General features: G+C 59.8%; 38 protein-coding genes, 2 tRNA genes and 2 rRNA genes (2 of these 42 cut by a window edge). 29 read left to right on the top strand and 13 right to left on the bottom strand.

The window, feature by feature from the left end; genetic code table 11:
* Window positions 1-646, top strand: partial view of an acetyl-CoA carboxylase carboxyltransferase subunit alpha gene (locus ACR3EL_RS14725; RefSeq protein WP_170342789.1) — the 3' portion only. The gene continues 317 nt to the left of window position 1, outside the view; the window shows 646 of its 963 coding nt (coding positions 318-963); the start codon falls outside the window, past its left edge; it ends in the stop codon at window positions 644-646.
* Window positions 647-650: 4 nt separating this feature from the next.
* Here ACR3EL_RS14725 and ACR3EL_RS14730 read toward each other — a convergent pair whose 3' ends face one another.
* The 3 genes from ACR3EL_RS14730 to ACR3EL_RS14740 all read right to left on the bottom strand — a co-directional run bounded on the left by ACR3EL_RS14730 (window position 651) and on the right by ACR3EL_RS14740 (window position 3,276).
* Window positions 651-1,790 carry a lytic murein transglycosylase gene (locus tag ACR3EL_RS14730; protein WP_222458538.1) on the bottom strand — a complete coding sequence of 380 codons (1,140 nt, stop codon included), beginning with the start codon at window positions 1,788-1,790 and terminating at the stop codon, window positions 651-653.
* A 112-nt stretch (window positions 1,791-1,902) separates the two neighbouring features.
* Window positions 1,903-2,550 (bottom strand): GntR family transcriptional regulator, encoded by a 648-nt coding sequence (locus tag ACR3EL_RS14735; protein ID WP_093965127.1) that lies wholly within the window; start codon window positions 2,548-2,550, stop codon window positions 1,903-1,905.
* Between the two features lie 30 nt (window positions 2,551-2,580).
* The gene (locus tag ACR3EL_RS14740) at window positions 2,581-3,276 is read right to left on the bottom strand and encodes a M48 family metallopeptidase (RefSeq protein WP_254432995.1); all 696 of its coding nucleotides are present in this window, start codon (window positions 3,274-3,276) and stop codon (window positions 2,581-2,583) included.
* A gap of 100 nt (window positions 3,277-3,376) precedes the next feature.
* Here ACR3EL_RS14740 and ACR3EL_RS14745 point away from each other — a divergent pair, with 100 nt between their 5' ends.
* Together ACR3EL_RS14745 and ACR3EL_RS14750 are read left to right on the top strand one after the other, a co-directional pair.
* Entirely contained in the window at window positions 3,377-3,697 is a 321-nt protein-coding gene (locus ACR3EL_RS14745) for a TIGR02300 family protein (RefSeq protein ID WP_093965124.1), read from the top strand.
* Between the two features lie 144 nt (window positions 3,698-3,841).
* A tRNA-Ala gene (locus tag ACR3EL_RS14750) sits at window positions 3,842-3,917 on the top strand.
* A gap of 36 nt (window positions 3,918-3,953) precedes the next feature.
* Here ACR3EL_RS14750 and ACR3EL_RS14755 read toward each other — a convergent pair.
* Window positions 3,954-4,961: a nuclear transport factor 2 family protein gene (locus ACR3EL_RS14755; protein ID WP_170370116.1), complete on the bottom strand. Its 1,008-nt coding sequence runs from the start codon at window positions 4,959-4,961 to the stop codon at window positions 3,954-3,956.
* 165 nt (window positions 4,962-5,126) lie between these two features.
* On the opposite strand from ACR3EL_RS14755, the gene ACR3EL_RS14760 reads away from it, so the two are divergent.
* The 14 genes from ACR3EL_RS14760 (at window position 5,127) to ACR3EL_RS14825 (ending at window position 19,229) form a co-directional block, all read left to right on the top strand.
* Window positions 5,127-6,176, top strand: coding sequence for an ABC transporter ATP-binding protein (locus tag ACR3EL_RS14760; protein WP_093965320.1), 1,050 nt, complete (start codon window positions 5,127-5,129; stop codon window positions 6,174-6,176).
* Window positions 6,177-6,251: 75 nt separating this feature from the next.
* Window positions 6,252-7,463, top strand: a complete 1,212-nt coding sequence (locus ACR3EL_RS14765) for an ABC transporter substrate-binding protein (protein WP_170342797.1) — start codon at window positions 6,252-6,254, stop codon at window positions 7,461-7,463.
* Between the two features lie 67 nt (window positions 7,464-7,530).
* The gene (locus tag ACR3EL_RS14770) at window positions 7,531-8,553 is read left to right on the top strand and encodes a carbohydrate ABC transporter permease (RefSeq protein WP_170342799.1); all 1,023 of its coding nucleotides are present in this window, start codon (window positions 7,531-7,533) and stop codon (window positions 8,551-8,553) included.
* A gap of 1 nt (window position 8,554) precedes the next feature.
* Window positions 8,555-9,709 carry a carbohydrate ABC transporter permease gene (locus ACR3EL_RS14775; RefSeq protein WP_093965119.1) on the top strand — a complete coding sequence of 385 codons (1,155 nt, stop codon included), beginning with the start codon at window positions 8,555-8,557 and terminating at the stop codon, window positions 9,707-9,709.
* Window positions 9,710-9,839: 130 nt separating this feature from the next.
* Window positions 9,840-10,370 (top strand): ester cyclase, encoded by a 531-nt coding sequence (locus tag ACR3EL_RS14780; protein ID WP_170342801.1) that lies wholly within the window; start codon window positions 9,840-9,842, stop codon window positions 10,368-10,370.
* 11 nt (window positions 10,371-10,381) lie between these two features.
* Window positions 10,382-11,710, top strand: coding sequence for a histidinol dehydrogenase (hisD, locus tag ACR3EL_RS14785; RefSeq protein ID WP_170342803.1), 1,329 nt, complete (start codon window positions 10,382-10,384; stop codon window positions 11,708-11,710).
* The gene (locus ACR3EL_RS14790) at window positions 11,707-12,759 is read left to right on the top strand and encodes an ester cyclase (RefSeq protein WP_170342805.1); all 1,053 of its coding nucleotides are present in this window, start codon (window positions 11,707-11,709) and stop codon (window positions 12,757-12,759) included. Before hisD ends, ACR3EL_RS14790 begins: the two co-directional genes overlap by 4 nt.
* A complete protein-coding gene (locus ACR3EL_RS14795) occupies window positions 12,759-13,523 on the top strand; it encodes an SDR family NAD(P)-dependent oxidoreductase (protein WP_170342807.1) in 765 nt (254 codons plus the stop codon). Before ACR3EL_RS14790 ends, ACR3EL_RS14795 begins: the two co-directional genes overlap by 1 nt.
* Window positions 13,523-14,566 (top strand): LacI family DNA-binding transcriptional regulator, encoded by a 1,044-nt coding sequence (locus ACR3EL_RS14800; RefSeq protein ID WP_217355743.1) that lies wholly within the window; start codon window positions 13,523-13,525, stop codon window positions 14,564-14,566. Before ACR3EL_RS14795 ends, ACR3EL_RS14800 begins: the two co-directional genes overlap by 1 nt.
* Window positions 14,563-15,552, top strand: a complete 990-nt coding sequence (locus ACR3EL_RS14805) for a nuclear transport factor 2 family protein (protein ID WP_480722121.1) — start codon at window positions 14,563-14,565, stop codon at window positions 15,550-15,552. The genes ACR3EL_RS14800 and ACR3EL_RS14805 overlap by 4 nt, the downstream gene beginning before the upstream one ends.
* A gap of 179 nt (window positions 15,553-15,731) precedes the next feature.
* Window positions 15,732-16,700: a cupin domain-containing protein gene (locus ACR3EL_RS14810; protein ID WP_480722123.1), complete on the top strand. Its 969-nt coding sequence runs from the start codon at window positions 15,732-15,734 to the stop codon at window positions 16,698-16,700.
* Window positions 16,701-16,717: 17 nt separating this feature from the next.
* Complete coding sequence (locus tag ACR3EL_RS14815) at window positions 16,718-17,845, top strand: cobalamin-independent methionine synthase II family protein (RefSeq protein ID WP_480722125.1); 1,128 nt, start codon at window positions 16,718-16,720, stop codon at window positions 17,843-17,845.
* Window positions 17,842-18,537 (top strand): alpha/beta fold hydrolase, encoded by a 696-nt coding sequence (locus tag ACR3EL_RS14820; RefSeq protein WP_170526328.1) that lies wholly within the window; start codon window positions 17,842-17,844, stop codon window positions 18,535-18,537. Before ACR3EL_RS14815 ends, ACR3EL_RS14820 begins: the two co-directional genes overlap by 4 nt.
* Window positions 18,534-19,229 carry an RraA family protein gene (locus ACR3EL_RS14825; RefSeq protein ID WP_480722128.1) on the top strand — a complete coding sequence of 232 codons (696 nt, stop codon included), beginning with the start codon at window positions 18,534-18,536 and terminating at the stop codon, window positions 19,227-19,229. Before ACR3EL_RS14820 ends, ACR3EL_RS14825 begins: the two co-directional genes overlap by 4 nt.
* 799 nt (window positions 19,230-20,028) lie before the next feature.
* Here ACR3EL_RS14825 and ACR3EL_RS14830 read toward each other — a convergent pair.
* On the bottom strand, window positions 20,029-21,072 hold the full coding sequence (locus ACR3EL_RS14830; RefSeq protein ID WP_170342817.1) for an AraC family transcriptional regulator: 1,044 nt from the start codon (window positions 21,070-21,072) through the stop codon (window positions 20,029-20,031).
* 191 nt (window positions 21,073-21,263) lie between these two features.
* Here ACR3EL_RS14830 and ACR3EL_RS14835 point away from each other — a divergent pair, with 191 nt between their 5' ends.
* The 7 genes from ACR3EL_RS14835 to ACR3EL_RS14865 all read left to right on the top strand — a co-directional run bounded on the left by ACR3EL_RS14835 (window position 21,264) and on the right by ACR3EL_RS14865 (window position 28,742).
* A complete protein-coding gene (locus ACR3EL_RS14835) occupies window positions 21,264-22,781 on the top strand; it encodes a metal-dependent hydrolase family protein (RefSeq protein WP_170342819.1) in 1,518 nt (505 codons plus the stop codon).
* A gap of 51 nt (window positions 22,782-22,832) precedes the next feature.
* Window positions 22,833-24,218 (top strand): metal-dependent hydrolase family protein, encoded by a 1,386-nt coding sequence (locus ACR3EL_RS14840; RefSeq protein ID WP_170342821.1) that lies wholly within the window; start codon window positions 22,833-22,835, stop codon window positions 24,216-24,218.
* A gap of 74 nt (window positions 24,219-24,292) precedes the next feature.
* The gene (locus tag ACR3EL_RS14845) at window positions 24,293-25,972 is read left to right on the top strand and encodes an amidohydrolase family protein (RefSeq protein ID WP_170392031.1); all 1,680 of its coding nucleotides are present in this window, start codon (window positions 24,293-24,295) and stop codon (window positions 25,970-25,972) included.
* A gap of 68 nt (window positions 25,973-26,040) precedes the next feature.
* Window positions 26,041-26,442 (top strand): hypothetical protein, encoded by a 402-nt coding sequence (locus tag ACR3EL_RS14850; RefSeq protein ID WP_170364433.1) that lies wholly within the window; start codon window positions 26,041-26,043, stop codon window positions 26,440-26,442.
* Window positions 26,443-26,520: 78 nt separating this feature from the next.
* On the top strand, window positions 26,521-26,886 hold the full coding sequence (locus ACR3EL_RS14855) for a DoxX family protein (protein ID WP_170342826.1): 366 nt from the start codon (window positions 26,521-26,523) through the stop codon (window positions 26,884-26,886).
* Window positions 26,887-26,927: 41 nt separating this feature from the next.
* Window positions 26,928-28,181 (top strand): carbohydrate porin, encoded by a 1,254-nt coding sequence (locus ACR3EL_RS14860; RefSeq protein WP_170365936.1) that lies wholly within the window; start codon window positions 26,928-26,930, stop codon window positions 28,179-28,181.
* Between the two features lie 285 nt (window positions 28,182-28,466).
* A complete protein-coding gene (locus tag ACR3EL_RS14865) occupies window positions 28,467-28,742 on the top strand; it encodes a glycine zipper domain-containing protein (RefSeq protein ID WP_170343544.1) in 276 nt (91 codons plus the stop codon).
* Between the two features lie 189 nt (window positions 28,743-28,931).
* On the opposite strand, the gene ACR3EL_RS14870 is transcribed toward ACR3EL_RS14865, so the two are convergent.
* The 5 genes from ACR3EL_RS14870 to ACR3EL_RS14890 all read right to left on the bottom strand — a co-directional run bounded on the left by ACR3EL_RS14870 (window position 28,932) and on the right by ACR3EL_RS14890 (window position 34,821).
* Complete coding sequence (locus ACR3EL_RS14870; RefSeq protein ID WP_170342831.1) at window positions 28,932-29,969, bottom strand: AraC family transcriptional regulator; 1,038 nt, start codon at window positions 29,967-29,969, stop codon at window positions 28,932-28,934.
* A 712-nt stretch (window positions 29,970-30,681) separates the two neighbouring features.
* Complete coding sequence (locus tag ACR3EL_RS14875) at window positions 30,682-31,710, bottom strand: hypothetical protein (RefSeq protein ID WP_170342832.1); 1,029 nt, start codon at window positions 31,708-31,710, stop codon at window positions 30,682-30,684.
* Window positions 31,711-31,794: 84 nt separating this feature from the next.
* The gene (locus tag ACR3EL_RS14880; protein WP_170342834.1) at window positions 31,795-32,028 is read right to left on the bottom strand and encodes a hypothetical protein; all 234 of its coding nucleotides are present in this window, start codon (window positions 32,026-32,028) and stop codon (window positions 31,795-31,797) included.
* Window positions 32,025-32,315, bottom strand: coding sequence for a hypothetical protein (locus tag ACR3EL_RS14885; protein WP_170342835.1), 291 nt, complete (start codon window positions 32,313-32,315; stop codon window positions 32,025-32,027). Before ACR3EL_RS14885 ends, ACR3EL_RS14880 begins: the two co-directional genes overlap by 4 nt.
* Window positions 32,316-32,433: 118 nt before the next feature.
* The gene (locus ACR3EL_RS14890; RefSeq protein WP_170342837.1) at window positions 32,434-34,821 is read right to left on the bottom strand and encodes a zinc-dependent metalloprotease; all 2,388 of its coding nucleotides are present in this window, start codon (window positions 34,819-34,821) and stop codon (window positions 32,434-32,436) included.
* Window positions 34,822-35,968: 1,147 nt separating this feature from the next.
* Here ACR3EL_RS14890 and ACR3EL_RS14895 point away from each other — a divergent pair.
* The 5 genes from ACR3EL_RS14895 (at window position 35,969) to ACR3EL_RS14915 (ending at window position 41,733) form a co-directional block, all read left to right on the top strand.
* Window positions 35,969-36,802, top strand: a complete 834-nt coding sequence (locus ACR3EL_RS14895; RefSeq protein WP_170342838.1) for a sensor histidine kinase — start codon at window positions 35,969-35,971, stop codon at window positions 36,800-36,802.
* Window positions 36,803-37,000: 198 nt separating this feature from the next.
* Window positions 37,001-37,189 (top strand): helix-turn-helix domain-containing protein, encoded by a 189-nt coding sequence (locus tag ACR3EL_RS14900; protein WP_254437851.1) that lies wholly within the window; start codon window positions 37,001-37,003, stop codon window positions 37,187-37,189.
* A gap of 190 nt (window positions 37,190-37,379) precedes the next feature.
* Window positions 37,380-39,053, top strand: coding sequence for a hypothetical protein (locus ACR3EL_RS14905; protein WP_480722140.1), 1,674 nt, complete (start codon window positions 37,380-37,382; stop codon window positions 39,051-39,053).
* A complete protein-coding gene (locus ACR3EL_RS14910) occupies window positions 39,053-40,096 on the top strand; it encodes a tyrosine-type recombinase/integrase (protein WP_480722142.1) in 1,044 nt (347 codons plus the stop codon). Before ACR3EL_RS14905 ends, ACR3EL_RS14910 begins: the two co-directional genes overlap by 1 nt.
* Window positions 40,097-40,131: 35 nt before the next feature.
* Window positions 40,132-41,733: a recombinase family protein gene (locus ACR3EL_RS14915; RefSeq protein ID WP_480722463.1), complete on the top strand. Its 1,602-nt coding sequence runs from the start codon at window positions 40,132-40,134 to the stop codon at window positions 41,731-41,733.
* On the opposite strand, the gene ACR3EL_RS14920 is transcribed toward ACR3EL_RS14915, so the two are convergent.
* The 3 genes from ACR3EL_RS14920 to ACR3EL_RS14930 form a co-directional block, all read right to left on the bottom strand.
* Window positions 41,690-41,766 (bottom strand) — tRNA-Met (locus tag ACR3EL_RS14920). The genes ACR3EL_RS14915 and ACR3EL_RS14920 overlap by 44 nt on opposite strands.
* An 86-nt stretch (window positions 41,767-41,852) precedes the next feature.
* A 5S ribosomal RNA gene (gene rrf, locus ACR3EL_RS14925) occupies window positions 41,853-41,967 on the bottom strand.
* 220 nt (window positions 41,968-42,187) lie between these two features.
* Window positions 42,188-44,762: ribosomal RNA gene (locus ACR3EL_RS14930) — 23S ribosomal RNA — on the bottom strand; it runs 253 nt beyond the window's last position.

Genomic DNA, 44,762 nt, shown 5'->3' on the forward strand with positions numbered 1-44,762 from the left:
CGATCAGCCGGTGATGGTGATCGGGCATGAAAAAGGCTCGGACACCAAATCTCGGATCGAGCGCAACTTCGGCATGGCCCGCCCCGAAGGCTATCGCAAAGCCGTGCGCCTTATGGAAATGGCTGGTCGGTTTGGTCTGCCGGTGATCACCTTGGTGGATACCGCCGGCGCGTATCCGGGCAAGGGCGCGGAAGAACGCGGGCAATCCGAAGCGATCGCCCGTTCAACCGAGATGTGTCTGAAAATCGGTGTTCCGCTGGTGTCTGTCATCATCGGCGAAGGCGGCTCGGGCGGCGCGGTGGCATTTGCCACGGCCAACCGGGTGGCGATGCTGGAGCACTCGATCTATTCGGTGATTTCGCCCGAGGGTTGCGCGTCGATCCTTTGGAAAGATGCAGAAAAAATGCGCGAGGCCGCCGAGGCGCTGCGCCTGACCGCGCAGGACCTTCAAAAGTTGGGCGTCTGCGACCTGATCATCTCCGAACCCAAAGGTGGCGCGCATCGCGACCGCCCGGCTACGATCGAATCCGTGGGCAAGGCGATCGCCAAGATGCTGAAGGATCTGAACGGCAAGGATGCCGCCGCGCTGATCAAGGACCGGCGTCAGAAATTCCTGGACCTGGGGTCCAAGGGACTGGCGGCCTGATCCGTCAACCACCCAAAGAGCGCAACAAGCTGACCGAGGGCACGCCCGTTACGGGCAGGCCCTTGGCTTGCTGATAAGCGGTTATGGCCGCGGTGGTATTCTTGCCAATCACCCCATCAGCGCCTTGCGTGTCATACCCGGCAGCAGTCAGACGCCGCTGCAACTCTTTGCGATCTTCCAGCGTCAGGCCGGTTTCGTCGGGCCCGAAAGACGCCTGAAAAGGTGCGCCACCGGCGATCCGATCCGACAGGTGCCCGACCCCGATCGCGTAGCTGTCCGAGTTGTTGTAGCGTTTGATCACCTGGAAATTGCGGAACACCGCTATGCGCGGCCCGGGTTTCTGCGGCTGCAGAATTGCAACCGGTGTGCCCGAGTTTGCCGCCGCAGATCCGACCTCACCCCCCCAAGGCTGGCCCCGCACCCAACCCGCCCGCGACAGGTAGGCAGCCGTCGAAGCCAGCGAGTCCGTCGGATCGTCGGACCAGATGTCGCGTCGGCCGTCTCCGGTGAAATCCACGGCGTAGGCCAGATACGAGGTCGGGATGAATTGCGTATGCCCCATGGCACCGGCCCAGCTGCCGGTCATGTTGGCCGGCGACGTGTCACCGTTTTGAAGGATCTTCAACGCCGCAATCAGCTGGCTTTCGAAGAACACCCCGCGACGCCCGTCATAGGCCAGCGTGGAAAGGGCCGAAATAACGGGCACATCGCCCCGCCGCTGCCCATAGCGGCTTTCCAGCCCCCAGACCGCCACCACGACCTCTTTGTCGACGCCATAGCGCGACTCGATCTGCGTGAGGGTGGCGTTGTGGCGTTGCAGCATCTGCTTGCCGGTACTGATCCGCTCGTCTGACGCGGCGATGGCCAGATAGTCTTCGAGCGAGCGCTTGAACTCGACCTGGTTGCGGTCGCGTTCGATCACATCTGGTAGGTAACCGGCACCCTGAAACGCCCGGTCGATCGTCGCTTGCGAAATACCCTGCCCGGCCGCGCGCGCCTTGAAACTTGCAACCCAGGAATCCCAGCCGGCATCGGGCACTGCCCGCATTCGCGACGCGGTTGTTCCGGTTGGCGCGGACCCGCCCGCGCAGGCGCTCAGGAAACCTGCACCGAGACCCAGTGAGAATGTCCGTCGATTGATCATGGCTGAAATCTGCTCTTGTTTGTTGTTGGCAGCAGCGTAGCGCAGCAAATGCTTTGAGGCCAGCTTCGCAACCGCCGTCCGTTTGGATTTTTCACTTTGGGCAAAGGCCCGCTCAACTGACCAGCAGGCGCAGACCCTGGGTCACATCCGATCGCACCGCCAACCGCAAACCCGGCTCGTCCCCCGCCTTCAGAGCGGCGATGATCAGCTTGTGATAATGCGGCGGTTCGGTCCGTCGCAGGCGGCCATAAAGAGCGCGCATGGTCGGACCAAGCTGTAGCCAGACGGTTTCGGCCATCGCAAGCATGGCCGGAGCCTGCGCCCGCAGATAAAGCGTGCGGTGAAACTCGAGGTTCGTTCGGATGTAGCCGACCGCATCACGCTTGGTCACCATTTCGGCCACGGTCATGTTGATGCTCTGCAATCGGTCGATCAGAGCCATATGCGCCCGAGGCAGCGCACGGCTGGCCAGCTCGACCTCCAGCAAGGCCCGCAGCGCGGCCAATTCTTCGATCCGGTCGTTGCTGAGTTCGGGCGTGGAGACCCGCCCCGAGTTGGACAGAAAGAGCGCCCCTTCGGCGGCCAGACGGCGCACGGCTTCGCGCGCCGGCGTCATGGACACACCGAACTCCTTGCCGATGCCGCGCAGCGTCAGCGCCTGACCGGGTGGAATTTCTCCATGCATGATTCGAGACCGCAGGGCGCGGTATACCTGATCATGGGTCGCGATCTGAGAGTCGGAGCTACGGGTGGTCAACATGCCCTCATGTGATCACAAATCCCCGTGAGGTCAACCGGCGGGCGCATCGAACCTGTAACGGTGCAGTTCGGCCCCATTGTCGCGCAGCCAGTGCCGGGCCGCTTTGTGCGGGCCGAACAGGCGCTCGACCTGCGCCCAGAACGCCGCCGAATGGTTCATCTCGGCCAGATGCGCGACCTCATGAGCGGCGACATAGTGCAGGATTTCGGGGGGCGCCAGGATCAGCCGCCACGAAAACATCAACCCTCCCGCTGCACTGCACGACCCCCACCGCGACCGTGTATCGCGCAACGTCAGGCTGGAGTACTCCCGCCCCAGCATGGCTGCATAGTCGTCGCAGGCTTCGATCAAGCGATCACGCGCCAGCTCTTTCAAAAAGCGCGCGAGGCGCCGCGCCTCGGCCCCTTCGGGCACCGCAACCTGATCGGCGTGTAAACTGACCCGGCGCCCCTCCGCCGGTACGATTCGCCTTGGCACACCTTCGACCGGCAGGGTTTCCCCGAAGCCGACTGACGCCGGAACGGGCCGCGCGCCCAGATGCTGGCGGATCCAGTCCTCCTTTGACTGCGCAAAGCCGATCGCCTCGGATTCGGACACACCCTTCGGATAAGTCAACGTAACCCGGCCATCCAACTGGGAAATACGCAAGCTTATGCGGCGTGCCCGCGCCGATTTGCGCAAGGTCAGCGCAACGGGAGGCTGTCCGGGCAATGAATGTCGCCCCATGGTGCGATCTCCTTGGCGCAAAGGCTTTGACAGTACCCGCCGCATGTGGCAGGTGACCTGAATCGTTGATACGACTCACCTGATATCAAGGGGAATTGACATGCCCAAGGAAGAATGGGGCGTAAAGCGCGTTTGCCCGACCACTGGCAAGCGGTTTTATGACCTGAACAAGGACCCGATCATCAGCCCCTATACCGGCGAGATCGTGGAATTGGAAACCGGCAAAAGCCGGATGATCGCAGCCGACGCCGAAGATGCAGCGTCGGTCAAGGCGCGCGAAGCCACGTCCAATGACGAACTGCTGGACGATGATGACGCGGTCGACGTCGATCTGGACGACGATCTGCTTGAGGACGACGACGAGGACAACGTCTCGTTGGACGACATCACCGACGTCGCGTCTGAAGACGAAGACTCGTGATCCGGCCGGGGCGGCGCAGGCTGCCCCGCGCCCCGATGCACCCCGTGCGCCGCGCATCTTTTTTCACCGAATCCGATTTTTTGGTCTTGCACTCGCGCACGTCGTTTCATAAACGTCCGTCCACCGCACAGGCGGTACCGGAAAGGGGCCTTAGCTCAGTTGGGAGAGCGCTTGCATGGCATGCAAGAGGTCAGGGGTTCGACTCCCCTAGGCTCCACCAAATCCCCTCCCATTGCATCCAGTCCGCCCCCCCGGTCTACACCTGCGCCGATCCGATGCCCGTGGTTCTTTCCAGTATGTCCACGCCCTGCTGTTTCCAGAAATGCAGAAGGTCGATGAAGATCCAGTTCTCGGCCAGCTTGCCGCCCGCGCGGCGATAGATGTCGATCACTCGAAACTCACCGGGCGTTTGGGTCGCCGGCATGCCCATGAACCCTCCGGTAGGAACAGCCGTGAAGTTCGGCCAGCCAAAAAACCCGCCGTAGTGACCTTCGGCCAGCCGGCAGACATGTTTGGTCTTTGACCGCTCGGCGAATGCCGCGCGGAAGGGACCGGCATGTTGCTTGCCGTACCGATCAATCGTGTAGGTGGCGCCAATTCCCTCGGGCCCCCACCAGATCATGTCGTCATGCCAGGTGCGGCTCAGCTCTTCGCTCAGGGTCAGGCCACTTTTCCACTGGCCCAGATCGGAAATCATGGCGTTGATCAGCGCCAGAGTCTGCTCCCCTTCTTCGACCGGTTGATCCGCGCCAAGGATACCGTCGTGAGTCAGGGGCCCGGGCTGTACAAGATGGGCTGCGGTTTGGGGCGGAAACGGGTTCTGACCGGCCTGCACCATCAGATGCGGGATATCGAAATACATCGCGGTCTCGACGATCTTGCCGTCTTGCACCTTGTTGAACTCGCAATAGCGCAGGAATGCCATTTTGCCTGTCGGTCGAATGCCCAACCAGGAGTGGTCGAAAAGACCCATCAGATGGCCCATGGAAACCACCCAGACCTCGCGCTCGTCGGTCAGCGAGTTGCAACCCGCAAAGAAAATATCCTGACGCCGCTGCATGCGTTTGAGGCTGTTTCGCAGCGGGCCCCAGAAGTTTTCTGCTACGTCGTGGACCCCCGAAATCTGACCGAACGGGTGAAAGCCGCGCCACAGCAGATTCGGCGCACAGAATCGCCCTATGACGTCTGCCAGCTTGTCGTTGGAGGCCAACTGCAGGTCCTCATAGAACGCCTTCACCAGATCTTTCTCTTTTTGAAAGCTCATCTGTTTTTCATTGTTTTGCAGCATATTGCGCCTGTTTCTGCCCGGGGGTGAATCACTGATTTCCCGCATATTTGCATACGTATGCAAAAATGTCTTGCCAGAATTGGTAAACCAAGAATACCCTTTTGCAAACGTATGCAAAACGATTCCTTCCCGGGGGGCTTCATGGCGGAAATTCAACTGCGCAATGTCGGCAAGCGATGGGGATCGTTTGTTGGGGTTCACAACTTCGATCTGACGATTGCCGATCGCGAGTTTCTGGTTCTGCTTGGCCCGTCCGGCTGCGGCAAGACCACGACAATGCGCATGATCGCGGGGCTTGAGGACGTGACCGAGGGCGACATCCTGATTGACGGCAAGGTGGTCAACGATCTCGAGCCAAAGGACCGCGACGTGGCGATGGTGTTCCAGAGCTATGCCCTCTACCCCAACATGAACGTCTATGAAAACATCCGCTTCCCGCTGAAGGTCCGCGGGATCGACCCTGCGACCCATGACGAGAAAGTGCGCCGCGCCAGCGCCATGGTCGAGCTGGACGATTTTCTCCATCGCAAGCCGGCTGAACTGTCGGGCGGTCAGCGCCAGCGGGTCGCCCTGGCCCGCGCGATCGTGCGCGAACCGAACGTGTTCCTGATGGATGAGCCTCTGTCCAACCTGGACGCCAAGCTGCGTGTATCCACCCGCGCGCAGATCAAGAATCTCAGCCACGAACTGGCCGTCACCACGATCTATGTCACCCACGACCAGATCGAGGCCATGACGCTGGCCGACCGCGTGGTGGTAATGAAAAAGGGCATCGTGCAACAGGTCGGTAGCCCGACCGAGATTTACGACCGCCCGGCCAACACTTTCGTCGCGAGTTTCATCGGCTCGCCCGCCATGAACCTGATGGATGGTCAGGTCGAGGGCGGCGTGTTCCGGGCCAAGGGTGTCGAAATCCCGGGGCTGGACATTGCTGACGGCCCGCTGACCTTGGGGTTCCGCGCCGAGGATGCGACACTGGCCGAAGGTCAGGGCCAGATCACGGCACCGATCTACACGCTCGAGCTGCTGGGTGACGCCACCATGATTTCGGTCCGGGTCGGCGGCGCATTGGTCTCGGTCAAAGCCGACAAAGCATTCCGTGCCGAAATAGGCGAGATGGTCTCGTTCTCGGTACCGAAAGAAATCTGTCACCTGTTCGAAGCAGAGAGCGGTGCGCGGATCGGGGGCTGACCCCAACCTAAGCCCGAAAGGGCCAACCAACGGTCCGGACGTCGACGACGGACCGATCCTGACAGGGAGAAACGCATGAAACTCAAGACAATTCTGATGGCAGGCGCCATGACCATGGTGACCAGCACTGCATGGGCGGCGTGTTCGTTCGAGAACACCGTTCCGCTCAAATCACTGTCCGCCGGGTTCGAAGCCTGGAAGGCCGTCACCGACGCGATGGCCGAGTGCGGCAATTTCGGCGCATCGCTGGACCAGGAGTTCCGCGAGAAGCAGCCGGAAGCCTTCGCGGCGGATCCGGCTCTGTACCAGATCGGCGGCGTGTCGAACGCGACGCTGGTGCCGTTGCTGAACGCGGGCACCATTCGTCCGCTGGACGATCTGGTCGCGAAATATGGCCAAGACCTGCTGCCGAACCAGCTGATCAAGGTGGACGGCCAAACCATGGCGATCGCCATGATGGTGAACGCCCAGCACCTGATGTACCGCAGCGACGTTCTGGCCGATCTGGGGATCGAAGAGCCCAAGACCTATGACGATGTTCTGGCCGCTGCAGCCAAGATCAAAGAGGCCGGCGTCATGGATTACCCCATCGGCGGCACCTTCAAGACCGGCTGGAACCTGGGTCAGGAATTCGTGAACATGTACCTGGGCGAAGGCGGTGAGTTCTTTGCTGACGGCAACATGCCTGCAATCAACAACGATCAGGGCGTGAAGGCTCTGGAGACGCTCAAGGCCATGACCGAATACATGGACCCCGAGTATCTGGTGTCGGATTCGACATACGTTCAGCAGCAGTTCCAACAGGGCAAAATCGCCATGGCCAACCTGTGGGCCAGCCGCGCTGCCGCAATGAACGATGAGGCCGAAAGCCAGGTCGTCGGCAAGGTCGTCATGGCCGCCGCTCCGATGGGCTCGGCCGCTCCGGCAACCACGATCTGGTGGGACGGCATCGTTCTTGCCTCGAACATGAGTGACGAAGAGGCCGATGCCGCGTTCCGCGTGGCGCTGGAAGGCATGGATGCAGAAATGGTCGAGGCCAACAACAACGCCGCTGTCTGGCTGAACCCGGCCTACAAGCCCGGTGATCTGGCCGCAGGTGCAGCCGCTTCGGCAGAAGCCGGCGCCAAAGCCTATCCCGCATCTGGCCCGATGGGGATCATGCACACTGCGCTTGGCAATGGCCTGGCCGATTATCTGACTGGCGCCAAAGACGCACAGACCACGCTGGCAGACATCGAGGCGGACTATCTGACCGCCGCGAAAGAGGCCGGACTGGTCAACAACTGATCCTGCCGCGGGAGGGCCTCGACCCTCCCGCACCCAATCCAACGAGAACCATGAGAAAGGCAGAGCCATGAATTTCCGGACATTTGCCGCCTTTGTCGGCCCCTCTGTCTTTATGATGCTTCTCTTTATCGCTTTCCCGCTGGTCAGCGTGTTCAAGCAGAGTTTCTACGTCACCCAGCCCATCTATGAGACGGTCGAGGTCGAGACCTGCACGCCGGGCTTCCTGACCCAGACCTGCGTGACCGAGGAAAAGTCCATTCCGAGGCTGGACGAAGAGGGCGAGATCATCACGCAGACCCAGTTTGTCGGGCTGGAAAGCTATCGCAACGTGCTGGAGCCTGAACGCGCCTGGCGCGCGATCAGCGAAGGCAGCTGGAGCGTGCTGTCCACGATCAATTTCTGGAAGGCGCTGCGCTTTACGTTGACCTTTACCTTGATCACTCTGCCCTTGGTGATCGGTACCGGGCTGCTGATCGCCATCGTGATCAACAATGCGGCGTCGGTCATACGTGGTCCGGTGATCTTTGTGTCGCTCCTGCCCTTCATCATCACTCCGGTCATCGGCGCCCTGTCGATCAACTGGCTGTTTCGCGGCGACGGCATCCTGACGGCCATGCTGGAATGGTGGCTGAACCGCGACATCGCGCTGTTCGCGCAGGCCTGGACAATCGAGTTGCTGATGATGCTATACCGCGTCTGGCACGTCGCACCCTTTGCCGCGATCGTGTTCTACGCCGGTCTTCAGACCGTAAACCAGGACAGCCTTGAAAGCGCAGTGATCGACGGCGCAAGCCGCTGGCAGCGCCTGAAATACATCGTCATCCCGCACCTGATGCCGCTGATCATCTTCGTGTCGATGATCCATCTGATGGACTCCTACCGGGTGTTCGAAGAAATCGTCGGCTTCTCGAGCCAGGGCTACGTGATCTCGCTGCAATGGCTGACCTATGACTTCCTTGTACCGGATCAGGCGGGCAACCGTTCGATCAGCCGGGCCTCGGCCAGCGCCATGCTGACCATGGTCGGAATCGTCATCCTTCTCATCGCACCGCTGCGCCGGACATGGCGCGACCACAAAGGAGGTCACTGATATGTCCTCGCGCGCCCTTCGCCAACCGCTCGGCCTGCGCCTGTCGTCGAACCTGTTTCTTGCGTTCTGGTGCCTTGTGGCGGCCTTCCCGATCTTCTGGATCGCGGTGATGAGCTTCAAATCACCCGTGGACGCATTCGACAGCAACGCGCTGAACGTGATCTTCGGTCCAGCGACTCTTGCGACCGGAGAAGGCCTTTCCATCCTCGACATCATCCTCGGCATTGTCACCATTTGGGTCGCGGTGATTGCGACGACCAAAACACTGCCCTCGATGGTAAGAACCTACACCAAGCCGGGTCAGGCCTGGTTTGGTTGGATCATCGGCGGATTGGCCTTGGTGCTGGGTTTTCTGTTGGTGTTTTTCGTGATCCTGCCGGCCGTTCTGAACGTGCTGAACCCACTTTTCGGCCCGCTGGGGCGGGACGTGGTTGGTCTGACGACCGAGCACTACAAGACCGTCTGGATCGACCGCGGCTTTTCCAACAACTTCAAGAACTCGCTGATCGTTACCGCGGGCGTCGTGACCGTGTCGCTGACCGTAGGCACGCTGGCGGGCTATGGGCTGGCGCGGTCGGGCTCGACGCTGGCGTTCTGGATCCTGATCGTCGCGTTGGTGTTCCGCGCGCTGCCGCACTCGGTTCTGGTTGCGGGCTATCTGCCGGTCTTCATCAACTCGGCCGAATGGCTGCGCCCGATCCTGGGGGAAAACGCGCCCACGCTGTACGGCAAGCCCTTTGCCGTGATCGCGGTTCTGGTAGCGATCAATCAGCCCTTTACCATCTGGATGCTGCGGTCGTTCTTTCAGAACATCCCCGCCGAGCTGGATGAAGCCGCGCGCGTGGATGGCTGCAACCATTTCCAGGCCTTCCGTCGGGTGATTATGCCCGTGATGTGGCCGGGCGTCATCACCACCGGGCTGTTCAGCTTCCTGCTGGCCTACAACGACTTTCTGGTGACCTCGCTGCTGCTGGACGCGCAGAATCAGACCATGGTTCCCGCCATCGCCGGCATGTTCAACCGCGAAACCACCACCACCGACCAGGTCGTCGCCGTGGCCGCCGCCGTGTCGATCACCGCGCCGCTTTTCTTCCTGGTCATGATCTTCCAGCGCCAGATCGTCAGCGGCCTGACCGCCGGCGCGGTCAAAGGCTGATGAGCCGCCGGTTCCGCCATAACGCCCTGACGCGCCATCCGGCGCTGAACAGGTTGCCCAGGGATTTTCCCGGATTTGGGGGCATGTCCCCCCGATCCCCAATCCCTGACAATCTGACAAGGACAAGACGATGAAAGGTTCCCGACCTGAACAAGCGGTTCTGACCCGCGACACCGACCTGAACAAAACCGAAGACACGCGCCGCGTGATCGAAACCATGGTCGACGGCCTGAATGACCACCGCATCAACGACATTGGCGAGTTCTTCACGGAAGGGTTCCGCTGGATGGGCAATCAGGGCTGCGGCACGAAGAACGGCCTGAAGGAGTTTCAGGACAACTGGCAGCGCCCCTTCCAGGCTGCGTTTTCCGACAAGGTCTGCATCGACGAGGCGCGGCTTTACATGGGCGAATGGGCCGCGGCCTTTGGCCGGCAGGAGGCGACCCATTCGGGCGAATTCCTGGGCATCCCGCCCACCGGCAAGCGGGTCGAGATCCGCTACATGGATTTCTGGAAAGTGGTCGACGGCAAGATCGTCGACAACTGGGTGAATGTCGATTTCGCCCATGTCGCCGCGCAACTGGGCGTCGACCTGTTCCAGGGCCACGGCTGGGAAGCATATGACCGGGGCGAGAAAACTCCGCCCCGCCCCGACAACTGAGGATCAAGACAATGGCAATCGAGTATCTCAAACGCGGCAAGTCCGACGCAGACCGGGCCGAGGATGACGCCAAGACCCGCGCCGTGGTCGAGGCGACGCTGAAGGACATCGAAACCCGTGGCGACGCCGCGGTGCGCGAGCTGAGCGAGAAGTTCGACAACTATTCGCCCGCCTCGTTCCGCCTGTCGCAGGACGAGATCGACGACCTGATCGCTCAGCTGTCAGACCGCGAACTGGCCGACATCAAGTTCGCGCAGGAGCAGGTGATGAACTTCGCCCGCGCGCAACGCGCCTCGATGACCGATATCGAGGTCGAAACCCTGCCGGGCGTGATCTTGGGCCACAAGAACATCCCCGTGCAGTCGGTCGGGTGCTATGTGCCTGGCGGCAAGTTCCCGATGGTGGCCTCGGCCCATATGTCCGTGGCCACGGCCAGCGTTGCGGGCGTGCCGCGCATCATCGCCTGCACCCCGCCGTTCCAGGGCAAGCCGAACCCGGCGGTGATCGCCGCCATGCATCTGGGTGGCGCGCACGAGATCTATGTCATGGGCGGCATCCAGGCCATCGGCGCGATGGCGCTGGGTACCGAAACGATTGACCCGGTGCACATGCTGGTTGGCCCCGGCAACGCCTTTGTGGCCGAGGCCAAGCGCCAGCTGTTCGGCCGCGTCGGCATCGACCTGTTCGCCGGCCCGACCGAAACCATGGTGATCGCCGACGAAACCGTCGATGCCGAGATCTGCGCCACTGACCTGCTGGGGCAGGCCGAACACGGCTACAACTCGCCCGCGGTTCTGGTCACCAATTCGCGCAAGCTGGCCGAGGAGACCCTGTCCGAGATTGATCGCCTGCTGGGCATCCTGCCGACGGCCGACACCGCGCGGGTCAGCTGGCAGGATTATGGCGAGGTGATCCTGTGCGACAGCTATGACGAGATGCTGCAGGTCGCCGACGAGATCGCCTCGGAGCATGTTCAGGTCATGACCGACCGCGATGATTGGTTCCTGGACAACATGACCTGCTATGGCGCGCTGTTCCTGGGGCCGCGCACCAACGTATCGAACGGTGACAAGGTGATCGGCACCAACCACACGCTGCCCACCAAGAAGGCCGGGCGTTATACCGGCGGTTTGTGGGTGGGCAAATTCCTGAAGACCCACAGCTATCAGAAGATCCTGACCGACGAGGCGGCAACCCTGATCGGCGAGTACGGCTCGCGCCTGTGTCTGCTGGAAGGGTTCGTGGGCCATGCCGAACAATGCAACGTGCGGGTGCGCCGCTACGGCGGCATCAACGTGCCCTATGGCGCACCGGCCCCATACCGGGATGCCGCCGAATGAGTGACAGGCATACGCAGCACAAGGCGCTGATCGCGACGCTTCGGGCGGCGATGTATGATTTCGACGAACCCGGCGTGCGGGCCGCGCTGGCGCAGGTGACCGCGCCCGACGCCCTGTTCCGCCTGTGCCACCCCTTCGGTGACAGCACCGGCAGCGAGGCGTTCTACGATCTGGCCTACAAGGGCCTGCTGGATGCCTGGCCGGACCTCGAGCGGCGCGACTATATCGTAATGGCCGGACCGGACGAGTTCGGCGCCGACTGGGTCGGCTGCGGTGGCTACTACACCGGCACTTTCACCGGTCCGTGGCTGGACATCCCGCCCACCGGCCATCAGGTCACCATGCGGTTTCACGAGTTCTACCGGTTCGAAAACGGCCGGATCGTCGAGATGCAGGCCCTGTGGGACATCCCCGAAGTGATGATGCAGGCCCGTGCCTGGCCGATGGCGCCCAGCCTGGGCCGCGAATGGCATGTGCCGGGCCCGGCCACGCAGGACGGTCTGGTGCCGGGGCCCTACGACGCCGACAAGGGCCGCGCGACCTGTCAACACATCGTCGACATGCTGGAACATCTGAAAAAGCACCCTTCGCAGGGCGGGCCCGAGGTGATGGAGATGGAACGGTTCTGGCATCCGCGCATGAACTGGTACGGGCCTTCGGGCATCGGCACCGGGCGCGGCTATGCCGGGTTCCGCAACTGGCACCAGATCCCGTTCCTGAACGGGATGCCGGATCGCGGGCAATATGTCGACGACATCACCTATCATTTCTTCGGCGATGGCGACTATGCGGCAGTGACCGGCTGGCCCAACATGATCCAGACCGTCACCCATGACGGGTGGATGGGCATCGCGCCTTCGGGCAAGCGGATCACCATGCGCAGCCTCGATTTCTGGCGGCTGGAGAACGGGCGGATCCGCGAAAACTGGGTTCTGGTCGATCTTCTGGACGCCTATGCGCAGCTTGGCGTTGACGTCTTTGCCCGCCTGCGGGAATTCAACAAGGCCCGTAACCTGGGCCGCATTGAAACCCCGGATGGAATGAGCTGATGACCCAACTGCCCCGCACCCCTTCGTTCTCGCTGAGCGGCAAGACCGCATTGGTCACCGGCGCGTCTTCGGGCATCGGATTGGGATGCGCTGTTGCCTTGGCCGAGGCCGGGGCGCATGTGGTCTGCGCCGCGCGCGGGGCCGAGCGGCTGAACGAAGCGGTTTCCGCCCTGCAAGCGCAGGGTTGGTCGGCCGAGGGGCGGGTGCTGGATCAGGGCGACCTGACCGCGTTGCAGGCGCTGTTCGACGGGCGGGCCTTTGACGTGGTGGTGAACTCGGCCGGGACCGCGCGGCACGGGCCGGCGGTCGAAACCACGCCCGAGGATTTCAACGCTGTCATGAACGTCAACCTGCGCTCGGCCTATTTCCTGTCGGCCTATGCGGCCAAGGCGCTGATGGCAACCGGGCGGCCCGGTTCGATCATCCACATTTCCAGCCAGATGGGCCATGTCGGCGGCATCGACCGGGCGCTGTACTGTGCGACCAAGCACGGGCTGGAAGGCATGGTCAAGGCGATGGCGATCGAATGGGGCAAGCAGGGCGTGCGCATCAACACGGTCTGCCCGACCTTCATCCGAACCCCGCTGACGCAATCGACCTTCGACAACCCCGAACGTGCGGCCTGGATCATGGACAAAATCAAGCTGAACCGCGTGGGCGAGGTCGAGGATATCATGGGCGCGGTTCTCTATTTTGCCTCCGACGCCTCGGGTCTGGTCACAGGCACGTCGATGCTGATCGACGGCGGATGGACGGCGGACTGATGGCGGACAAGGTCACATCGCTTCAGGTTGCGCAACTGGCCGGCGTCAGCCAGTCGGCGGTCAGCCGGGTGTTCACGCCCGGCGCTTCGGTCAGCAAGAAGACCGAGGAAAAGGTGCGCAAGGCGGCGGCCGAACTGGGCTATCGTCCCAACGTGCTGGCGCGGGCGATGGTGTCGGGCAAAAGCCGGATCATCGGCCTGGTTGTCGGCTACCTGGACAACTACTTCTATCCCGAGGCGTTGGAGAAACTGTCCAACCGCCTGCAGGAGCATGGCTATCACGTGCTGATCTTCATGGCCTCGCGCTCGGCCGGAAATATCGACGACGTGATGGAGGAAATCCTCGACTATCAAGTGGACGGGGTCATTCTGGCCTCGGTGCCGATGTCGTCGGACATCGCCACCCGCTGCCAGCAGGCCGGCGTTCCGGTGGTGCTGTTCAACCGTAGCCAGGATCTTGAGGGCATCACCACCGTGACCTCGGACAACTATGCCGGCGGCCGCAAGGTGGCCGAGTTCCTGCTGGCGGGCGGGCACCAACGCATCGCCTACATCGCGGGCTGGCAGGGTGCCTCGACCCAGCGCGACCGCGAGGCTGGTTTCCTTGCCGCACTGCGCGACGCCGGCAGCGATCTGTTTGCACATGGGATCGGCGAGTTTCACACCGAAAATGCCCGTGCGGCGGCCCGAACCATGTTCGACGTGGCACCGGAGCGCCGACCTGACGCGGTTTTCGTCGCCAACGATCACATGGCTTTGGCGGTCATGGATGTTCTACGCTTTGAGCTGGGCCTGCGCATCCCCGAAGACGTCTCGGTCGTGGGGTATGACGATGTGCCCCCCGCCGGATGGCCCGCATACAATCTGACGACGATCCGGCAGCGGGCGAACCTGATGGTCGCGGAAACGGTTGCCGCGCTGCTGGATCACATCGAAGAGCCCAAGACTTCTGAACCCCGCAAGGTGGCAATTGACGGACCGCTGATCGTACGAACCTCGGCCCGGTTGCCCAAGGGATGGAACCCGAAAAGGACGAACACATGAAGGGATTTGACCCCAAATTCCGGGATTTTCCCGACTATATCATCGGCATCACCAAGGAAATCTGGGAAGATCGCGGGATCGCCACGCTGCATGAATATTACAGCGATGACATCGTTGTCCGTTCACCGGGTTCGGTCGTGCTGGGCAATCAAAACGTCATCGGCGCGACGATGGCGACCCTGGCCGAGTTTCCCGACCGGCAGCTTCTGGGCGAAGACGTGATCTGGTCGGGCACGCCCGAAGAGGGGATGCTGAGTTCCCACCGCATCATCTCGACCGCCACGCACCTTGCCGAAGGTGTCTATGGCAAACCAACCGGAACCAAGCTGCGGTACCGGATTCTGGCCGATTGCCATGCGATCGACAATCAGATCAACGATGAATGGCTGATCCGCGATCAGGGAGCCATCGTGCGCCAGATGGGCTGGGACCCCAAGGAATACGCGGCCGACCTGATCGCTCGCGAGGGCGGGCCGGAAAACTGCGTGAAACCTCTGACGCCCGAGATCGACCAGCCCGGCCCTTACAAGGGTCGAGGCAACAACAATGAATGGGGCCAGCGCTATGCCGATATTCTGACCCGGATCATGAACGCCGACATGGGCGCGATCGGGGCTGAATACGACCGGGCGGTGCAGTCGGAATATGTGGGCGGGGTCACCGGACACGGTTGGGACCCGGTCGACCGGTTCTGGATGGGATTGCGAGCCAGCTTCCCCAATGCCGAGTTCCGCATCGAGCACCAGATCGGCCGCGACGATCCCAACATGCCACCCCGTGCCGCACTACGCTGGAGCCTGTGGGGCAAGCATGACGGCTGGGGGGTGTTCGGCGCCCCCACCGGGGCGCAGGTCTATGTTCTGGGCATCAGCCATGCCGAATTCGGCGAACTGATCAGCGGCCAGCCCAAGCTGCGCCGCGAATACACCCTGTTTGATGAAACCTCGGTCTGGAAGCAGATCCTTCTGCAAGGCGCAGAGGTCTGAATGCACGCTCCGGTCAAATATCGTGTTCTGGCATGCGGCCTGCGCGAGACCGGTGCAAGCCGGCGCTTTCACCTATTCCGGCAAAGCCTTCGAGCGCGCCGCCTGAATTTGCGGCCTCCGGGAACGTGATCGAGCATCTGCCGACCATTCCCTCAAACGCATAATCCGGAACCAGAACCATGACACAATCAACCATCGCATCACGCATCGTCCGTTATGGCGAGCTCAAGCCGTGCAAGACGGCCTTCATTGATGCCCACACGCCGGGCAGCGATCAAAAAGAGAACTTTACCATAATCGGCGGCGGAGTTTCGGAGTCTCCGGATCAGCATGTGCACATAACCGACAAGATCGGCTTCAATATCGGGGCCGCCGGCCAGCCGCCCAAATGCCGCAACTCGCTGCACAGCCATACGACGGCCGAGGTCTTTTTTGTCGCCAAGGGCCGCTGGCGGTTTTTCTGGGGTCGCTATGGCACGGCGGGCGAGTTCATTGCCGAGGAAGGAGACATCTTCAACATTCCCACCGGCATCTTCCGCGGCTTCGAGAACGTGGGCGACGACTACGGGATGATCATGTCCATTCTGGGTGGTGACGATGCCGGCGGCGGTGTCACCTGGGCACCTCAGGTCATTGAGGACGCACGGGCGCACGGGTTGATGCTGGGTGACAACGGCGTGCTCTACGACAGCAAGAAGGGCCAGGACCTCCCGCATAACGTCCGGCCTATGCCCGTGCTGACCGAAGAGCAGCTGAAATCCTATCCCGAAGTGCCGGTCGAAGCCGTGATCGGCAAATACGTGGCCCGTTACTGGGACCTGATGGCGCTGGCGGCCGACAAACCCGCCAAGGTGATCGGTGAAAACGGTCTGATCAAGGACAAGCCCGGCTTTGAGGTCGACTTCCTTACCCGCGGCTCTGGTATTCAAGACCCTACCAAATCGGCCAAGCCCGTCGTGCTGATGCCGGCAAGCGGCCATTGGCGGGTCACTGTCGAGGATGTCGAAACCACAATTTCGGGCGGGGATACGGTGCTGGTGCTGCCCGGCGAAGCCTATACCATCACTCCATCCATGACCGGTACGGCCGGGTTGTACCGTATCACCGCGACCGACGATCCTGCTGGCGCAACCTGGACCGGCTACTGATCAAGAAAGGACCCCGCATGACAAAGATACTTACCACCCATGTGGGGTCTCTGCCCCGATCCCAGGAAGTTGTCGACTTCATCTTTGCGCGCGAGCGGCACGAGCCCTATGACGCCGATGCGTTCGACAGTTGCATGACCAAGGCCGTGTCTGAAACGGTTCGGCGTCAGGTCGAGGCCGGTGTCGACATTGTCAGTGACGGAGAGACCTCAAAAATCTCGTACGCGACATACGTAAAGGACCGCTACACAGGCTTCTCAGGGGACAGTCCACGGAATGCCCCCGCGGACCTGAAGATGTTTCCCAGCTTTTTGCAACGTCTTGCCAACGAAGGGGGCACACCCCAATACGCCCGGCCGCAATGCACGGGCGACGTTCGCTCGAAAGGCCAGGACGAACTGAACAAGGATATCCGCAACCTCAAGCAGGCAATGGCTGAGCACGGGGTCGAACGTGGGTTCATGAACGCCGCCTCGCCTGGGGTGATTTCTCTGTTTCTGCAGAACGCCCACTACCGCAGCCGCGAGGCCTATCTGGCCGCACTCGCCGATGCGATGAAGCAGGAGTATGAAACGATCGTCGCAGCGGGACTGGATCTTCAGTTGGACTGCCCCGATCTGGCCCTTTCCCGGCACATGCTGTTCGCTGATCTTTCCGATGCCGAATTCATCGCGATCGCCGAGATGCATGTTGAAGCCCTGAACCACGCTCTGCAGAATGTTCCGCAAGATCGGGTCCGAGTGCATATCTGCTGGGGCAACTACGAAGGCCCGCATTGCTGCGACATTGCGATGGATCAGGTGTTCACGACCCTGATGGCGACCAAATCCCGCTATGTTCTGTTCGAAACGTCGAACCCGCGCCACGCCCATGAGTGGACCGTCTTCCGGGATCGCAAGAGCGAAATTCCGGACGACAAGATCCTTGTGCCCGGCGTCGTAGACACGACAACGAATTTCATCGAACACCCCGAGCTGGTGCGGCAACGCATCGAGCGGTTCATCAACATCGTCGGGCCGGGTCGGGTCATCGCCGGGAGTGACTGCGGGTTTGGTACATTTGCCGGCTTCGGTGCGGTCGACCCGGACATCGCCTATGCCAAGCTGGCCTCCCTGGCCGAAGGTGCCAGATTGGCATCGGCATGACGCCCCTGGTTCTTCTTCCCGGAATGATGTGCGATGCCCGACTGTTCGGGCCGCAAATCGAAGCCCTGTCCGGACGGGTACCGTTGATGACCCATCCGCTGAGCGTCGAAGACAGCGTCGAGGCAATGGCTGCCGATGTACTGAGCCACGCGCCGCCGATGTTTGCCCTTGCGGGACTTTCCATGGGCGGGATCGTTGCCATGGAGGTCCTGCGCCAAGCGCCAGAACGTGTTGAACGGCTGGCACTCCTGGACACGAACCCGCTGGCCGAAGCAGACGAGGTCAAAACCCGACGCGGTCCGCAAATGGAGGCCGTGCGCCAAGGTGGACTGCGGCAGGTCATGCGTGACGAGTTGAAGCCGAACTATCTGGCCGATGGCCCTCGGCAGGGCGCAATTTTGGACCTGTGTATGGCCATGGCAACCGATCTGGGCCCCGAGGTTTTTCTTCGCCAGTCCATCGCACTCATGGGCCGCCCGGATCAAACGGACACCTTGTCCGCTTATCAAGGTCCAAGCCTCGTTCTATGCGGCGAGGATGACAGATTATGTCCGTTGGAGCGGCACGAACTGATGCACAAGCTTCTCGGAAACAGCACGCTGGAGGTCGTAATCGGTGCGGGGCACCTACCCACCCTCGAGCGACCCCAGGAAACCACAGCGGCGTTGCGCCGTTGGTTGGAGGTTCCATGACACCGTCCCTACTTGCCTTGCTACGCAAGGTCGACACACCCACAGTCTGCAACGCCATCGAGATGGCACAAGGCCAGCGCGGGTTTGACCAATTCACGCGTGGTACGATGTTCTGCTCGGCCCCGTCCGAGGGCGCAATCGTCGGATTTGCCCGTACCGCCAAGATCGCTGCGGTGCAGCCGCCCTCCGAAGCGCCGGAAGTCATCAGGCAGCGGCGAATGGACTATTACAGATACATGGCCGAGGCCCCGACTCCCTCTGTTGCAGTGGTTGAGGATGTCGATTTCCCCTCTTGCATCGGCGCCTATTGGGGCGAAATCAATACGTCTGTGCACAAGGGGTTCGGAATGGCCGGCGCACTCACCAACGGGGTCATGCGAGACCTTGGTGACATGCCGCAAGGGTTCCCGGTCATCGCCGGATCTATCGGGCCCAGCCATGGTTTCGTTCACGTCCGAGAAATCGACACGCCTGTTTCGATCTTCGGCCTGACGGTCAATCCGTCGGATCTCATCCATGCGGACCGGCATGGTGCTGTTGTTGTCCCTGCCGATCTGATTGATCAGCTCGAACACGCCATTCTGAAATTATTTGAAACCGAACGAATAATTCTGAATGCGGCTTCTGAACCCGGCTTCAACTTCGGGAAATTTGAAGTAGCTTGGGCCGCATTTGAAAAAGCGCGCGTGTAAGAGTGTACTTGGTCTGACCGATCACTGACGTGGCTCGGCAGTCCGTTGGTCTGTCGTAGACTGCGTCTCGGGAGATTCGATCGCGCATTTTGCGCGTGTCTTTCCTTTTGTTTGTCGGCGATGGTTGGGTTGGTGCAAAACGAGCGGTGGAAAACGAGCAAAGCCGCCCTTGGGCGGCTCGTTCGGTGTTTTGTTCGACTGTGTTGGTTGCGGGAGCAGGATTTGGCCTTTGCCGAACTATCGTTGTTTTGCGAAAACTCAAAAAATGCCAAGTGTGTGTCAAAGCTCGATCTTAGAAAAACTGGAGGAAAACATCCTAAAGCCACCTTTCGACAGAGCGGTTATGAGGTCATTGAGCTAGATGAAGCCAGGGCGGCTGTGTCCCGCATGGCGTATATTCTCCAGCGACTTGGCTTTCTAACTGCGGAGACAAGGGAATGGGGGCAAAGGTAGCTCTGAGCCCGAAGCTATACTTGTTCCCACTTCTGCCTTTCGCCGATGCCGTAGACCGCAAGCGGCACATTCCGGACGTTCAGGACCAGGCGGCAAATGGGAGGTGAGCGGGACAAATCCGCCGCTCCCATTGCCGAGAACGATGGAGGCAATCAGCCCAAAGCGGTCATGCTTGATCAGCACGTTGGGCGGCAAGCGGGAGTTCGCTGCGGATAGCATGGAGGTCTCCTTTCCCATCGATTGCTCCCCGCGAAGGGCTCGCCGGTTCATGCATCTCTTCGGCATTACCATTGGCGACCGAGGTTCCAAGAGATTGCGGTAGTCGAGAAGTCGCAGCGGGGTCAGGCTAATCTGCAGGCGCTCCGGCAATTTGGGCCTCTTGTGCCTCCTTATTGCGCCAATCTTTCGGGGATATGCCGAAGTTCCGCGTGAAGGCTCGGGTGAGTGCCGATGTTTCGGACAAGCCGACCAATTGGGCGATCTCCTTGATCGAATGATCAGATGTGGTGAGCAGTTCGGAGGCCTTTTCCATCCGCAGCCGGTTGATCACCTTGGACGCCGTTGTTCCGTAGGAGGACAAGCGCTTGTTCAGCACCTTGGTGGTGATGCTGCACATCCGGGCGGCCTCGCTCACCGTCAGCGCCGGATCGGACAGCCTTGATCGCACGAGAATTTCGAAGCCTTCGAGGTAGTCCAGGGGCACATCGACCTGAACCGGTTCTTCGATATCATTGTCGTGGTTCACGAGGAGTTCGGGGTTGATTGGAAGCGACAGCCAGGCCGCCGGAAAGCGGATGGAGAATCCCCTGTTGTTGCACTTGATGCCCCGCACGCCATGAAACTGCTCCGGCAGCAGGGTCGGATCGCAGAGGCGCAGAACAACCTGGGTTGGATCCCATCGGAAATCGAGAACACGGTGCAGCAGGGAGATCCAGATCCCGACGAGAAAGGCGTCCGAATGGCCCGGCGACACCTCGGGTTCGAAATTGCGACTGGTGGTGAAGTAGGCGTGTTCCTCCTCGATCAGGAGCCGGAAGGACACCGCGTTGCTTTCCTTCGAGACGATCTGGGTGAACCGGGTGAAGAAATCGCCAAGGGTCACCGACTGGCCGAGGAGCGCCCCACGCGGCAGGAACTTCAACAGGTCTGTCTGTTGTCCCGCCAAGGCGCAGATATCCGGCCGGGTGATGTCGGCGATGGAGGCCAGCGCCGCATAGACCGTGTCATGCGGGATGAACTCGGCCGGGTTCAGGACCTGTTCCTCGCTCAATCCATGCAGCCCGAGCGCAAAGGCCGGATCCGCATCGAGCCGCCGCATCATCGCTACGACGGGGCCGAGGACCGTAGCACGTACGAGGTACAAACCGTCCTTTTGTTCTCCTTGCGGCATCCACATCACCCTTTCGCTCTCCGACACGCTACGGGCGCGGGCGCCTGACGGCCAAGCAGAAATTGGCTGAAATTGACCGGATCGGGTCAGAAAAATGCACCACGGGATCAGCGGGTCAAAAGAATCTCGGGGCACATGTGCATAGTGGGAGGATCGGTCCGCAGGAAGACCGACCCCTGGGAGGACACCGAATGACAACACTCAACCTGAAGGCGTTGCTGCCGGCCATGTCAATGGCAATTGCGCTCACGACGCCTGCCATTGCGCAGGATATCCCCAACATTCCCTCGGAGGTCACGCTGTTCAAGAACGTGATGGTCTTCGACGGGGTGAATGACGGCTTGAAAGATGTCGACGTGCTCGTCGTCAAGAACAAGATTCACAAGATTGCAGAGGACATTCCCGAATTCGGCACGTGGGAAGTCGAAGTTCGAACGGGCGGAAGCAAGCGCCTGCCCGATCCTGTTGGCGGTATCGACGGCTATTCTTTCACCATCCAGACCGAACGCGGTATCGAGACCAAAGAGGTCGAGGTCAATGTGATCGACGGCGGCGGACGCACCTTGATGCCGGGACTGATCGACAGCCATGTGCATGTGAATATGTACAAGGATGGCACGATCCCGGGCCTTCAGGACACGACATGGGAGGAGATCGGCGCACGTTCTGCGGCCTTTGCGCAGGAAATGCTGGCGATGGGCTTCACAACCGTGCGCGACATGTGCGGTGCACATGGTGGACTTCGTGCGGTAATCGACGAGGGTTCGCTTCCGGGCCCGCGGATATACTCGTCCGGCGCCTGCCTCAGCCAGACCGGTGGTCATGGCGACTGGGGGATCGCCGGGCAACGCAAGAACGAAAGCAATCTTGAACGGCTGGAGATCACGCGGCTTGTCGACGGCCCTGCCGAGGTGCTCCACGGCGCGCGGCGGAACTTTGCGCTTGGGGCCAACTACCTCAAGATCATGGTCAGTGGTGGTGTGACCTCCATCAAGGACCCGATCTACCAGTCCGCCTTTACAGACGAAGAAATCGCCGCTGCCGTCGAGGTGGCCGGGGACATGGATTCCTATGTCGCCATGCATGTCTTCATGGATAGCGACCTGTCGCGCGCGCTCGATCTCGGGGTCAAAGTGGTGGATCACGGCCTGACCATAACGGAACCGACGATGCAGAAGCTGGTAGAGAAGGAAGCGTTCTTCTCGCCCAACCTGACCGCGTTGGCGCCCGAGGCGCTTGAGCATCCGATGCACCAGGACCCGACCTTCCCGCCGACGGCGAAGTTCCTCTGGTTGCGGAAAAACAGCGAGCAGTTGTTTGATCTGGTGCGGAAGTACAAGCCGAAGATGGTGTTCGATTCCGACTACGTGCTGCTGACCGGTGTGCCGTACCGGCAGTCGATGGACTTCACCAAGGCTTTCATGGCGCGTGAGTTCGGCAACCTCTGGGCCTTGCAGATGATGACCTCGAATGGCGGCGAACTGGCCGCACTGACGGGACGCGGAAACCCCTATCCCGAAGGCAAGCTCGGCGTGATCGAGGAAGGTGCCTATGCCGATATCCTCATCGTTGACGGAAACCCGCTCGAAGACATCACTGCCATCGGCGCTGTCGATACATGGTTCGATGCCGAGCCACGCGGGCAGGACGTGCCGAGCATTCGCGTCATCATGAAGGACGGCAAGTTCTACAAGAACACGTTGAACTGAACTTTCGGCGGGGCGCTGGCCCCGCCGTCAACATTGCGGAAGGGCAAACTTATGAAGCATCTTTTCAAGTCCACATTACTGGCGGGCGTGGTGTCGCTCGCTGCCGGCATGTCCTCTGCGCAGGACGAAGCGCTGCCGCAGACCCTGTTCACCAATGTCCATGTTTTTGACGGCGTGAACGAGGCGCGGATCGAAAACGCCAGCGTTCTGGTCGAAGGCAACCTGATCAAGGAAATTTCGACGGACGGGATCGAAGCGCCCAACGCAACCATGATTGACGGCGGCGGGCGCACGCTCATGCCGGGGATGCATGACCAGCACGTGCATTTGCTGGTGTTCAACCCGCTCAGTGACGGGTTGCGCCAGAACATCACGCCCTTCCATCTTGGTGGCGTTGCAACGATCCGGTCCGAGCGCATCCTGATGAACGGGTTCACGACGGTTCGTGACCTCGGCGGACCGGCAAAGTCCATCGCGCGGATCATCGATACCGGTATGTTCCCCGGCCCGAGGATCTATTCCTCGGAGGCCTTCATCACGCAGACATCGGGCCATGCCGATTTCCGCAAGCTGAACGACCGGCATCCAACCCTGTCGGGGCAAGGCCCATCGCATTGGGTCGACACGGACATGAGCTTCATCGCGGATGGCCCGGAGCAGATCCGCATGGCGGTGCGCGAGAACCTGCGGCGCGGGGCAACCCAGATCAAGGTCATGGTCAGCGGTGGGGTCACGTCCGAGTTCGACCCGCTGCATTCGCTTCAGTACCAGGCGGACGAGATCCAGATGGCGGTCAAGACCGCCGAGCAATGGGGCACCTACGTCACCTGCCACGTGTTCACCGAGCAGGCGATCCGCAACTGTATCGACAACGGTGCAAAGACCGTTGAGCACATCCCGTTCCTGACCAAGGAGGCCGCCGAGATCATGGTCGAAAAGCAGATCATGTTCGCGACGGCGGTAGCCCCGGTCTACTCGGTGACGACCGAACAGGCGGAAGCCTTCTACACGCCAGCCTCGTTCGCCAAATGGAAGAGTGTCCGTGACGCCGCCGCCAACATGATCGAGGTGATCCAGACGACACCGGGCATGATCGACCTCTACACTCTGGGCACCGATCTCATCAACAACTGGGACCAGACGCTTGAGCAGGACAAGAAGATGAACGACGAGTTCAAATACCTGCACGAGGCCAAGTTCAAACCCTTCGACATTCTGCGCATGGCCACATCGAACGGCGCCCGCATGAACCGGCTTACGGGCTTGAACAATCCGTATCAAGACGGCCCGCTCGGCGTGGTCGAGGAAGGCGCTTACGCGGATCTCCTGCTGGTCGATGGCAACCCGCTCGAAGACATCCTTCTTCTGGCCGATCCTGATCCCAACCTGAAGGTCATCATGAAGGACGGCGTGATCTACAAGAACACGCTGGACTGAGGAGAGCGCGGGGCGGTCTCCCTCGTCCGCCCCGCGTTTTTTTGCCCGACGCAATCATCCCGGAAGGACTGACCGTGAAACACCTCACTCTTGCCACTCTCATGGCCCTCTGCAGTTCGATGGCGGTTGCTCAGGAGTGCGACGTCGCGCTTCTCAACGGCCGCGTCATGGACCCGGAAACCAATCTTGATGCCGTGCGCAATGTCTGCGTGACCGGCGACAGGATCACCGCGATCACCGAAGATGCCTTGACGGGCAAGCGCGAGATCGACGTTTCCGGGCATGTAGTCGCGCCGGGATTCATCAACACCCATTCGCATTCCTTTGGCGGCTTCGATCAGAAGATGATGGCCCATGATGGCACGACGACGATCCTCGATACCGAGAGCGGCGTGGCGGATGCCGACCTGTTCTACGACAAGTACGAGGGCAATTCCTTTCTCAACTTCGGTTCCGGGATGGGGCACGAGGAGATCCGGCGTGTCGTGATGGATGGGGTTTCAGTCGAGCTGGCATCCGATCCGACCTACATCCTCAAGTCACGCGGTGCAGCCGAGGAAGAAGACGGACATGCCAGCTGGGCGCTGGATATTCCGACTGCGGATCAGCTCGTCGAAGTCATGACCATGTATGAAAAGGGTCTTCGCGCCGGGGCGATCACCGTCAACACGACGGTGGGATACATGGGATACAACACCTATCCGAAGGAGATTTTCGCGCTTCAGAAAATGGCGAAGAAGTATGACCGCTTCTTTGGCGCCCATACCCGTTTCGGTCCGACCGAGAGCCTGCCGCTCTACTATTCCCTGGGCGCAAACGAGGTGATCGCAAACGCCGTTGCGCTCGACGGGGCCCTGATCCTTTCCCACATCCAGAACCAGGGGTGGGAAGAAATCTACGAGCTTGCGCGCCGCCTGCAAATGCGCGGAATGACCATCTTCGCGGAATACTACCCGGCCATCACCGGCAATCCGAACATCGCGACACCGCAACTGCTGCCGGACAAGATCGAGGCGAACAATATCGTTCCGACCCGCGATATCTTCGATACCAGCACCGGCGAACTCTACGAGTCCGACGAGGAGTTCTTCCGGCAGCAGAAGGAGGATCCGAGCAAGCCGATTTTCATCACAGTCCGCCCCGAAGCAGACCTGGAGCGCTGGATCCACATGAAGGATATTGCGATCGCCAACGACATCGTCGGCTTCACCGTCGATGGCGAACCGCTGCCGATCGAGGCCGATTTCACGGAGTACGGGGGGCACCCGCGCAATGCCGGCACCTATGGCATCGTGTTCCGCGAGGCCCGTGAACAGGGCATCGCGCTGATGGAGATGGTGAACAACGCCTCCTACATTCCCGCGAAGTACTTTTCCAAGGTGGGCCTGAAGGCGATGCAGGAACGCGGCCGGATGCAGGAAGGCATGATCGCGGATATCACGATCTTCGACCCCGACACGATCACTGAAACATCATCGATGAAGAAGGGCATGAACGGCTCCTTCACCAAGGGAATCCCCTACGTTCTGGTGAGCGGGCAGGTCATTATCGACGACGGTGTCGCTAATATCGACCTGCGGCCCGGGCAGCCGATCCGTTACCCGGTCATCGAAGGGGGCGAGATCGATCTGGACCTCGGGGACAAGGAATTCACCTGGCACGCCGACATCGAAACGCCAGAGGATGAGCATTCCGAGTTCCCGCTCCGCCCTGCCGAGCTGGAACACTCCATTCCCGGAGCTCCGGGGCATTGAACCCACAAGAACGGTCAGGGCAGCCATGCTGTACTGACCACAACATCGAAGCAATTCCGGGTGGCAAGATGAACAGGATCCTTCTTTCGACAGCCCTTTGCGTCTCTGCGACAGTTGCAGCGGCGCAGGACACAAAAGACATGCGCACCTTCCTGTTTATCGGCGCATCCAACAGCGCCGCCTGGGAGATGCAGATCGCCAATCCCGGGGACCGCGCGGCCTCGGTGAAGGGTGGGATCGAGGCGCTCGGCGGCGAGCTTTTGAGCTACTATTGGGGGCTTGGGAACGGGAAGAACTACATCACCGTCGCCCTACCGGACGACCCCACCTTCATCCAGGCCTTCTATGTCAGCCGTCTCGGTGACGGGTTGCTGGAGGATTACCAGATGATCGAGTTGATGAGCAGCGCCGACATGGCCGAAGCCCTCGCCCGTGTGCCGGAGATCAAGGCGCAGGACGATCTCAAGTAACCGGACTGCACACTCGGGACGATCCAGAAGGGAACATCAAATGAACTTCAGCCCTGTGTGTGTCGGCGGAGTCGTATTATGCAAATAGTTGCCATTGGCCTGCTGTCCGCCTTCTTTCTCTTCGCCAGTTCGATCAAGATCCTTGGCTGGCAGAAGCTCATCTTCGAAACGCAACTGGCGATGTTCGTCAAATACGGGCTGAACCGTCAGATCATGGCGCTTGTCGGTGGTGTCGAGCTTTTCGGGGCGGTGGCGATCTGGTTTCAAGGCAGCTTGCTCGGGCCGCTCGGGGCCGCTGCCCTTCTGGGCACGTCGCTTGGCGCAATCGGTTGTCATCTGATCTGGGACACTTGGAAAGACGGTGTGCCTGCCATGATCACGGCTACGCTTTCGGCCTTCGTCCTCTGGACGGGCCGGGATGTCGTACTGGCGATACTTGCATGAGCGGGCCGAAGAAGAATCAAGAGCAACAAGAGAGACCTCATATGGGACAGGCAAGGCTTCTCGGTACGGTCATCGTCGCTGGCTTCTGGTTATCAACCGGAGCCTTGGCGCAGGAAAGCCGGCCAACGTCCGCCCTGGAGGCCGCCGCAGCGGTCTCGCTCGGTGGCCCGGCATCCACGCAGGCCCAACTGGAACAAGACCGAGTGCGGCGGTTGCAGGACTCTCGCTGGCCGGGGCTGGATGCGGCCTTGGACCCCTTGGAGGCATCGCGGCAACGCTTTGCCGAACGCACCGGCCTGAACCTCTCCTTCGACTACCAGGCCTATTACCAGTCCGCGACCGAGAGCCTGACCGATATCGACGAGGCCGCCTTGGGCCAGGCGCGCATTCTGGGCCAGTGGACGCTGCTCAATCGCGGCGGCGAAAATCCCGGGCAATTGGTCTTCACATTGGAGAACCGCCATCTGCTCGGCACGGACATCGCGCCAAGCGGGCTTGCCGGGGAAATCGGCTATGCGGGCGTCACCGCAACGACATTCAGTGACACCGACACGACCCTCTCCGTCGCCTACTGGTCCCAGACGCTCGCTGGCGGGAAGGCCGGTTTCGTGGCCGGCCGGATCGATCCGGGAGACTACTCGGACATCCTCGGCTACGTGAACCCACGCACGACTTTCTCCAATTTCTCGATCCTGTTCAGCCCGGTCCTGCCGATCCCCGATCCCGGCTTCGGCATTGCGGGGGGCGGTTTCCTGACCGACCAGATCTATGCCCTCGGTGTCCTGTCGGATGCAAACGGCTCGCTGACCGATGTCGAGTGGTTTCCCGGTGGCCCCGAGTTCTACAAATACGCCGAGATCGGATGGACGCCCGAACGCTCGAAGCGCTTTCTAACCAACGTTCACCTCGGGGTATTTCACGTCGATGAACGCACCGAGGCAGGCGTGCCGGAGAGCTACGGTGCGATCCTGTCTGCCAACCACACGATCAACGAGGAATTCATGATCTACGGACGCCTCGGCTGGTCGGAGGGTGAGGCGCCGATCGCCCGACGCGCAGCCAACGCTGGACTTCTATGGCGGCCGGGCCTCTATGACGACCTCTTTGGGTTTGGCGCGACCGTTGCGGACCCGGTAGATGAAACGCTCGACACCCAGACCACAATGGAGGCCTTCTATCGGTTGGACCTGTCGGACAATGTCGCCCTGACGGCGGACGTCCAGCACATGATCAACCCGGGCTTCAACGATCAGGACACGACCGTTTTCGGCTTGAGGCTGCGGATCAATCTTTGACCTGAGTAGCGGCGGATAGAATGCCGTCTGGTTGGGAGTGTCGTGCCTGCGCCGGAACGGCCCATGCAGCCATCGCGGCCAAGGAGGCGACCCCTTGGATGATTGGCATTGCGTCAGGCGAAAGTCTTGACGGCAGAACAACCGTCGAATTTGGCTTGTTGCTCTGCAATGTCAGCCATTCCAATGAAGCTGTCGGATGCTCTCAAGCGGGGGCATGGCGGTTCGCTTAGATCTTTCCACAGAAGGCGGCCACGGAGGTCGCCACCGTCAGAAAGGTTGGAACCGATGACAAACACCCTCAAGAACACCGTATTCGCCGCCCTTGCCGCCTCACTCGCCCTCGCTGCCCCGATGGCCGCCAATGCCGGTGACATCGGTGAGAAAGCCCTCAAGGGCGCTGTGGCCGGCGCCGTGCTGACCGAAATCACCGGCGGCGACGCCAAGGACGGCCTGGCCCTCGGCGCAGCCGCCGGTGCGCTCGGTGGCAAGATCGCCGAAGACCGGGATCGTCAAGATCGCAAGGACGATCGCAAGAAGGGTGGCAACAAGCACAAGCGCTGATCCCGCAACGAGACAACCGGAACGGTTTACCCCTTCCAACCGACGCTGGAGAGATCCGGCATCTGCTTCAAACCCGTTAGGCCTCATGCCTGCCGGGTTTGTTGCGTCAGGGTGGTTCAGGAAGACGGAGAAACGTGAAAGTGCGGGCCTATGATCCGAGCAGTCCGGCCTCTACTCAGATCGTTCGCCCTATGCCAGGGGCGCTTCTGTTGCTGGCTGCTCCCTGAAGTCGCTGGGGGGCTGTCCGTACCATCTTCGGAATGCCGTGCTGAAGGTACTGGCGTCGCTATATCCGAGAAGATAGGCGATCTCGGTGAGCGGAAGCGTGCTGTTGAGCAGATAGTCCCGGGCCAGAGCCTTTCGCAGATTGGCGACGACCGCTGCGAAGCTCGTGCCCTCGTCGGTCAGTCGGCGGGCCAGCGTTCGGGCGCTCATCCCAAGTTCCGCCGCAATTGCGTCCTGCTGGGCCGTGCCGGCTGCAAGACGCGCCGTGATCTGCCTCTCAACAACCCGGGCCACACTGTTGGGTGTCTGCGGCATCCGAGCCAGCGTGTTCTCGCAAATGACCGAAAGCGTCCGCTGCAAGTTGTCGTCGGCCGTCAACAGCGGCACATCCATATCAGCCGCCTTGAAGGCAATGCTGTTCTCCGCGGCACCAAACAGGACATTGCAGCCAAAGAACCTGTCGAGGGCCTCGGTGCCAGTCAGCCGCTGATGCGCGAACCGAACATGCGTCGGACGGATTTGCCGATTGGAGTAGTCCCGCAGGGCGAAGACCGTGCCAACGGCTCCAAACTCGGCATATTGCCCGGTCGGAATGCTTGCTGGCACATCGTAGTGCCAGGTCAGCCGGGTGGTTTCCGGGCCTTCTTCCATGGCCGTCTTGCTCGCGTCACCGATCACGCGCTGAAAACGGGTGATGTTTCGAAGGTAACCGCCAACGGTAGGTGCCGAAACGCCGACATAGGCGAGCAACCCGGCCTTCCTGACCAGGTCCGGCGACTGTGCCAGGCGGTATCCGACAAGGTCGTCCCTGGTCAAAGCGCTCGCCTTTTCAAACAACCAGGCAGTCTTGTCGAAGGACCAGCGAGCATCCGGGTCTTCGAGTTGAGATCTGGTTATCCCGAACTCCTTTCGGATATCCCGCTCGGAAAGGCCTGTTTTCTTCAACTCACCGACAATGATCTGTCCCCAGATTGCGCTGTGTTTTGGAATCTCGGATTTCATTTCTGGTCCGTAGTCTCGGTGTCTGACGTGTTGCGCCACGTTAAGGCCCGTCTGACCTTCTTGCCAGTTGCCAAAGCCAACGTTCGAACAACGCAACGCCCGTTTCGTTCAATACCCGCAGTGCCTTTCACACACTCGCCACCAAGGTAGGCGCGACGTCGGTCGCGAGTAACTCGAGATCCGTGCGGTGTGACACACCGAGTAGCGGCGCACATCGTCCGGGTTGGGCAGCTTGCTTGTTCGCTGTGGCTTTCGAAGCCGCCATTCTCGGCGCGCTACTTAAAAGTCCGCTCTGGGCCGTCCTCAAACTATGCAATGGTCCCTATCCTGCGCATTGCTGTAATTGGGGGATCGCGCAGCATCGGTCAAAGTGGGCTCTCCTGAAATCTTCGCCGCGCCAAGCGTGAATGGCAGATTACCGGAGCACCTGCCTTTCACCTAGTCAGTCCCGAACAGCTAAGATGCGGACAAACCCGCCGCTCACCAGACTCAACTAGACGTCGGCCAACTGAGCTTTGCCAGCCTTCTCGTATTGTGGCGGCTTCGCAAGTGCAACATAACTCCGCGTGTAGCGAACGACGCAGTGCGGCCGTTAGTCAAAACTCAAAGCGGACGACCGCTAAGGGCACCTTGTTCGGCAAAATGTGCTGGTTACAGGTGGGTTTCATAAACCGTTTTTGCAAGCTGCAGATATTACTGGCGATTGAATCAATTAGCGCTCATGTAGTTGCTCACGCAGCGCAGCAACTGCCGACGGAAGATCGTCCTCGAAACCGGGAATGAACGCCTGCTGGATCGCAGCATTCAACGCGTCGTCGGCAGCTGCCTCGGCTGCGGTGGCCGATCCGGAAAGGGTCTCGAACTCCTCGAAGGCCTCAAGGACCAGAAGCGGCTCTCGCAGGATGCCCTGAACCGTCATGCTGATCGACATGTGTTCGACTTGGTTGTTGTTCTCCGGCGGGCCAACGAATTCAGGTGCAAAGCCGGAAACGCCCCAGATCGATGAGTTGTCCAATGCGGTCCCGGTTTCATATTGCCAGATCGTTCCAACATGGAACCGCGTGGTGAATCCGTGGTTGAACAGCTTGATATGTGTGAGTGGGTTGCGGCGCGAGGACCCCACAATCAATTGCTGCCAGAGGTAGAGCGCCGCCTGCTCCCTTCCGCGAATGTATTCCGAAGTCTCCAGCATGTGCTCCGGCGGAACTATCTCAGTCAGTTTGATTGCTGCCTGGAACAGGTCAAGCGCCGTGTCGAGCGCCGTGTCATCAGTGCCGCCCCCTGACATCTCGGCCAGCTTGAAGGCGTGAAACCGGGTGTAGGCGCCGCCGAGCGCTTCAAGGTATGGTTCGCCCTCTACTGACGCAAGCGCGTCGACAACGCGATAAGCATCCCAACCATCTGCGCGCAACTGGTCGGTATCCACGTCCCAGAAGGTCGATGGAATCTGGCGGCCGAAATCACCGGTTCGAAGAGCGAGCACCCTGAGCCCCGCGGCATATTCCATCAGTTGCTGGGATGAGACCACACCGTCATCGAGGCGGGCGAGATGACCGGAGATAGAAATGTCGCCCAGAAGTGGCTTTTCGCTCAGGCCCGCATCTCGCAACGCCTGTTCCACTTGAACTCGGGTCGCCTCGGCAACAGGCGCCGATCCTGTTTCGGCTTTGGAAACTGCGCTACCTTCCAGCCGTTGCTCCGGAAGCCCGAAGAACAGAAACCGAACCTGTGGAACGGCCAAGACGACGACCGCAAGCGCCAGACAGCACAAGGTCCCAGTCCATACCAGCCATTTCATAGCTCATCCGGCCTCTGTACAACGCGATTATTTCGTAAGCACATCGAAATCGGATGTATCCACATCGGCGACAGCTTCCTGTGCGATCGCATCGTAATCGGTCGCTTTGTTGGTTTCCTCAGCGACCTCCGCTGCAAGCGCAGCCGAGGCCCCGATGGTCGCGGCCGTCCGCACCTCGTCTTCGCTGGCGTCGCAGGCGGCTAGCACACTCAGGCAGATGACAATTGCCGGTGCCAGAGCTCGTCTATTTTGCGATGTCACTTGGTGTAATCCTCGAACCCTTCGACATTGCCGCCGATGACCGTGCAGTTGCCCGCGGCTTGAATTGTCGGCTGGTCCCAGTTGACATTCCAGTTCACGACGATGGTGTCGCCGTTTTCCGAAGCGGGAAACACCGAAATCGCAGCATTGGGCAGATCCGCGAACTCGGGAACTTGCCACAGGTAGTCGTGACAGGTCTTGAGGGCGTTGGTTATCTGCCTGTCAAAGGCTTGGGCAGCATTGGCTGCAACCATCAATGTAAGGCAGGCGCCGATAGTTTTTAGCATTAAAAATGTCCTTTCAAATTTCAGTAGTGATCAGCTTAGCGCGCCATCAGACTTCGTCAAACAGAATGGGTTCTTTCTGGGCCTTCAATCCCTGCGCTGGACCGACGAGCCAGCACCGCTACTGCTCCTCTTCGCCTTGTTTGGAAAGACCCTTACCCAGCATAGCGTTCACACGTTCGAGTTCCGCGCTCGCTATCTCCCCGATGGAGGTTCCTTTCAGTCCGCCAGCTGTGACCATGGCAACCTCCAAGGGGTACTCGGCATCGACCAGTGCGACCAGATCTTCGGCATTGCCATCCTCGGTGGTTAGGTCGGTCAGGATGTCGATATAGGCTATAATTGCACCGTTCTGCGCTGGCGAAACCAGTTCCTTTGACGGCAGATCGCTCAATAGTGTTTCGGTGACCAGCGAGACGTATTCCTGCAGCGACATGGCTGTGTCGCCCAGGAGCCGACGTTGCATGTAAACCATCCTGACGCTCTTCCGGTTCAGAACTTCGTTCATGATCTGCGCCGCTGCGTTTTCGACCGAAGTCAACCCTCCGATCGGCCGAAAACGTCCGAGCAAGTCCGGGTCAGCGAAAGCATTGAGGCCATGGATAGCTTCACCGGTGAGAAACTCTACGGCCCGCCTCTGCTCTTCAGGGTCTACATAGGCGAACGGTCGGTCGTCGCCGGAGGTCTGTGTAACACCGCCGATCAGCTTGCCGACGCTTCCAGCGATACCGACATAGCGATTGAGCGCGTCTCCGTAGGTCTCCTCAAGCACGGCTTGTGGATCGCGCGTGTCCTCTACTGCCAGGGGTAACGCCGCAAGGCTCGCGTGCAGCGCGGCGATCCCCGCGCGCGTAGCCAGGATCCTGTCTGCCCCAATGTTCTCAGTCTGAACACGGGGATCAAACTGAGCAAGATACTCCTCGCCACGTTCGCCTGCTCCCCAAATGAGTTCGGGGCGCTCCTCGGCTTCCGCCGCGATGGAATCAAGCTCCTCTGCGTCGACATCGGAAGAATACCCCCATCGGATGGCGTGCCTATCGTAGGAGCCAATGATAGGAATGAGTTGCGTGACGCCATCATCCGGCTCCGCCACGTAATTGAACCGCCCATAGGCCATAATGGATGACGTGCTGCCGTTCTCCGCAGTAAATAACGGGTCCCTGAGCTGTGCCGTCGACCAGGCCGTCGATGCGCGGTGGTTGTGCCGCAACCCGAGCGTATGGCCCACCTCATGTGACACGACATACCGCAGGATGCGCCCCTGCAATTCCTCCGGCAGCGGCAGTTTGCCCGCGGCGGGATCGGTCCGGTGCATCAGCAAATAGTAGTAGCGGCTGAAAAGGTTCACTACGTCCGGCCAAACCAGAATATGGGCGGAGAGAATTTCGCCGGACCGGGGGTCGTGAATGTTCGGCCCCATCGCGTTCTGCACCGGCTGTGCAACCCAGCGGATCACACTGTGGCGAACATCTTCCGGGGACCAGTCCGGGACTTGATCCCGGCTTGGCGCGTCACGCGCTATGATTGCATTTGTGAACCCCGCAGCCTCGAAGGCGGTCTGCCAGTCCTCCACTGCCTGGCGAATATAGGGACGCCACCGATCAGGGATTTCACGGGATAGATAGAAAACGATCGGTTTAACCGGGTCCGACGGGCGTGGTGCATCCGGGTCGGCGTGTTCCAGGCGGAAGCGAAGGGCAGCGCGGTCGCGTGATTGCACATCGCCGAACTCGCTTTCAAAAACCAGATATTCGGTGAAAAAAAATCCAACCCGGTCGTCATAGGGGCGACGCTCCATCGGGGTTTCCGGCAATACGGCAATCGAATGCGCCGTTTCCACTGAAATCGGCTGTGCCAGCCCGGCCTGATCGGTCGCCTCGAAGGTCAGTTGCGAGCGGACAAAGAGGTTGTCGGGATAAACTGATGCTTCAGCAACGTAGGATCGGTCGGGATCGTTCGGCCCGGGAGCGAGGCCGGTAGATGCCAATTGGGCGGCGACCGAGTAACCGACGATATCGCCCCCGAACACCTCCTGCAAATCCACAAGTACGGCGCCAGTGTCGCTTTCCGCGAGGATCGGGAAATCGACGATGATGGGACCAAGGTTGGCGCGTTCCACAGCGAGGTTCACGGGGCGAAGCTTGTCACGTCCGCCAGTGTAATAGGGATCGCCCGAAACCTTTTCGAACGAGGTCCCTGAAAGGGACCGCACCATGACCCGATCGGGCCGCCGTTCCAACTGGATCAGGCGGGCCCCCAAGGCGTTTCCGCCGAATGCCACTGCGTCGGTGGGATATCCGGAAACTTCGGCGTACCAGATCAGGCTGCGTTCGAACATGTCGCGCGGTATCGCAAGCAACAGATCGCCGTCTTTTTGGTAGAGGTCGAAGACTCCAGATCGAACCTCGGCACCGGCTATACGCTCCTGAAAGCTCGCCGATTGCGCCCTGGCATTGGCGGGCATCAGCGGGACTGCAAGGGCAATGCAAAGTGCGAATGCCAGGCGCATCATGGTTCTCCTTGTCGACGATTTTTCGAGCGCGCTCACGTTTCCAGAGATCGGACGTTCCAGTCTGGTAGTGTTGCAAGTGTCCGACATTCGAAAATGCTAACACTGAAGTATGAATTTGAGAATTCACAATGCCGCCTTAGGCAGTATCCGCGACCAAGCTCCGGAAACCGCCCACCTGAACCGCTTCTGCGTACATGCCCTCAGGGACTTTGCGCTCGCGGCGAAAGTCCGCACGGTCGGCATGGCCGACGCTGGTGCCGCATGCAGCATCGGGGAAATATGGGCTCTTAGCGGTTGTTCTCTGCAGGTTGCCTGAATGGTTGGCTGGTTACTCAAAACAGCCATTGGCTTGGGGTTGTGTGCTAGAGAACCCGCTGTGTACGGTATTCTGCGGAACTCACTGAAAGCGCCTCTTCACCTTGCCTTTTTTCAGGCAATATCCGGCCCCCGCTCCTTCCCCCCGGTCTTGCGGGAGAAGGCCCTTCGCTTTCAGGTTCGTATCCGCGCGATGCCTTTTATCGGAGGCCAGCCGCTTCCCCGCAGGCTTCTCACCTGCCCCGCTCTGACCGCGCTCGGTCTCGGCAGTCCCCGGTCCGACGAGTGTCTGAAGACGACCGTCGTCCGGTGGGTTCCGTAGTCGCGTTTCTGCACCGGGCCAGAAGGAGCCGCGTCGGTGCGGGATGGGGTAGTCCCCGAACCATAGTTCACAATTGGAGGCCGGTCGTGAACGTACCGTGGTCACCGCTTTTTTTTGATCGTTCACCAGGGAAAGCAGCAAGAATAAACCGGGCGCAACGGAGACGGGGAGGCCCATCCCAGCCCGTAACGTCCGATTTTGCGCTCTTGCTGACTAAGTGTATTGATCTGCTTTTTTTGGGGGATCTTTGTGTTTCGCGCGGCCGCAAGTTGTACAAACCTTAGCTGACCCGAAGCGCCGTAGCCCACCAATAGCGCAGGCGGTTCCGGTCAGCGGCTCGACACAGCGGCTACCCAAATTGTTCTCTTCCTGTTCTTTTGTTTGTGTGCAACCTTTGAGGGGGTCGCCTCGTCTCAACCAGCGCTTTCGGAGCAAACGTTACTGCCTTGATGCACGTAAGCTTTTGGATGTGCGACCAGACCCTAGAATGTGCAAACGGAGAAAAACATGAGCGCTAACGCCGACAGCGGCCTGACGGGCAATCGAGACGTTGCAGATACTGAAGGTGACTATTCCGTCTATCCGCACATGGATGGGATCAAAAGCTCGATGTCATGGAAGCTTGGCTGTTACGGAGAACGCGGCGCTCTTTCCGACGACATGATCGGGAGCTTGGCTGAGCAGTTTGACCTGCCAACTAAGCTCGTACGCGAACTCTCTGCGCTTCTTGGGAACTGCCTCAATAGCGACGACGACATCGCAATCAATCTGACTGAGGTCCGACGCTCGCAAGCGATTGAACGAGGTCAAAAGCACCTCAGGCAACTTTTGCGGAAAGCCAAACAGAGTTCCATTGGTCCCCAAGAACTCCGGAACGCATTGGGTTCGCTTTCGACTTATTTCGCGGCGACGCCAGAAGATGGAGAGCTTCTTGACCAAGTCCTCGACAAGCTTGAGACCGCAACGACATTCACTCAGGACGTCATAGATGACCTTCGGCGAATCTGTGCGACGCCCGGCGCGGTTGCAGAGATGTCGCCACGAGACAAGCGGTTCTCGCGCGACAAACGCCGTCGGTACATCGTCGAGAGCTGCTGCTATATCTGGAAAGATGCCGGTCGCCCCCTAACCTATTCGACATATTCAGACGGTCGCCCCGGAGGACAACGGCAAGGTCCACTCGTCAACTTTATACAGGCTGTCGTTAAGATGATCACCGTGCCGGGGCAAAACCTGAGCGGTGAGACGATCCGAGTGGATATTGACGATTTTCGCGACAAGCTTGGGCGCGAAGAGAAGGAGCGTTGGGCCCCGCCGGAATCGGGCAATCAATACACTTAGAATGAGCAAGCCTGCGTTGTCATGGTCATGGCATGACACGCGTTCCTGCCATACCCCCTTCTGACGACCACGCGCGCACGCAGGTTGAGACAGCGATTGACCAATTGGTCCGATTGCTGGCTGCCCAGGCAGTACGGGAACTGGGCCGGGACGCCTCTGACCAAAAGGAGGCGCATCAGGATGCCACGGATCAATGCAATGAAAAAACAAACCCGCCAGCTGCTGACGGTGAAGGACATCGCTGAACTGGACAATTGCTCCGAGAAGACGGTGCGCCGTGCCATTGCAGCAGGCCTGCTCGACGTCATCCGGGTCGGCCCTGGCGGTCGCCTCATCCGCATCGATCCGGCAGCGCATGCTGCCTACCGGCAGGCCCATTTCCGCTAGACCAACGCGTCCATTAATGTCCATTAATGTCAATGTGTTAATAACTATTCGGGAAGAGGCCATCACCGTAAGTTGCGGACTTTCTGTGCTACGCTTTTCCCGAATCGGACCACCTGTCCACACCCGTCCACCCGAGACCTGATCTGTCCAAAGGAACGCAATCCCGATGACTAGCCAGAGCCCCGTTCCATTGACACTTGCCTTCGTCAAAGTCGACACTCCGATGTTTGCCGAAGTCATCGACCAACTGCGCTCCGAGAGGTCTCTGTCGGACGGACGCCGCCGCGACATGATCTCCGGTCTGCGCCGCGTGGCCAAAGTCCTTGGGCTGCCGCCAGAGGATGTGCCCTGCGATAGCCGCTGGTTGCAGCCCCGTCTGTCCAAAGTCACACCGGCAGCACTCGGTCTTGCACCGAAGAGTTGGCAAAACGCGGTCAGTGATGCGCGTGCCGCCCTTGCGCAGTTCGGGCTTGTTGAACGGCGCTTCAACCGGATCGATGATCTGTCTGCCGGCTGGCAAGCGCTCTGGACCGATGTGCTGGCATCCGGCGACAAGACTTTGCAACCCGCTCTCTGCCGCTTCGTGCATTTTTTGAACCGGCAGGGCATTGAGCCCTCCAACGTATGTTCAAATCATGCCACGGCCTATCGAGAAGCGCTTGAACATAACGAGTTCAGCAAATCTCCTGATGTTGCATATCGGGCTGCGGTTAACGGCTGGAACCTGGCGGTCCGACGCATTTCACAATGGCCCAGGATCACCCTGCCTCTGGAAGCGCGCCAGAAGGTCATCACCTTTCCCGCGACAGCATTTTCGACGCCTTTCCAAAGCGAACTTGCAAAACTGATGCATCGTCTTGCAACTCCGGACCCGCTGGCAGATGACGGCCAGAACAAAAGGCTCCGTCCTGCAACCCTGTCTCAATACCAAAGACAGCTTGTTCGGTTCGCCTCCGAACTGGTTCACTCCGGTGTCCCAATCACGGAGATCGGCGGTTTGGATGTCCTGATCGATCCGGTGATGGCTGAACTTGGTTTGCGCCAGATGCTGACACGTACCAACAACAAGACCACAAAGATGATCAGCGAGATTGCCGCGCTGCTCCGCAACCTGGCCCGGATACTTCATGCCCCCGATGACACGCGGGACGCACTGGCCGGGCTTGCCGCGCGTCTGGCGATCAAACCTCAGAATGGCATGACCCCAAAGAACCGAAGCAGGCTGCGCGTGTTGCAGGACGACCGGCACCAGCAGCGGCTGTTGCTCTTGCCTGAACGAATCTTCGCGCGACCACGCGGCACGTCCAAGCCGTATGGCTGGGCTCTGGCCCGCGAAGACGCGCTCGCCATCGCCATTCTGCTGGTCTGCCCGGTTCGCGTAAAGAACCTGGCTGGCATCCACCTCGAACGGCACTTGCGCCGCCCGGGTGATGAGCATGTCTACCTGGTTCTGGAAGACGACGAGACAAAAAATGAGCGTCCTGTCGAGTTCGAGATCCCACGCGATGTCGTGCGCATGATCGACTTGCACCTCAAATCTCGCTGTCCGGAACTCTGCCTCGCGGGAACGCCGTGGTTGTTTCCACGCCGAAAGAGTTGTGGCCCAATCGACCCGAACGCCCTTTCGGCACGCATCTCCAAACGGATCCGCAAGGAAACGGGATTGGAGATGAACGCCCACCTGTTTCGCCATTTTGCGGTGATGAACTGGCTCGACGCCAACCCTGGGGGCTACGAGGTTGCACGCCGGTTGCTTGGGCATTCCGAGGTCAGCCACACCATCAACATGTACTCCGGTCTTGAGGCACGTTCGGCAACACGTGCTTTTGCCGACCTGATCGACGCGAAGAAAGGGCGTCGCTGATGAGCCTTGTTCTGCCTCTGTCTGATTGGCCCGTGCAAGACCGGGATATGTGGCTCAACCTTCAGACAGAAGGTGGCCCGCTTGACGATTGCGGCGCCCTCGCTCATCTGCGCGCAACCTCGTTGAAGACTTTGGAGTTGCGCTATGCCCGTTGGCTGCAATGGCTGATTAACAGCGATACGGAGGCGATCAGACTGCATCCAGCGCGACGCGCCACCCTGCCTCGTTTGTCCGAATGGCTTCAGGACCTCTCACACACCCGGCCGATGACCCGGTTGATGTTCATTGATGGCGTGTTGCGTATCCTATCCGCAGCGGATCCGACGCAGGACTGGTCTGGGCAACGAAAGCTAAAAACGGGATTGAAGCGCGCCGCGGGTCGGGGTGATCGGGATCGCAAAATTGGGCGTGTATTATCCAGCGAGGTACTATTCAAGGCGGGAATGTCTCTGGCGACGGATCATGCAGAAGCAGCACCAACACCGCTTCGCAGAATGATGTATCTGCGGGATGGCACCATGATTGCCATGTTGGCTTTGATGCCGATGCGTCGACGCGCCTTCGCAGGCCTTCAAATTGGCATATCCTTGCATGTCACAGCAGACACCATAACCGTCGCGCTCCCGGGGGATCTGACCAAGTCTGGTCAGCCATGGGAGGCTGATGTTCCCCAGTGCGTTGAGCCGCTCTTGCACCGTTATGTCAACGAAGCCCGTCTTTTCTTAATGGAGCGTGGCCAACAACATCACAATGTCCTGTGGGTTGGCCGGTCTGGCACTCCTTTGAAGAAAGCCGCGCTGAGCCCCCGGATCGCGGAGCAGACCCTGAAGCTGACGGGTCGCCGTATCCCGCCGCATTTCTTCCGGGATGCCGCCGCAACGACGTTGGCGCGCTCTTCTCCGGAACACGCAAAGCTGATCCGGCCAATATTGGCCCATACGAGCTTCGGAACGGCAGAGCATCACTATATCCACGCCCAAACCATTGAAGCAGGCCGGGATTACGCGGCGCTGATCAACCAGAAGAAAAAGGTACGTCGATGACCCGAGCCGCAATCTATGCCCGTTTCTCCAGCCAGATGCAGCGGGACGCTTCGATCGAAGACCAGTTGCGACTGTGTCGTGAACGGGCAGAACGCGAGGGCTGGACCGTTGTAGACGCCTATTCGGATCGGGCGGTCTCTGGCGCGTCCATGTTGCGCCCCGGGCTGCAAGCGCTCTTCAATGCAACCCAGGAAGGACGAGTTGATCTGATCTTGGCGGAGGCGCTGGATCGCTTGAGTCGGGACCAGGCAGACATCGCTGCGATCTTCAAACGCCTGAGCTTTGCAGGAGTCGGCATCGTGACTCTGACCGAAGGCGAGATCAGCGAGTTGCATGTGGGCCTCAAGGGGACCATGAACCAACTGTTCCTCAAAGATCTGGCAGATAAAACCTGGCGGGGATTGCGCGGGCGGGTGGAGCTTGGACGCTCCGGTGGCGGCAACAGTTATGGGTACGACGTCGTCCGGCGTCTCGGGCAGGACGGTCAACCCGTCACGGGCGAACGAGTGATCAACGCAGCGGAAGCCGAGATTGTCCGGCGGGTGTTCCAAGAGTTCACCGACGGGCATTCCCCGAAAGCCATCGCACGCCACCTCAATACCGAAGGCATTCCCGGTCCCCGTGGCAAACTTTGGCGTGACACGGCCATCAGGGGGCACCGCACACGTGGAACGGGTCTTCTCAATAATGAACTTTATATCGGCCGTCTGGTTTGGAACCGGCTGCGCTACATCAAGGACCCAGAGACCGGCAGACGTGTTTCCCGTCTCAACGATCCGTCTAAATGGATCATCGCGCAGGTCCCTGATCTGCGGATCGTCGGAGATGAACTTTGGGAGGCGGTCAAGCAGCGGCAAGGCGAGGTCGAGGCTGATCCCCGCGTCAAAGCCATCAAGGAAACCAAGTTTTGGGAGAAGCGCCGCAAGAAGCACCTTCTGACAGGTCTTGCATTCTGCGGGACCTGCGGAGGGCCACTCGCCACTGTGGGGCGCGACTACCTCGCCTGCTCTGCCGCCCGCAAACTCGGCACTTGTTCCCATAAGCAATCCATTCGCCGCAATGTCCTGGAAGACGCCGTTCTGGATTTGCTTCGTCAGCGACTGATGCAGCCCGATGCCGTGGCTGCATTTGTCAGATCCTTCAGCACAGCCGTCAACGCGGAAGCCGGCGCAATTGAGGCAACCCGGACCCGCCTGCAATCCGAACGGGACAAAGCCGTGCGCAAACTGAATGGGTTTTATGACGCGATTGCGGAAGGCATTCGCACCCCAGGTCTTCAGGCCAGGCTGGAAGAGCTCGAAACGCAGATTGCCGATCTTGAGGCGAAGCTCTCCGACCCCGCACCGTCCCCGGTGCGATTGCACCCGAACCTGTCCGAACTTTATCGCTCCAAGGTCGGAGATCTTGCGCAGGCACTATCGGACCCGTCGATCCGCACCGGGGCGTTGGAGATCATCCGGGGCCTGATCGAACGTGTCACGGTGCAGCATGAGGGTGACGGCGTACAAATTGACTTTGAAGGCGCTTTGACGGCAATGATTGGTCTGGCCCAGAACGACGAAAGCCGCCCTGAGGCGGCTTGTTCGGAAAAAGTGGTTGCGGGAGCAGGATTTGAACCTGCGACCTTCAGGTTATGAGCCTGACGAGCTACCGGGCTGCTCCATCCCGCGACACTTTGGTTTGGTCTGTTGCCTATTTGGCTGTTTGAGACCTGGTCGTGTTTTTTCATCGTTTTTGAGAGGGGGGATTTTTCTAGGTTTGGCGGTGACCTACTCTCCCGGGGCTTGAGCCCAAGTACCATTGGCGCTGCAGTGCTTAACTTCCGGGTTCGGGATGGGACCGGGTGTTTCACTTGCGCTATGACCACCAAACCGAGGAAAATCCCCGTCGCTCTTTTTGCTTTGCAAAAAGGCGGCGCGCGGCAGGCAGCGTATTCGCGAAGCGAATGCGCGTTGCCGCACGGTTGTTGTGTCACCCCTTGCGGGGTTTCACATCAATCAACACCGTCGCTATTTGCGTAGCAAAAGCGACGTAATTGTCCAACTCAAGGTCAGTGTATGCTTTTGGTGATTTGTCTTTCTGTTACTGGATCAAATCAAGCCTATCGGGCGATTAGTACCGGTCAACTGAACGCATTGCTGCGCTTACATCTCCGGCCTATTGACGTGGTGGTCTTCCACGGCCCTCAGGGAGACCTTGTTTTGAGGGGGGCTTCCCGCTTAGATGCCTTCAGCGGTTATCCTGTCCGATCATAGCTACCCTGCACTGCTGCTGGCGCAACAACAGGTCCACCAGTGGATCGTTCACCCCGGTCCTCTCGTACTAGGGGCAACTCCTCTCAAGTCTCCTACACCCACGGCAGATAGGGACCGAACTGTCTCACGACGTTCTAAACCCAGCTCACGTACCTCTTTAAACGGCGAACAGCCGTACCCTTGGGACCTGCTCCAGCCCCAGGATGAGATGAGCCGACATCGAGGTGCCAAACACTGCCGTCGATATGGACTCTTGGGCAGTATCAGCCTGTTATCCCCGGCGTACCTTTTATCCGTTGAGCGATGGCCCTTCCACTCGGGACCACCGGATCACTATGGCCGTCTTTCGACTCTGCTCGACTTGTCAGTCTCGCAGTCAGGCTGGCTTCTGCCATTGCACTCAACGAGCGATTTCCGACCGCTCTGAGCCAACCTTCGCGCGCCTCCGTTACGCTTTAGGAGGCGACCGCCCCAGTCAAACTACCCGCCACGCAGGGTCCCGGATCCGGATAACGGACCGCGGTTAGACATCAAGAATGCAAAGGGTGGTATCTCAAGGGAGGCTCCACAGGAACTGGCGTCCCTGCTTCGAAGCCTACCACCTATCCTGCACATTGCAGTCCTGATGCCAGTGCGAAGCTGTAGTAAAGGTGCACGGGGTCTTTCCGTCTAACCGCGGGAAGCCTGCATCTTGACAGGCAATTCAATTTCGCTGAGTCGATGTTGGAGACAGCGGGGAAGTCGTTACGCCATTCGTGCAGGTCGGAACTTACCCGACAAGGAATTTCGCTACCTTAGGACCGTTATAGTTACGGCCGCCGTTTACCTGGGCTTCAATTCAAGGCTCTCACCTCTCCTTTTAACCTTCAGGCACCGGGCAGGCGTCAGACCCTATACGTCGTCTTGCGACTTCGCAGAGCCCTGTGTTTTTAATAAACAGTCGCCACCCCCTGGTTTGTGCCCCCAGCCCCTAGTTGCCTAGGAACCGGGCCTCCTTCTCGCGAACTTACGGAGGTATTTTGCCGAGTTCCTTCAACATCGTTCTCTCAAGCGCCTTGGTATGCTCTACCAGTCCACCTGTGTCGGTTTAGGGTACGGTCTGATGGAGGGCTATTTCCGGGAACCACTCAGCAGCCCAATCAATCCGATAAGATTGAACTACACCTGTGATCCGTCACATCCTCCTGGCCTAGGAATATTAACCTAGTTCCCATCGCCTACGCCTTTCGGCCTCGGCTTAGGGGCCGGCTTACCCTGCTCAGATTAGCTTTAAGCAGGAACCCTTGGACTTTCGGCGAGTGTCTCTCACACTCTTTGTCGCTACTCATGTCATCATTCTCACTAGTGATCTCTCCACCGGATCCCTCACAGGCCGGCTTCATCGAAAAGACTCGATCCTCCAAGGTGCCCCGAAAGACACTAAAGAGGATAAGTCTTATGTCACACTACGCTCTGCTACCATGCCTTACGGCATCCTAAGCTTCGGCTCATGGCTTGAGCCCCGTTACATCTTCGCCGCAGGACAACTTGTTTAGACCAGTGAGCTGTTACGCTATCTTTAAAGGATGGCTGCTTCTAAGCCAACCTCCTGGTTGTTTTGGTCGTCCCACCTGCTTTCCCACTTAGCCATGAATTGGGGGCCTTAGCTGTAGGTCAGGGTTGTTTCCCTCTCCACTACGGACGTTAGCATCCGCAGTGTGTCTGCCATCTAGTACTCCCGGGTATTCGGAGTTTGGTTAGGATCAGTAAGCCTGTGGGGCCCCATTACCCATCCAGTGCTCTACCCCCCGGGGTATTCGGATGACGCTCTACCTAAATAGATTTCGCAGAGAACCAGCTATCTCCGAGTTTGATTGGCCTTTCACCCCTAGGCACAGCTCATCCCGATCCTTTTCAACGGATGTGGGTTCGGTCCTCCAGTGCGTGTTACCGCACCTTCAACCTGGCCATGCCTAGATCACTCGGTTTCGGGTCTGATCCCACGAACTCATACGCCCTATTAAGACTCGCTTTCGCTACGCCTACACCTAACGGCTTAAGCTTGCTCGTGAGACCAAGTCGATGACCCATTATACAAAAGGTACGCCGTCAGCTCGCTAGGAGCCTCCGACTGATTGTAGGCGTTCGGTTTCAGGTACTGTTTCACTCCCCTCGTCGGGGTGCTTTTCACCTTTCCCTCACGGTACTGGTTCGCTATCGGTCAGCAAGGAGTACTTAGCCTTCGAAGGTGGTCCTCCGATCTTCAGACAGAATTTCACGTGTTCCGCCCTACTTAATACGTCCGTCAAAGCTTCGAATACGGGGCTGTCACCCGCTATGGCCATGCTTCCCAACATGTTCTTCTCACTTATCCGGCTCGGCTGGTCCCCGTTCGCTCGCCGCTACTAGGGGAGTATCAATTGATTTCCTTT

The organism is Ruegeria sp. BJ3, from assembly GCF_056535665.1.

Excerpts from the sequence above, each read along its gene's own strand:
- ACR3EL_RS14730 (WP_222458538.1), bottom strand. The coding sequence starts at position 1,790 with ATGATCAATCGACGGACATTCTCACTGGGTCTCGGTGCAGGTTTCCTG.
- ACR3EL_RS14735 (WP_093965127.1), bottom strand. The coding sequence starts at position 2,550 with ATGTTGACCACCCGTAGCTCCGACTCTCAGATCGCGACCCATGATCAG.
- ACR3EL_RS14740 (WP_254432995.1), bottom strand. The coding sequence starts at position 3,276 with ATGGGGCGACATTCATTGCCCGGACAGCCTCCCGTTGCGCTGACCTTG.
- ACR3EL_RS14745 (WP_093965124.1), top strand. The coding sequence starts at position 3,377 with ATGCCCAAGGAAGAATGGGGCGTAAAGCGCGTTTGCCCGACCACTGGC.
- ACR3EL_RS14755 (WP_170370116.1), bottom strand. The coding sequence starts at position 4,961 with ATGAGCTTTCAAAAAGAGAAAGATCTGGTGAAGGCGTTCTATGAGGAC.
- ACR3EL_RS14760 (WP_093965320.1), top strand. The coding sequence starts at position 5,127 with ATGGCGGAAATTCAACTGCGCAATGTCGGCAAGCGATGGGGATCGTTT.
- ACR3EL_RS14765 (WP_170342797.1), top strand. The coding sequence starts at position 6,252 with ATGAAACTCAAGACAATTCTGATGGCAGGCGCCATGACCATGGTGACC.
- ACR3EL_RS14770 (WP_170342799.1), top strand. The coding sequence starts at position 7,531 with ATGAATTTCCGGACATTTGCCGCCTTTGTCGGCCCCTCTGTCTTTATG.
- ACR3EL_RS14775 (WP_093965119.1), top strand. The coding sequence starts at position 8,555 with ATGTCCTCGCGCGCCCTTCGCCAACCGCTCGGCCTGCGCCTGTCGTCG.
- ACR3EL_RS14780 (WP_170342801.1), top strand. The coding sequence starts at position 9,840 with ATGAAAGGTTCCCGACCTGAACAAGCGGTTCTGACCCGCGACACCGAC.
- hisD (WP_170342803.1), top strand. The coding sequence starts at position 10,382 with ATGGCAATCGAGTATCTCAAACGCGGCAAGTCCGACGCAGACCGGGCC.
- ACR3EL_RS14790 (WP_170342805.1), top strand. The coding sequence starts at position 11,707 with ATGAGTGACAGGCATACGCAGCACAAGGCGCTGATCGCGACGCTTCGG.
- ACR3EL_RS14795 (WP_170342807.1), top strand. The coding sequence starts at position 12,759 with ATGACCCAACTGCCCCGCACCCCTTCGTTCTCGCTGAGCGGCAAGACC.
- ACR3EL_RS14800 (WP_217355743.1), top strand. The coding sequence starts at position 13,523 with ATGGCGGACAAGGTCACATCGCTTCAGGTTGCGCAACTGGCCGGCGTC.
- ACR3EL_RS14805 (WP_480722121.1), top strand. The coding sequence starts at position 14,563 with ATGAAGGGATTTGACCCCAAATTCCGGGATTTTCCCGACTATATCATC.
- ACR3EL_RS14810 (WP_480722123.1), top strand. The coding sequence starts at position 15,732 with ATGACACAATCAACCATCGCATCACGCATCGTCCGTTATGGCGAGCTC.
- ACR3EL_RS14815 (WP_480722125.1), top strand. The coding sequence starts at position 16,718 with ATGACAAAGATACTTACCACCCATGTGGGGTCTCTGCCCCGATCCCAG.
- ACR3EL_RS14820 (WP_170526328.1), top strand. The coding sequence starts at position 17,842 with ATGACGCCCCTGGTTCTTCTTCCCGGAATGATGTGCGATGCCCGACTG.
- ACR3EL_RS14825 (WP_480722128.1), top strand. The coding sequence starts at position 18,534 with ATGACACCGTCCCTACTTGCCTTGCTACGCAAGGTCGACACACCCACA.
- ACR3EL_RS14830 (WP_170342817.1), bottom strand. The coding sequence starts at position 21,072 with ATGCCGCAAGGAGAACAAAAGGACGGTTTGTACCTCGTACGTGCTACG.
- ACR3EL_RS14835 (WP_170342819.1), top strand. The coding sequence starts at position 21,264 with ATGACAACACTCAACCTGAAGGCGTTGCTGCCGGCCATGTCAATGGCA.
- ACR3EL_RS14840 (WP_170342821.1), top strand. The coding sequence starts at position 22,833 with ATGAAGCATCTTTTCAAGTCCACATTACTGGCGGGCGTGGTGTCGCTC.
- ACR3EL_RS14850 (WP_170364433.1), top strand. The coding sequence starts at position 26,041 with ATGAACAGGATCCTTCTTTCGACAGCCCTTTGCGTCTCTGCGACAGTT.
- ACR3EL_RS14855 (WP_170342826.1), top strand. The coding sequence starts at position 26,521 with ATGCAAATAGTTGCCATTGGCCTGCTGTCCGCCTTCTTTCTCTTCGCC.
- ACR3EL_RS14860 (WP_170365936.1), top strand. The coding sequence starts at position 26,928 with ATGGGACAGGCAAGGCTTCTCGGTACGGTCATCGTCGCTGGCTTCTGG.
- ACR3EL_RS14865 (WP_170343544.1), top strand. The coding sequence starts at position 28,467 with ATGACAAACACCCTCAAGAACACCGTATTCGCCGCCCTTGCCGCCTCA.
- ACR3EL_RS14870 (WP_170342831.1), bottom strand. The coding sequence starts at position 29,969 with ATGAAATCCGAGATTCCAAAACACAGCGCAATCTGGGGACAGATCATT.
- ACR3EL_RS14885 (WP_170342835.1), bottom strand. The coding sequence starts at position 32,315 with ATGCTAAAAACTATCGGCGCCTGCCTTACATTGATGGTTGCAGCCAAT.
- ACR3EL_RS14890 (WP_170342837.1), bottom strand. The coding sequence starts at position 34,821 with ATGCGCCTGGCATTCGCACTTTGCATTGCCCTTGCAGTCCCGCTGATG.
- ACR3EL_RS14895 (WP_170342838.1), top strand. The coding sequence starts at position 35,969 with ATGAGCGCTAACGCCGACAGCGGCCTGACGGGCAATCGAGACGTTGCA.
- ACR3EL_RS14900 (WP_254437851.1), top strand. The coding sequence starts at position 37,001 with ATGAAAAAACAAACCCGCCAGCTGCTGACGGTGAAGGACATCGCTGAA.
- ACR3EL_RS14910 (WP_480722142.1), top strand. The coding sequence starts at position 39,053 with ATGAGCCTTGTTCTGCCTCTGTCTGATTGGCCCGTGCAAGACCGGGAT.
- ACR3EL_RS14915 (WP_480722463.1), top strand. The coding sequence starts at position 40,132 with ATGCAGCGGGACGCTTCGATCGAAGACCAGTTGCGACTGTGTCGTGAA.